The following is a 57,345-nucleotide window of genomic DNA, read 5'->3' as shown; positions in this document are numbered from 1 at the left end:
GGTCGCCAGCCACACCTGGTCGAACGTGAACCCGCGGTCGGTCCACAGCTTCTTGGTCAGCGCGGGTCGGGTGACCGGCGCGGTCGGTTCCCGGCCGATCACCAGGATGCTGCCCGCCGGGTCGACCTCCCGGATACCGCGCGCGGCGGAGTCCCCCGCCATGCCGGCCCCGACGATCACGTAGTCGTAGCTGTCCTGCACGGGTCCTCCCGAGGTCGCGTCGTCGCTCCCGAGCCTGCCCCCGCCCGCGTGCGGCGCGCTACCCCCGGGGTCCCGGCAGCCGGCGGTCACGGCAGCGGCGTGACGGTCCACGTCCCCCGGGTGCCGAGCACGACGACCCCCGGCATCCGGACCTCGACCCGTTCGCTGAACGCGACGTCGTCGCCCAGCGCGAGCATGTCGGGGTTGCCCTGCTCCGTCAGGTCCACGGCCGAGAGCACCCGCGCGAGCATCGAGTCGTCCGCGTCGGCGGGCGCGTAGTCGAGCTGCACCGCGCTCGCGTCGTCGCCGAGCAGCAGCACCGTGGCGCCGGTGCCCTGCTGGACGCCCGTGGCCACGGGCAGGTCGTTCCAGCTCTGCAGCTCGAGCGTCCACGCGCCCTCGGCGCGCACGACGACCTCCTGCTGCGGAGCCGAGTCCTTGAAGACGTCCACGAGGTACGACCCGGTGAGCGGCGCCGGGCCCTCGCCCCACGCGGACCCGCGCCCCTCGGCGGAGATCACGACGTGGCCCGTGCAGGCCGAGCAGTTCAGGTGCGCGACCACGCCGAACTCGCCGTCCCGCACCACCGAGACGACCGCGGCACCCGTGCCCGACACCGCGGCCGGGGCGCCGGCAGACACCGTGCCCGCGTCGAGGCGCTGCTCCGGGAGCGGCTCCTCGGTGGGCGTGGGCGTGGGCGTGGGCGTCGCGGACGGGGTGCGTGCCGCCGCCGCGGGGCGCGCCGGCTTGGGCCCCGGGTCCGGGGTGCAGCCGGCCAGGACGACCAGCAGCACGGGCACGGCGAGCACGGCGCGCGGGCGCCTCAGCAGGGAGTTCACCCCGGCAGCGTGCCCTGGACGACCACCCCGCGCGACACGACGGCCACGATGTTCTCCACCCTCAGCGCGCCGGTGTCCTCCCACGGCCGCCCGCGCAGCACCACGAAGTCGCTGCCGAGCCCGGCCCGGAGCCGCCCCGTGACGGAGCCCATCCGGATCGCGTCCGCGGCGTCGGACGTGGCGGCCACGAGCGCGCGCTCGGCGGACCAGCCGAACATCGCCGCCATCGCGCGGACCTCCTCCATCTGGTCCCCGAAGCCGACGAACTGGCCCGACGCGTCGGTGCCGAGCACGAAGCGCACCCCGGCCTCGGCGGCCCGAGCGAAGCCGGCGTCCCGCAGGGCCACGACGTCCCGGGCCTTCGCCTGCGCCTCGGCGGACACGGGACGGCGGCCCTCGGCGATGATGTCGTTGATCAGCAGCGTCGGTGCCACGGGCAGATCCCGCTCGACGAGCGTCGCCAGGTGCCGCTCGAGGATCGCGGTGCCGTGCTCGATCGAGTCGACGCCCTCCTCCAGCGCGATGTCCAGGCCGTCGGCGGTGTGCGTGTGCGCGGCGACCAGCATCCCGAGCGCGTGCGCCTCGTCGACGGTGGTCCGGATCTCCTCGCGGGTCTGGTTCCGCCAGCCGACCTTGTCGCCCATGGAGAGCACGCCGCCGGAGGTGTAGATCTTCACGCCCGCCGCGCCGGACCGCGCCCACACCCGCACGAGCTTGCGGCACTCGTCGGGGCTGTCGGCGGTGGGCGGCCGGTGCGGGTAGTGCGGCGGGACGAACAGGTCGCCGTGGCCGGCGGTCATCCCCACCTGCCCGTGCGACAGCAGCCGCGGGCCGGTCAGCACGCCGGCGTCGAAGGCGCGGCCGACGGCCAGCTGCACCGAGTCGGCGGCCAGGTCGCGCAGCGTGGTCACGCCGGCCCGGGCGCAGCGCAGGGCGTTCGCGGCCAGGTGCAGCGACCGCTCCTCCGGCGGGGTGAGGATCGGCCACGCGGACGGGTCGGCGGCGCGCGCGCCGGCCGGGTACCCGAGGTGCACGTGCGTGTCGACCAGCCCGGGCACCACGCTCAGGCCGGCGTGCCGGGCGGGCGCCTCCTCGACGGCCAGGATGCGGTCGCCGGACCAGGTCAGCCGGGCGGGCCCGACCTCCCGCTCGCCGTCCCAGAGCGGGATGCCGTCGAGGAGCTGCTCGGGGGCTGCGGTGCTGGTCATGCGCGGTCCTTCGGTCGTGGAGCGGGCGGAGCGGGTGGAGCGGGTGGGACGGCTACAGCTGCGGCGTGATCTCGCCGACCACGCGGTCGTCGGCGTCCACGAGCGGCAGGTGCCGCCAGCGGTCGAACGCGCCGCAGGGGTGGCTGATGCCGAACCGCAGCACGGTGCCCGGCGCGACCGACGCCGCGACGCCGGCCGGGACCCGGACGAACGCGTGGTGGTCGTTGACGCCGGTGACCTCCCACGCGGACACGTCGAGGTCGGACGCGACGGCGCCGAGCACGACCGGCAGCCGGTCGTCCGTGGGCACCTCGCGGCGCCCGAACCCGACCACGACCCGGCCGTCCTCGGGGGCGGACAGCACCGAGGCGCGGAGCTCGAACGCGGGGCGCAGCGAGGCGTCGCCCCGGTCGGCACCGAGCGGCGAGGTGCGGCGGTACACCCCGTGGTCGTGCGTGACGTAGCAGCCCGAGCGCAGCACCGTCGTGACCGGCCGGTCCCACAGGGCGGGCCCGAGCTCGCGGACGACGAGGTCGAAGTACGACGAGCCGCCCGCGGTGACCACCGGGACGCCGGCCACCAGGTCCTCGTCCGTCACCGCGGTGACCAGGGCGCGGACGCGGGCCAGGAGGTCGACCGCGCCCCGCGGCACGCCGACGTCGGCCGAGGCGGGCATCAGCCCCTCGAAGGTCGCGACGCCCGCGAGCCGCACGTACGGGCTCGACGCGACCCGCCGGGCCAGCGCCAGCGCCGCGACGTCGTCCCGGACGCCGGTGCGGCCGCCGGGGAACCCGAGCTCGAGCAGCAGCGGCAGCGGCCGCGCCGTCGCGTGCCGGGCCAGCTCGTCGAGCAGCAGGTCCAGGCCCGCCTCGCTGTCGACGTAGCAGAGGTACTCGGTCGCCGCGCCGGCCCGCAGCAGCGTCGTCGCCACCCAGGCGATCGCGGCTCGGTCCACCAGCACGTTGGCGTGCAGCACCCGCGGCACCCCCCAGCCGGCCAGGGTGCGCACCTGCGCGGTGGTGGCGGCGGTGAAGCCCCACGCGCCGGCCGCGGCCTGCCGCCGGACCAGGTCCCGGGACATGTGCGTCTTGGCGTGCGGGGCGAGCTGGACGCCGGCGTTCCGGCACCACTCGGCCATCACCCGCACGTTGTGGTCCACCACCTCGTCGTGCAGCAGCATGACGGGCAGCTCGAGGTCCGCGGTGTCGAGCACCTCCGGGGCGCCGGCGCCGGCGCCTCCGGCGTGCCGCCCGGTCACGCCGCGGCTCCCGGACGCACGGGCTCCGGCCGGCCGGAACGCAGCACGCGCCCGGCGCGCACCCCGGTGAACTCGCCGTCCTCGACGACCACCGTCCCGGCGAGGACGGTGCACCGGATGCCGGTCGGCCGCTCCCACGGGCGCTGCGGCGTGCCCGGGTGCCCGACGGCGGCGGGGTCGAGCACGACGAGGTCCGCGACGGCGCCCGGCACGAGCCTGCCCCGCCCGGGCAGGCCGAGCACGTCGGCGGGCAGCGAGGTCATCTTGCGGACCGCCTCCGGGAGGTCGAGGACGCCGCGCTCGCGGACGTACCGGCCGAGCACGGTCGGGAAGCAGCCCCAGCCGCGCTGGTGCGCGTTGCCGACCGGGACGGAGTTGTCCGAGCCGATCGCGATCAGCGGGTCCGCCAGGACCGCCCGGACGTCGGCCTCGGCCATCAGCTCGTAGACCATCATCGCGCCGGGGTCCGCGAGCACCAGGTCGCACAGCGCGTCCCAGGCGTCGAGCCCGCGCTCGGCGGCGACCTCCGCGACGCTGCGGCCGAGCAGCGCGGTGTCGGTGTGCATGCTCAGCAGCACGCCGTCCGGAGTCGTCTGGGTCCAGGCACCGGCACCCGGGCCGCCGGCGAGCGCGCGCGCCGCCAGGGCCGCCCGCGTGCCGGGGTCGGCCAGCCGGCGCGCCAGCTCGGCGCGCCCGCCGGCCTGCGCCTCGGCCGGCAGCAGCGCCGTGAGGAACGACTCCCCCGTCGTGTACGGGTAGGCGTCGCCGTGCACGTCCAGGCCCTCGGCGCGCGCGGCGTGCAGGGCGGCCAGCAGCTCGCCGGCGCGGCCGTGGTTCCGGCGGCCCGCGGCCTTGCAGTGCGACACCTGCAGCCGGACGCCGGTGCGGCGCGCGACGTCGAACGTCTCCGCGAGCGAGGTGGCCAGGCCGTCGCCCTCGTCGCGCATGTGCGTCGCGTACGGCCGGCCCCAGCGCGCGGCGACGGCGGCGAGCGCCGCGACCTCGTCCGCGTCCGCGTACACGCCCGGCGCGTAGATCAGGCCGGTCGACAGGCCGAACGCACCCTCGGCGAACGCGGCGTCGGCCAGCGCCACCATCTGCTCCAGCGCACCCGGGGCCAGGTCCTGCGCCATGCCGTTGGCGCTGATCCGCAGCGTGCTGTGCCCGACCAGCGAGGCGACGTGCGTGGTCGGCCCGTGCTCCTCGACGGCGTCCAGGTACTCCCCGAACGTCCGGGGCCAGGACGACACCCCGGCGGCCACGGTGCTGGAGATCGGCCGGTGCAGGTCGACCGCGCGGTCGTCGAGGAGCGGCGCCGCGGAGTTGCCGCAGTTGCCGACCACCTCGGTGGTCACCCCCTGCAGCACCTTGAACGGCTGCGCGTCGGCCATGAACGGCACCACGTCGGAGTGGGTGTGCGCGTCGATGAACCCCGGTGCCACGACCAGCCCGGTCGCGTCGACCACCCGCGCGCCCGCCGGCACGGGCAGTCCCGGGCCGACGGCCAGGACGCGGTCGCCGGCGACCGCGACGTCCGCCCGCACCCCGGGCGCCCCGGTGCCGTCGAGCACCGTCCCGCCGCGGACGACCAGCGTCACCTCGGGCGCGCTCACGACAGCTGCCCGACGCGCTCCTGCACCAGGGTGTCCAGCACGCTGACGACGGCGTAGACGGCCATGGTCATGGCGGCGACCGTGATGGCCGACGCCCACATCGCGTCGTAGCCGAACGACCCGGCCGCGCGCGAGATCGCACCACCCAGGCCCTGCCCCGTGGACAGCCACTCGGCGATCATCGCGCCGGTGACGGCCGACGGGACGGCGATCCGGGCCGAGGCGAGCGTGGACGGCACCGCCGCGGGCAGGGCCACCTTGCGCAGCACGGTCCACGACGAGCCGCCGTACGCCAGCACCAGGTCGCGGTGCTCCCCGGAGACGCTGCGCAGGCCGTACAGGATGTTCGCCAGCGCCGGCAGGAACACCACGATGATGACGATGGCCGTCACGCCGGTCTGCCCGATGCCGAAGATCAGCGTGATCAGCGGCGTCAGCACGACCAGCGGGATGGACCGCAGCACCATCGCGGTCGGCATCACGATCCGCTCCAGCACGGGCGACACCGCGAACACCACGGCCAGCAGGAACGCCGCGGCCAGGCCGACCAGGTAGCCGATGCCGGCGTCCCGCACGGTGACCAGCAGGTCCGCGCCGATGGTGGCCCGGTGCTCGGCCGCCCCGTCGGCGAGGAACACGTAGTCGACGACGTCCCACGGGCGCTTGCCGATCAGCGGGCTGACGTCGAACACCTCGAGCACGGCGACCCAGAGGGCGAGCGCCGCGAGCACGGCCAGCGCGAGGGTGCCGACCCGGCGGGCGACGAACGCCCCGGTCGAGCCGGTCACTCGGGGCCCCCGCGGAGTCGGGAGCGCAGCGAGCGGCTTCGTGGGGTGGTGGTCATGCGCGTCGCTCCTTCGCCCAGGGGGTGAGGACCCGGCCGACGAGCCCGACCAGGCCGTAGCCGGCCAGGGACAGCAGACCGGCCAGGATGCTCATGCCCCACACGCGGTCGGGCTGGATCTGCCGCTGCGCGGCATTGAGCGCCACGCCGATCCCGGAGTCGATCCCGCCGAGGTACTCCCCGACGACGGCGCCGAGCAGCGCTGCCGGGACCGCCACCTGCAGGGCGGTGACGATCGCCGGCAGCGCCGACATCAGCTGGACCTTGCGGATCCGGGTCCACCGGTTGCCGCCGTACGCGGCCACCAGGTCCAGCGAGCTGCGGCCGGCCGAGCGCATCCCGAGGATCGCGCCGACGAGCGTGGTGAAGAACACGAGCAGGGCGCCGAGGAAGATCGCCGCGGCCCGCCCGCCGAAGATCACCATGACGATGGGTCCGATCGCGACGACGGGCAGGCAGGAGCTGATCACGCCGAGCTGGGTGATCACGTCCTCCAGCCGCGGGACCACCAGCACGACCGCCGCGAGCGCCAGCCCGGCCAGGTTGCCCCACAGGTAGCCCTGCGCGGCACGGGTCAGCGTCGGGGTGACGTTGGCGCCGTAGTACGACCAGCCGTCCTGGACCGCCGACCGCGCGACGTCCAGCGGCGACGGGAACGAGGTGCTGTTCTCCAGGTTCGCGGTCATCGCCCACCACAGGGCGATCAGCAGCACGATGCCGACGGTGCCGCCGACCCAGGGACGGGTCAGCGCGCCGCGGAACCGCGCGAGCACCTCGCTCACTCCGCGGCCTTCCCCGTGCCCTCGCGCGAGAACAGGAGCCCGGAGAGGTGGTCGACGACCTCGTGGAACTCCGGCGTCCGCATCATCTCGGGCGTGCGGGGACGCTCGAACGGGATCTCGACGATCTCGACGATCCGGCCCGGCCGCGCCGACATCACGGCGACGTAGTCGGAGAGCAGGGCCGCCTCGGCGATGCCGTGCGTGACCATCAGCGTCGTGGCGGACCGCTCGGTCCAGATCCGCTGCAGCTCGAAGTTCAGCCGCTGCCGGGTCATGTCGTCCAGCGCGCCGAACGGCTCGTCCAGCAGCAGGAAGTCCGGCCGCACGGCGAGCGCGCGGGCGATGGACGCGCGCTGGCGCATGCCGCCGGACAGGTGGGCCGGCCGGCTCTTCTCGAACCCGGTCAGGCCGACCAGGTCGATCAGCTCGGCGACGATGCCGTCGTCCTTGCGCTTCTGGATCTCCAGCGGCAGCCGGATGTTCTTCTGCACCGAGCGCCACGGCAGCAGCGCGGGGTCCTGGAACGCGATGCCCATGCCGTCGGCGCGCCGGCCGGGCGCGACCGGGGTGCCGTTGACCGCGACCGTGCCGGCGGACGGGGTCTCCAGGCCGGCGAGGATGCGCAGGATGGTCGACTTGCCGCAGCCGGACGGGCCGAGCAGCGACAGGAACGAGCCCTTCGGCGTGGACAGGCTCACGTCCTCGAGCGCGGTCACGGTGCGGCGGCCGGAGCGGAACTCCTTGTGCAGCCCGGTGATCTGGATGCCCGGGCCGGCCGCGGCGGGTGCCGACGGTGCCGACGTGGGCACGCCCGCCCCCGCGGCCGAGGGGGCCGGCAGCGCGGGGACGGGCGTGGACTGGGGGGAGGACGTCACGAGAGCAGGTCCGGGTTCTCGGAGTAGACCTCGTCGAGCAGCGTCAGGTCGAACAGGTCCTCGGCGGCGATGTCGATGCCCGCGAAGCCGAGCGAGGCGACGGTGCCCTCCTGGAGCTCCTCGCTGACGGTCAGCAGGCCGTTGGTGGCCGTCTCGTCCGTCTCGACGAGCGTCGCCTGGCGGTCGAACGACAGCGCGATCGCGTCGGCGTCGTACTGCTGGTCCTTGCCGTACTCGTTGACGGTGAGGTCGACGGCGCGCTCCGGGTCGTCGAGCGCGGCGCGCCAGCCCTCGGCGGTCGCCAGCAGGAACGCCTTGACCTGCTCCGGCTGCTCGTCGATCGCCTGCTGCGACGTCACGACGACCTCGCCGACCATCGGCAGGCCCTCGTCGGCCAGCAGGAACTCGGCCGCCTCGAAGCCGGCGGCGGACAGCGCGGCCGCACCCGTCGTGGTGTAGCCGATGAAGCCGTCCACCTGGCCGGTGGTCAGCATCGAGGTGTCGGACAGCGGCACCGTGGTCACGTCGGCCGGGTCGATCTCGTTCGCGGCGAGGAACGCGTTCCACACCAGCGTGTTGGAGTCGGAGACCGCGATCGTCTTCCCGGTCAGGTCGTCGGCGCCCTCGATCGGCGCGGACGCGGCCGACACCAGCGCGAACGGGTTGAGCTGGTACGTCGCGCCGACGATCTTCAGCTCCGCGCCCCCCTGGATCGCGGGCGCCGTGATCAGCGGCGAGGACAGGCCGGCGAACGCCTGGCCGGTGGCCACGGCCGCCTCCGCGCTCGTGGCCGACGAGCCGCCCGCCGTGAGCGTCACGCCCGGGAAGCCGGCGTCGGTGTACAGCCCGTCCTCGACCGCGAGGTACTCACCGGCGAACTGCTGGTTCTTCAGCCAGGAGAGCTGGACGCTGATCTCGTCGAACGACTCCGCGCCCGCGCTCGCGCCGTCGCCGGAGCCGGCGGTGTCGTCCGAGCCCGAGCAGGCGGACAGCAGCAGGCCGGCGGCGGCCACGGCGGCGGTCAGGCCGACCAGGCGGCGCGGGGAGCGCGCGGTCGTGATGGTGCGGGTCACGTCAACCTCGATCACGTCGTGCGGCCACCCGGGCATCGGGTGGCCGCGGTGCCAGGGGAGGGAGCCGCCGAGGCGTTCCGGCGACGTGCTCCATCAGACAGCCCGGGCCGACGTCGTCGCCATGTGGGATCCTCCGAACTCGACCGCCCCCAGCGGTGCGGACCCTTGTGCGACCGCACCGCCGGGACACACGCCGGACACACGGCGGCGCCCCCGTGGGCCCGCTCCGGTCGATCGCCCAGCGCCGCGAACGGCTCCGGACCTGCGTCGTTGGTGGATCGCACGAGGCCGCGGGCCCGTGCGCTGTGGTTGGCTCGGCGACGAGCGTGGGCGAGGCCTGCGACGACCGCGACAGGACCAGGAGCGAGACCGTGTGGCCGACGGCTGAACTGCACGTGCACATCGAGGGCACGCTCGACGCCGGGCTCATCCGCACGCTCGCCGCCCGCAACGGCCTCGCCGTGCCCGCCGGAGCGGGGAGGGGCGCGCCCTACCGCGACCTCCAGGAGTTCCTCGACGTCTACTACGCGAACCTCGACGTGCTGCGCACCCGCCAGGACTTCCAGGACCTCGGCGCCCGCTACCTGGCCCGCGCCGCCGCGGCCGGCGTCCGGCACGTCGAGGTGTTCGTCGACCCGCAGTCGCACACGGAGCGCGGCGTCCCGGTCGAGGACGTGCTGCTCGGGCTGTCGGCGGCGCTGGCCGACGCCCGCGCCGACCACGGGATGTCCGGCGGGCTGATCGTCTGCTTCCTGCGGCACCTCGGCCCCGAGGCCGCGATGGCCACGCTCGAGGCGGTGCTCCCCCACCGGCCGCTGCTGCTGGGCGTCGGCCTGGACTCCAGCGAGGTCGGCTTCCCGCCCGCGCTGTTCCGCGACGTGTACGAGCGCGCCGCCGCCGAGGGCCTGCGCCGCGTGGCGCACGCCGGCGAGGAGGGCGGCCCGGACTACGTGTGGGAGGCGCTCGACATCCTGGGCGCCGAGCGGATCGACCACGGCAACCGCGCCCTGGAGGACGTCGAGCTGGTCGCGCACCTGCGCGAGACCCGCACGCCGCTGACGGTGTGCCCGCTGTCCAACGTCGCCCTGGGCACCGCCGGCCCGGACCTGGCCGACCACCCCATCGCCGTCATGCTCGACGAGGGCCTGCGCGCGTCCGTGCACTCGGACGACCCGGCCTACTTCGGCGGCTACCTGGACGACAACCTGGCCGCCCTGGTCGAGGCGGGGACCGTGACGCAGGACCAGCTCGGCGTCCTGGCGGCCAACGCCGTCGTGTCCTCGTTCCTGCCCGACGGCGCCAAGGCGGCGCTGCTCGCGGAGGTCCGCGCGCACGCCGAGTCCATCGGCGCCGCGGTGCCGGCGCTCGCCCTCGACCCCGCGGCGGTCTGAGGCGTGCAGAGCACCGAGGTCACCACCGGCCGCCGCGTCGCGATCGTCCTGGAGCCGGGCGACGACGTGCTGGGCTGCCTGGCGCGCGCCTGCGCCGACCACGGCATCCGGCAGGGCTTCGTGCCCGTGTTCTCCGGCGCGTTCCGCACGGCCCGGTTCATCGCCGCCGACGTCCCGGTCACCGACCAGGAGCCGCCCCTGCCCCAGGAGGTCACCGTGACCTACACCGAGGGCATCGGCAGCGGCACGATCCTGTGGGACGAGGCCGCGCAGGCGGCGGTCCCGCACGTGCACCTGGCCGTCGGCGTGAAGAACGCCGCGGCCGCCGGGTTCGCCGGGCACCTGCTCGGCGCCGAGGCGCACTACACGGTCGAGGTGCTCGTGGAGGAGGTCCTCGCGCCGGCCCTGCTCCGCGTCCCCGACCCCCGCGCCTACGGCATCCCCACCATGCGCTTCGCCTGACCCGCGCCGGCGCCGCGCGCGGAAGCCCCATCGGCCACGTCGTCGAGGGAGGACCGTCGCGTCGACGTAGGACGTTCCGCGGTCCTCCCTCGACGCGGATGTCCTACCTCGACGCACGCCGGGCGTCCCACGGCGTGCGGGTCAGTCGGTCTCGTCCAGGCAGGTCATCGCGAGGAACAGGTCGACCCGGTCCGCCATGGTGCTCATGTCGCGGTTGGTGAGCTCCTCGATGCGCGCGATCCGGTAACGCAGCGTGTTGGTGTGCAGGTGCAGCTGGCGGGCCGTCTCCTGCCACGCGCCGCCGCCGTCCAGGAACGCCCGCAGCGTGCCCACCAGGTCGGCGTTGTGCCGCTCGTCGTAGGACAGCAGCGGCGCCAGCACCTCGTGCGCGTAGCCCGACCGGGTGCTCTCCCCCAGCATGCGCAGCAGCGCGCGGTGCGTCTGCACGTGCAGGGCCGTCGACACCACGACCGGCTCGGGCCCGGACGCGTTCGCCGCGCGCTCGACCGCCGTGGCGATCGCCGAGTTCAGCCGGCTGACCCCGCTGACCGGGTCGCTCATCCCGACGCGCAGCTGCCGCCCGGCCAGGAGCAGGTGGTAGTCCGCGGTCAGGTGCTCCGCGAGCGGGCGCTCGTCGTCCCCCGGCCCGTTGACCAGCAGGATCACCAGGTCGTCCGACCGGCAGCCCATGACGCGGTGCCCGCGGGCGGACAGCGTGCGCTGCAGCATCTCGAGCACCGCCGCCTGCGGGAACCGGGTGTCGTCCACGTGCGCGGCCACGATCGTCGTCTCGTCCTGCGGGCGGAGGCCCTCCAGCCGCATCCGGGCGGAGATCGCCCCCGGCGAGGCCTCCTGGTCGCGGATCGACGTGATGAGCGCGGCCACCTGGGCGTCGCGGGTCTCGCGCCAGCGTCCGGCGAGCTCCATCTCCACCCGCAGGGCGCCGACGAGGGCGTCCATGGCCAGCGTCACCTCGTCGGAGAACGACCGGTGGTCGCCCCAGCAGCCGAAGAACCCGGACCGGTCGCGTGCGCCGGTGCGCACGATCGTCGCGGGGCCGTGCTCCCCCGGCACGATCACGCGGCGGTCGTGCTCGCGGGTGATGACGGCGTTCCACTGCTCGGCCACCTGGGCCCGGTCCGGCGCCGCACCGACTGCCGCCAGCAGCATGCCGGACTCGTCGATCACCCAGCAGCCGACCGCGAACTCCGCGCCGAACTGGGTCAGCAGCTCCGCCACGCCGCCGCCGCGCGACACCGTGTCGGCGATCCGGCGGCTGAACCGCATGGTGCGGGTCGCGAGCCCGGCCGCCGAGCCCGGCTGCCCGGCGGCGATCTCGTCGGCGATCCGCCGGAAGGACACGCCCGGCGACACGGTCAGCAGCGTCAGCCCGCGGGCCCGGCAGAGCGCGATCACCTCGTCGGGGATCACGCCGATCTCGATCAGCCCGATGATCAGCGCCGCCACGTTCTGCTGCGCCAGCGCCCCGAGGAACGTCGCCGCACCCTCCGGCCGGTCCAGCCACAGCCCGGAGGTGAGCACCACGTCGCCGGTCGACAGGAACCGCGAGGGGTCCGGCAGGTCGGTGATGTAGGCGGCCGTCACCGGACGGTCGAGGGCGTCGGGCTCGGCGGCGACGACGCTGAGGCCGAGGTCCGCGGAGCCCAGGAGGTCACGGACGTCCACGGGTCACCACCCGGCTCCTGCTCGGCACCGGGACAGTCTACGGAGACGTGCGCGGGAGGCTCGCGGGGCGTCCATGGGGTGCGCGGGCGCCGGGCACGGCAGGATGGGCCCGTGACGTCCGACCTGCTCTCCGACCGCATCGACTCCGGCCGCCGCCTGCGCGCGGCCATGTTCGTCGACTTCGACAACGTCTACATCGGGCTGCGACGGCTCGACCCCGACGCCGCGGAGGCCTTCGCGACCGACCCGGGCCACTGGCTCGCCGAGCTCGAGTCGGGCACCGACGCCGACGGCGAGTTCAGCCGCCGGTTCCTGGTGCGCGCCTGCTACCTCAACCCCTCGGTGTTCTCCCGGTACCGGCCCAACTTCACGCGCGCCGGCTTCCAGGTGGTGGACTGCCCGTCGCTCACCCAGCAGGGCAAGAGCAGCGCGGACATCAACCTCGTGCTGGACGCCGTGGACGCGCTCGCCGCGGAGACCCGGTACGACGAGTTCGTCATCGTGTCCGCCGACGCCGACTTCACGCCGCTGGTGCAGCGCTGCCGCGCCGCGGACCGCCGGGTGACGATCATCACCGCCAGCCCCGCCGCCAGCGCGTACCGGGCCGTCGCGGACTCCGTCATCACCGCGAACGACCTGGCCGAGCTCGTGACCGTCGGCGAGTCCGGGGGCGCCGGCTCCGACGGCGCGGACGGTCCCGACGCCGCCGACGTGCCCGACGCCGCCGGGGTCGTCGTTCCCGAGGCCGCCGCTCCGGCCGCGGCCGAGCAGGCCGGTACGGGCGCCGAGCACACGCCCCGCGGCGGCCGCCGGGCCGAGGCCACCGCGCTGTCCTCCGCCGGCTCGCTCGCCGCCCGGCGCGCCGTCCTGCAGCGGGTCCGGTCCGCCGACCGACCCGTGCCGACCGGCGCCGTCGCGACGGCCGCGCAGAAGGCCGACCCGACCCTGCCGTCGACCCGCTGGGCCGGCACCGGCGGCTTCACGTCCTGGCTGACGCAGGCCGTCCCGGAGCTCGGCGTCGCCGCCCGGCCGTCGCCCGGGTACGTGTGGGACCCGAAGCGGTTCGGCGAGGCCGACCTGCCCGGCGCCGTCGCCGTCGGCACCGACCCGACCGCCCTGCAGCGCCAGGTCATCTCCGTCACCGACACCCCGGGGCTCAGCAAGGACAACTACCGCGTCCTGCTGACCGCGATCGCCGACGACGTCCGCGCGCACCCCTTCGACCGCTCCGCCACCGCGCGACGCGTGCGCGACAGGTGCCAGGAGGCCGGCGCCGCGGTCGGCAAGTCGACCGTCAACTTCGTGCTCTCCGGCGTCCTCTACGTCGGGCTGGAGCTCGACTCGGAGGTCACGGCGGAGGACGTCGCCGAGGCGTGGGCGGACAACGTCGTCGGGCTGTGCCGCGGCGCACGCATGGAGCTCACCGAGGCCGACGAGGCAGCGATCGACGACTGGGTCGGCGGCGGGCTGCTGGACGAGCTGGAGGACTGACTCCTCACGTCACGCGGCGCACCGGCCGATGAGCAGGTGTGACCCGACGACGTCCCCGCGTGCCCGCGGTGCTGGCCGGGCTCGCGGTGCTCGTCGCCCTGGCCGTGCTCGGGCTCGACCGGATCGGCAGCGCGACCGGCGTGGTGCTGCCGTGGTCGCCGGGTGACCTCCTGCCCGCCTCCGTGCGGGACCACCCGCGGCGCGGGTTCGAGGAGGCCGACGAGCGCCTGGCGCCGCCGGTGACCGTCGCCGAGCCCGGCACGTCGTACGCGTTCCAGCACACGGTGCTGGAGGACGGCCGGACCGTCCCCGTCGCCTGGTCCCCGTGCCGGCCGGTGCACGTCGTGGTCGACCCCACGGGTGCGCCGCCGGACTTCCCCGCGCAGGTGCGCACGGCCCTCGACGAGCTCGCGGCGGCGACCGGGCTGGTGCTCGTCGACGACGGGCTGGTCACCGAGCCGCCCAGGCTCGACCGGGCCCCGTACCAGCCGGAACGGTACGGCGACCGCTGGGCACCGGTGCTCATCGGGTTCGCCGACGCGACCACGGCCCCGACCTGGCGGGCAGCGTCGCCGGGATCGCGAGCGTCCAGGCGGTCGAGGCTCCGGTGTCGCGGGACGCTCACCTCGTGACCGGCACCGTGTACCTCGACACCGAGCTGCTGCAGCCCGCGCCCGGCCGGACCGGGTCCGAGCACCTCGCCGTGCTGCGGCACGAGCTGGGGCACGTCGTCGGCCTCGACCACGTCGACGACCCGACCCAGCTCATGCACCCGACGTCGGGCGGCGTGCCGACGTTCCAGGCGGGCGACCTGACGGGCCTCGCGGAGCTCGGCCGGGGACGCTGCGCGCCGGGCGTCTGAGGAGCGAGCCACACGTCGAGAGGGCACTCCACGCCTGTGTCGGCCGACGGCGTCGCAGGCGGACGCTGTCATCTCGACGGAGCCGGGTGCCCCACCGCGTCCACCGCCCCCGCCAGCGCCGGGTTCGCGATCCCCGTGACCAGCGCCCCGGCGTGCTCCGCGGCCCCCGGCTGCCCCAGCGCGGCCCGGTGCAGCGCGGCCCGGGCCACGAGCTCCCGCATCCCGCGCCGGGCGGCGAACGCCTCGAGCTCGTCGACCCAGCCGGGCGCGCTCGGCAGCCCGCGCGGCACGGCGAACCCGCACAGCGCCTCCAGGCAGTACGCCTCGACCCAGCTGTGCGCGTCGCGCTGCCGGCGGCACGCCCCGGGCGCCTCGGTCAGCAGGTCGAGCGCCGCCGCGTCGTCGCCCCGCGCCGCGGCGAGCAGTCCCCGCCCGCGGAGCGCGTAGCTCTCCCAGCACGGGTCGCCGACCTGGCACGCCAGCGCGTAGGCGCCCTCCAGGCCCGCATCGGCCCCGGCCAGGTCGCCGTCCCGGAGCAGGACCTCGGCGCGCTGGGACCGCGGGAACGGCAGGAACGACGTCCAGCCCAGGTCCTGCGCGACGGCGCACGCCCGGTCGAGAGCCGCGAGCGCCGCCTCGCGCTCGTCCCGCAGCACGCGCAGCCGGCCGAGCGCGGTGAGCGCGTACGCCTCCGCGCGCGCGTCGCCGGCCGCACGCGCGTCGGCGACCGCCTCGTCGAGCACCGCGACCGCCTCCGGGTAGTCGGCCTGGTCCGTCCGGGCGATGCCGGCGAACACGCCGACCCAGGCGCGCAGCCGCGCGTCGTCGCCTGCCAGGCGGCCGGACCGGCCGAACCACATCGCCGCCCGCGGGTACCGCCCGCGCAGCACCTCGACGTGCCCCAGCTCCAGGGCGGCGCGCGCCGCGACGTGCGCCGACCCGGACCGCCGGGCGGCCAGCAGCGCCTCGTGCAGCACGGTGACGGCCTCCTCGTCGCTGCCCCGCACGCCGTGCACGAGCACCCGGCCGAGCGAGCCGAGCGCCGACGCGAGCCGGACGTCGTCCCCGAGCCCGCGCGCGCCGTCGACGCCGGTGCGCAGCAGGTCGATCGACCGCTCGTACGCTCCGGCCAGCGCCGCACCGTCCCCGGTCTCGACGGCCGCGTCCACCGCGGCGGGCGAGCGCACGGTCGCGCTGACCACCCGCGGGCGCAGCGCCGCGGCGAGGCTCGGGGAGGGCTCGACGCCGAGCTCGCGGCGGAACAGGGCCCGGCACTCCAGCACGCGACGCTCGGCGGCCGGCCGGTCCCCCGCGGCGACCAGCGCGCGGACCCAGAGCTCGTGCCCGCGCTCGGCCAGCGGCTCGGCGGCCACCAGCCGCCCCGCCAGGTCGACCGCGGACGCGACCTCGCCCCGCGCGAGGCGGCTGTGCGCGGCCTCGTGCAGGATCGCCGCGGTCAACCCCGCGACCCGCTCGCGCTCGGCGGCCAGCCAGAGCTCGAGGGCGGCGCTGCCGCGTGGGACGACGCTCTCGAGCAGCTCGCCGCCGAACCCGGGCAGCGCCAGAGCCTCGGCCCACGCCCCGGACGCGACCACGCGCACGTCGACGACGGTGCCCGGGCGGACGTCGAGCGTCAGCGGGTCCCCGTGCAGGTCGGCGACGCCGTCGAGCGCCCGGCGCAGCTGGGACAGGTTCCAGCGCAGCGCGGCGCCGGGGTCGTCCGCGTCGTCGACCAGCAGGCCGGCGAGCCGGCTGCGCGGCACGGGCCGGTCGGCCAGCACCAGGTACGCCAGCAGCAGCCACGGCTTGCTCCCGCGGGGTGCGGGCGCTCGCGCGCCGGCCCGGCGGACCGCCGGCGGGCCGAGGAGCGTGATGCCGGCGGCCACCGGCCGTCACCGCGCCGACGCCAGGTCGCGCGACTAGGTCGCGCTGCCGGCGATGTTGACCAGCCAGAGCGTGCCGAACTTGTCGGCCACCATGCCGAAGGCGTCGCCCCACGGCGCCACGGCAAGCGGCTCGACCACCGAGCCGCCCTCGGCCAGCTTCGCCCAGTACCCGCGCAGCTCGGCGTCCGAGTCCTGCGCGCCGCTGAGCGAGACGGAGAAGTTGTCCCCCGGGTTGAACGGCATGGCGTTCGGCGTGTCCGCCGCCATCAGCACCAGCCCGCCGGGCGTCTCGAGCTGCGCGTGCATCACCTTGTCCTTCTCGGCCGGGTCCTCGCTGGCCTGGAAGTCGCCGAAGGTGCTCACGGTCAGCTCGCCGCCGAACACGGACCGGTAGAACTCCATCGCCTCCCGGGCGGTGTCACGGAAGCCGAGGTAGGGGTTGAGACGGACGGGCATGACGGGCTCCTCACGCGGACGACCGGACGCACTGTGGCCCACATCACAGTGCCGCCCGGCCCTCCCTGCGTCAAGGGCCGCCGTCAGCGCACCCGTGCCGTCACGAGCAGGTACTCCCAGCCCAGCACCGCCGGCCCGCCGGCCTCGCCCTCGTCGGCGTCGCGGGCGAGCGCGACCAGGTCCGCGTCCAGCGCGGCGACCCGCTCGGGGTCGGCGCCGACGGCCCGGTACACCGCGATGGTCGGGCCGTAGTGCGACGCGAAGTAGTCCCGGAACGCCTCCGGCGTCCCGAACGCGTCGACCGTCAGCCGGCGCCTCTCCACCCGGACGTCGGTCACGGCGTCGCCCAGCAGCTCGCGCACGTGCCGCTCGTCGCCCCAGAGCGGCGGCGGCTGCGCCCCGGGCGGAGGCGGCGGGGCGTAGGGCTTCATCGTGGCGAACATCCGCCCGATGAACCCCGCCGGGGTCCACGACAGCAGGCCGATCCGCCCGCCGGGCCGCACCACCCGCAGCAGCTCCGCCGCAGCCACCGCGTGGTGCGGGGCGAACATGATCCCCACGCAGGACAGGGCCACGTCGAAGGTGGCGTCGCCGTACGGCAGCGCCTCGGCGTCCGCCTCCTGCCAGTCGACCGCGACGCCCCGGGCCTCCGCCGAGCGCCGGCCGGCGTCCAGCAGCGCGGGCGTCAGGTCCGAGGCGACGACCGTCGCGCCGGCGAGCGCCGCGGGCACCGCCGCGTTCCCGGACCCGGCGGCGACGTCGAGCACCCGGTCGCCCGGTCCGACGCCGACGGCGTCCACCAGGGCCGGGCCCAGGTCCGCGATCACCTCGGCCGCGAGCGCCGGGTAGTCGCCCAGCGCCCACATGGCGCGGTGCTTGTCCTTCAGAGCGCGATCCGCGTCGACCCCGCCGATCACCGTCATCATCTCGTCCACCTCGTCGTGCCCGGCCCCGGCTGGTCCGGGGCGATGGCACGACGGAACACCCCCGGCGTGTGCGCGGGCGTGTGATGCTCGACCGGTGCCGACGCCCCCGCCCGCCCCGGTCGACGACCGTGCCGCCGACGCCGTCCTCCGCCGCTGGCGACCCAAGGACGGTCCCGACCTGCTGACCGCCGTGCGGGAGTCGCCGGACCTCGACCGGCAGCTGCCGGCGGCGGTGAGCGACGGGCCGCAGGGCTGCGCCGAGGTCGCCGGCCGGCTCGCCGCCTGGGGCCCGCGCGACCACCACCTGGCCGTGGTGGTCGACGGGCGGGTGGTGGGCAGCGTCGGCATCGGCGCCGCCGAGCAGCGCCACGGGACGGCGTGGCTGTCGTACTGGCTGACCACGGGCGCGCGGGGGCGGGGCCTGGCCACGCGCGCGCTGGCGACGGCGGCCGTCGTCGCGTTCGACCGGCTCGACCTGTTCCGGCTGGAGCTCGGGCACCGGACGGAGAACGCGCCCTCGTGCGGGGTGGCCTCGCGCGCCGGGTTCGCGGCCGAGGGCGTCGAGCGGCAGAAGCTCCGGTACGGGGACCGCCGGTACGACGTCGAGACGCACGCCCGGCTGCGCACCGACCCCGTCCCGGACGTCCCGCTGCTGCGCGTCGAGCTCTGAGCCGCGCGGACCGCTCGGCGCGCGCGGTGCGTGCCGTGCTCAGCCGCCGAGCAGCCGCCGCGCCACCGCCCACGCGGCGCGCCGCCCCGACACGGCGGCGCCCTGCTGCGACGGCGTGTCCCGGTGGTCGCCGCACACGTAGAGCCCGTCGCCCAGGTCCACCGGCTGCCGGACGGCCAGGGGCGGCGGGGTCGCCGGCAGCGCACCGGGGACCTCGTGCCGGGCCAGCTCGCGCCACCCGCGCGGGTCCGCGCCGAGCATCTCCCCCGCCTGCCGGCGCACCGTGAACGCGTCGGGCGTCGCGGCCGGGTCCCGCGGCCCGGGCGCGAGGACGTACGTCGCCTGCACCAGCTGCGCGCCGGCCGGGGCGTAGGACGGCGCCGCGGACGAGACGACCGCCGCGTTCGCCAGCGGGCCCCGCCGCCGGCCGTCCACCACCACGGCGGTCTGCCGCGCGAGCCCCCCGGCCGCCCACCACGTGGTCACGAGCCCGCGCATCGGCGGCGCCGCCAGGTGGGTCAGCGACGCGGCCGTGACCGGGTCCGTCGCGACGACGACCGCGCGCGCCCGGAGCTGCGACCCGTCGACCTGGACGGCCCGCCCGCCCGCGACGGCCTCCACCGCGGTCACGCGCGCACCGGTCGTCACGTGCGGCAGCGGTGCCGCCAGCTGCTGCGGCAGGGCGCCCATGCCGCCGACGGGGAGGCCGGGCGTCCCGCGGAGCATCGACCGCACGACCAGCCGCACGTACGCCGCGGACGTCGTGCCGGACTCGTCTCCCAGCACCCCGGCGAGGAAAGGCTCCAGCACCTCGTACCGGATCCGGCCCGTCACCCCCGCGGCCGCGAACGACTCGGCGAGCGTCGTGTCCGGTCCGGACTCCAGCGCCCGCACCGGGCCCAGCGCGGGCGCCGCCCACCGGGCCAGCGCCGCCAGCTCGGCCGGGCGGACGTAGCCGCTGGCGAGCGTCTCCCGCAGCCGCGACGGTGCCCGCCGGGGATCGGCGAGCAGCGCCAGGCCGTCGTCGCGCCGGACGGCGACGCCGGGCAGGAACCGCTGCAGCCGCAGGGCGTCGAGGTCGGCGACCTCGCGCAGCGCCGGGTAGGCGGGGTTCAGCACCTGGAAACCGCGGTCCAGCGTGAAGCCGTCCACCTGCTCGCTGCGCACCCGGCCGCCGACCACCGGGCCGGCCTCGAGCACCCGGACGTCCAGCCCCCGCGCGTGCAGGGTCCGGGCGCACGTCAGCCCGGCGACACCCGCGCCGACGACCACCACGTCGCAGTCCATGCGGCCGAGCCTAGGGTCGCCACCCGCGTCCCGCCTGGTCAGACCAGGTCGAGCCCCGACGCGACGGCCAGCAGCTCGTCGATCACGGCGACCACCGCGGGGCCCGGCTCGCGGCGCGTGGCACGGTGCCGGGCGACCAGCCGGCGCGAACCGAGGCCGGGCACGGTGGCGACGGTGACCCCGTCCGGCAGCTCGCCCTGGAGCGCCAGCGCCGGCAGCATCCCGACGCCCTGCCCGGCGGCCACCAGCGCCAGCGCCACGTCGAAGTCGTAGTAGACGTGCCGGGTCGAGATGGGACCGAGCGCCGCCGCGACCCGGTGCATCGCGCGCGCGGCGGCGGTCCCCCGCTCCGCGTCCAGCCACGTGACCCCCGTCAGGTCCGAGAGCTGGGTCGGCGTCGCGACCGCGCCGGGCAGCACCAGCCGCCACGGCTCCTCCAGCAGCACCACGTCCCGCTGCCCGCGCGGCACGTGGGTGTCGGCGTCCTCGTCCCGCTCCAGCAGCACGATGTCGGCATCGCCCTCCCGGAGCCGGCGCATCGACTCCCCCGGCTCCCGCTCCTCGACGACCAGCTCGACGTTCGGGTGGTGCTCGGCCAGCGAGGCGAACGCCGGGGCGACGACGGCGCGGATGGCCGTCTGGAACCCGGCGACGGTGACCCGCCCGGACAGCTCCCCGCCGAGCTCCGCGAGGGACTTGCGGGCCTCGACCAGCTCGGACTCGATCCGCTCGGCCGCCTCGGCGAGGATGCGCCCGGCCGCCGTCAGCGTGGCCCCGCGCGGCCCGCGGTCGAGCACCGCGACGCCCTCCTCGGCCTCCAGCCGGGTGATCTGCTGGGACACCGCCGAGGGCGTGACGTGCAGCAGGTCGGCGGCGGCGAGAACGCCGCCCGCACGGTGCACGGCGAGCAGGACGGCGAGGCGGCGGGGATCGGTCGGCACCGTTTCATCCTAATTCAGTTCGACTACACCCCGGTCGCAACATCATTCGATTGTGCTGAACCCGGATCCGCCGCAGAATCTTCCTGTCGGCACACCCCGCACGCGGGCCGCCGGCCTCCCCTCACCCACCCCTTTTCCTGCCTGGAGTCTGTCGTGTCCGCATTCGTCACCGCGCTCGGCTGGGTCGGCGCGGTCACGTGCCTCGTCGCCTACGTCCTCGTCACCCGCGGGAAGTGGGCACCGACGTCGGGCCGCTACCAGCTCGCGAACGTGGTGTCGGGCCTGTTCATGGGCATGGTGGCCGCGAGCAGCGGGGTGTGGCCGTCCGTGGTCACCAACGCCGTGTGGGCCGTCGTCGGCGCGCACGCCGTGGCCGTGGTGCTGCGGGCGCGCCGCAAGCGGGCGCTGGAGGCCGCCGCCGCTGCACCGGTGGCGCCGGCGGTGGGTGCCGGCGTGGCGGCGGACGCCCCGGTCGACGTGGTCGGTCTCGCGGCCTGACGGCCGCCACGGGCGTCAGACGTCCAGCACGCGCAGGCGCACCGCCACCGGGCCCCCGACCGTCAGCCCCTCGGCCGCCCGGACCGCCTTCTTCACCGGCAGCGAGTACGCCTTGCGCGACCCGTCCGGGAAGATCGACGTCCGCCACGTCGTGCCGCCGACGGTGACCTCCACCCGCAGCGACCCGAAGCCGCGGGCGAACGCACCGGCCCGCTCGAGGATCTCGTCGGACACGTCGTCGGGCAGGCTGACGAACGTCCACCGCTCGTGCTTGCGCGCGTCCCACACCCAGAGCTCGGCCTCGAAGTCGAAGGTCATGCCCTGATGCTGCCGCAGAGCGGTGACACCGCGGCCGCACGCCCCACGGTCACGGCACCGTGTGCCCCGCCGCGCGGAACAGCTCGTACCACTCCGCCCGGGTCAGCGGCAGGTCCGACCCCGCCGCCGCCTCGGTGACCCGCGACGGCGTGGTCGTCCCGAGCACCACCTGCATCTGCGCGGGGTGCCGGGTGATCCAGGCGGTCGCGATGCCGATGGGCGTCACGCCGTACTTCGCGGCCAGCCGGTCGATGACGTCGTTCAGCTCGGCGAACTTCTCCCGGTCGCCCAGGAACACCCCGTCGAAGAACCCCTTCTGGAACGGCGACCACGCCTGGAGCGTGATGTCGTGCAGCCGGCAGTAGTCGAGCAGGCCCCCGTCGCGGTCGATGGACTGGTCCAGCGCCGCCATGTTCGCGGAGACGCCGGCGGCGACCAGCGGGGCGTGCGTGATGCTCAGCTGCACCTGGTTGACCACCAGCGGCTGGGTGACCGACTTCTTCAGCAGGTCGATCTGCCGCGGCGTGTGGTTGGAGACGCCGAACGCCCGGACCTTGCCGGCGGCCGCGAGCTCGTCGAACGCGCGCGCGACCTCGTCCGGCTCGACCAGGGCGTCCGGGCGGTGCAGCAGCAGGATGTCGACGTGGTCGGTGCGCAGCGCGCGCAGCGAGCCCTCGACGGACCCGACGATCTCGTCGTACGAGAAGTCGAAGTACGGGCCGTCCTTGATGATCCCGGCCTTGGTCTGGATGACGAACTCGTCCCGCTGCGACGGCGTCAGGTCGAGGGCCTCGGCGAACCGGGTCTCGCAGCCGTGCTTCTCGTCGCCGTAGACCGCGGCGTGGTCGACGAAGGTGGTGCCCGCGTCGCGCGCGGTGCGGACCAGCTCGCGCACCTCGTCGTCGGTCTTGTCCTGGATCCGCATCAGCCCGAGGATCACGTTGGGCGCGACGATGTCGGTGCCGGGCAGGGTGAACGTCTTCATGGCGGGCAGCGTCCTTCGGGTCGACGGTGACGACGAGCCGCGGCCGGAGCCGCGGCGCTCGGGTCGAGCCTAGGAGCCGCCGGCGACGCGCGCTCGCGCGGGACGGCGCCGGGTCGGGCGACCGGGTCAGCGACCGGCGGGACCGCGACGACGGCGCACGAGCAGCCCGACCACCGCGGCGACCAGCAGCACGACGCCGCTCACCAGCAGCGCGACCGCGCCCCGGTCCGGGCGCGAGGGGTCGTACGTCGACCCGCTCAGCGGCGCGTACGCGACCCAGCCCGGACCCGGCCGGGTCAGCAGCCAGGCGCCCGCGCCGGCGAGCGCCGCGCCCAGGACCCCCGCGAGCAGCAGCCAGGTCGTCGTACCGCGGCGGGGTGCGGGCATGCGACCCACCCTGCACCACGTCAGACGTCGAGCGTCAGCACCAGCGCGACCGTGTCGCCCAGCCGCACGTCCTCCGCCCGCCGGACCCGGTCCTTGAGCGGGACCAGGTAGCCGCCCTCCTTCGGGAACAGCGACGTCGTCCAGCGCGTCCCCCCGAGCGTCACCGCCACCGGGATGACGCCCCACCCGTAGGACACCAGCGCCGACGCGGACCGCAGCGTCGCGGCCTCGGCGTCGGGGACCGCCACGAAGTGGAACGGCGACGGCCCTCGCCAGTGGATCACCTCGCCGCTGAACCGCAGCTCCATGCGCGTCATCGTACGGATGCCCGGGACCGGCCGGACCCGCGAAACCCCTTGCCCCCGCACCACGAGCGGGAGAACGCTGGGCGTCTCAGCCGCGCCGTCGCGAAGGAGCACCGGATGACCACCGTGGAGAGCACCGCCGTGGACGAGCTGCGAGCCCGCCTGCGGGGCCGCGTCGTCGAACCGTCCGACCCCGACTACGACGCGCTGCGGGTGATCACGCTGGGCGGGGTCGACCCCAGGCCGGCGCTCGTCGTCCGCCCCGCCGAGGACGTCGACGTGGCCGCTGCCGTGTCCTTCGCCCGCGACCGGGGCCTGCCGCTCGCGGTGCGCAGCGGCGGGCACAGCGGCGCGGGCCACGGGACGGTCGACGGCGGCCTCGTGGTCGACCTGCGCGACCTGCGCGCGGTCGACGTCGACGTCGAGGCCCGCACCGCCTGGGTCGGTGCGGGCGCCACCGCGGGCGAGGTCACCGCCGCGACCGCCGCCCACGGGCTGGCCGTCGGGTTCGGGGACACCGGCTCGGTGGGCGTCGGCGGCATCACGCTGGGCGGCGGCGTCGGGTACCTGTCGCGGTCGCAGGGCCTCACCGTCGACAACCTGCTCGCCGCCGACGTCGTGCTCGCGGACGGGCGGGTCGTGCGCGCGGACGCCGACCAGCACCCGGACCTGTTCTGGGCGCTGCGCGGGGGCGGGGGCAACTTCGGCGTCGTCACGCGGTTCCGGTTCCGGCTGCACCCGCTGGACGGGGTGACGGGCGGGATCCTGGTGCTGCCCGCCTCGGCCGCGGTGCTCGCCGGGTTCGTCGCCGCGCTGCAGGCCGCGCCCGACGAGCTCAGCGCGATCGTCAACGTGATGCCCTGCCCGCCGATGCCGTTCGTCGCGGCCGAGCACCACGGCGAGCTGGTCGCCATGGCGCTGGTGTGCTGGTCGGGCGCGGCCGACGCCGCCGACGGGGTGCTCGCGCCGTTCCGGGCGCTGGCGACGCCGCTGGCCGACCTGGTCCGGCCCGTCGCGTACCCCGAGCTGTTCCCGCCCGCCGACCCGGAGTACCACCCGACGGCCGTCGCCCGGACGCTGCTGCTGGACCACGTCGACCTGCCGCTGGCGGAGCGCGTGCTCGAGCGGCTCCGCGACCTCGACGGGATGCGGGTCGTGCAGCTGCGCGCCCTCGGCGGGGCGATCGCCCGCGTGCCGGCGGACGCGACCGCGTACGCGCACCGGTCCAGCCGGCTGATGGGCAACGTCGCCGCGTTCGTGACCGAGGACGACCCCGGGCACCGCGCGCACCGCGCGGCCTGGGTCGAGGGCACCGTCGCGCTGCTCGACCAGGGCGACGCCGGCGTGTACGTGAACTTCCTGGGCGACGAGGGTCCGGAGCGGGTCCGGGCGGCCTACCCCGGGGCGACCTGGGACCGGCTCGCGGCGGTCAAGGCGACCTACGACCCCGGCAACGTGTTCCGGCGGAACCAGAACGTGCCTCCGGCCGCGTGACCGCACCGCTGACGCTGCGCCGGCTGAACCGCACGCTGCTGCGCCGGCAGCTGCTGGACCACCGGGCCGACCTGACGCCGGCCGCGGCGGTGCACCGGCTGCTGGCGGTGCAGGCCCAGGAGCCGAACTGGGTGTTCGCCGGGCTGTGGTCGCGCCTGGCCGGGTTCGAGCGCGCGCACCTGGAGGCCGCCGTCGAGCAGCGCGCGCTCGTCCGCGGACCGCTGCTGCGCGGCACCCAGCACCTGGTGACCGCCGACGACTACCTGTGGCTCCGCCCGACGATCGACCCGGTGCTCACCCGGCTGTCCCGGGCCGCGTACTACGCGGAGCAGACCGACGGCATCGACCCCGCGGAGCTCGTCGGGCTGGCCCGGGAGGTGCTCGGCGACGGGCTCGTCCGCCGGCGGGACCTCGCGGCGGTCCTGGTCGGCCGCTGGCCGGGCCGGCGGGGCGCGGTCCTGGCGGCGGCGGTCGAGGCGCTGTCGCCGGTGGTGCACGACCCGGGCACGTCGGCGTGGGGGTCGTGGTGGAGCCGGCGGGCGATCTCCGTCGCGGACGCGCAGGCCTGGCTCGGGCGTCCGGTGGCCGAGCCGGACCTGCCCGCGCTGGTCCGCCGGTACCTCGCGGCGTTCGGGCCGGCGGGCGTGATGGACCTGCAGGCGTGCACCGGGCTGACCCGGCTCGGCCCGGTCGTCGCGGGGATGGGAGCGGAGCTGCGTGTGCTGCGCGGGCCGGACGGCGCCGAGCTGCTGGACCTGCCCGACGCCGGGCTCGCCGACGAGGACGCGCCCGCGCCGGTGCGGTTCGTCGCGGCGTTCGACAACGCCGTCCTCGGGCACCGGGACCGCACCCGGATCCTCCCCGAGGCGCACCGGAGGACGACGATGCCCGGGTACTCGATGGTGCACGCCACGGTGCTGGTGGACGGGTTCGTCGCGGCGACGTGGGTCGTCGAGGACGGCGCGCTGGTGGTCCGCCCGCTGGAGCCGCTGCGACCGCCGGACGAGGACGAGGTGCTGGCGGAGGGCACGCGGATGGCGGCGTTCCTCGACCTGGAGGCGGACCGGACGACGATCGCACGCTGAGCGCCGCCTCACCCCTGCCGGGCGAGGCACGACCTGCCGGCACCCGGTGGGATCGGTCCATGGAGCCCGAGCACGCGTGCTGCACGCCCGGCGGCCGCGAGCACGCACCGACGGCGGCGGTGAGCGGCACGACCCCCACGCACGCGCTCCCCGGCGCCGTGCTGCTGCCCGGCGGCGAGTTCGTGATGGGCCACGACGGCCCGGACGGCTACCCCGAGGACGGGGAGGGGCCCGCCCACCGCGTGCGCCTGGCGCCGTTCCGGATGGACACCACCGCCGTGACCAACGCGCGGTTCGCGGAGTTCACGGCGGCGACGGGCCACGTCACCCAGGCGGAGCGCGACGGCTGGTCGTTCGTGTTCGCCGGGCTGCTGCCGGACGACACGCCGCCGACCCGCGGCGTCGTCGGTGCGCCGTGGTGGCGGCAGGTCGAGGGCGCCGGCTGGCGGCACCCGTGCGGACCGGGCTCGGACCTCGCCGGTCTGGCCGACCACCCCGTCGTGCACGTGACCTGGCAGGACGCGGACCACTTCGCCGCCTGGTCCGGCGGCCGGCTGCCGACGGAGGCGGAGTGGGAGTACGCCGCGCGCGGCGGCCTGGCGGGCGTGCACTACCCGTGGGGCGCGGACCGCGAGCCCGGCGGGGAGCACCGGATGAACGTCTGGCAGGGCGAGTTCCCGTCGTCGAACACCGCCGCGGACGGCTACGTCGGCACGGCTCCCGTCACCGCCTACGCGGCCAACGGGTTCGGGCTGCACGGGGTGACGGGCAACGTCTGGGAGTGGTGCGCGGACTGGTTCTCGGTGCACACCTACCGCCGGGGCTCGCCACCGTCGACCGGCAGCCGGCGGGTGCTGCGCGGCGGGTCGTACCTGTGCCACGCCTCGTACTGCTTCCGCTACCGCGTGGACTCCCGCAGCTCGAGCTCCCCGGACTCCGCCGCCGGCAACGTCGGCTTCCGCTGCGCCGCGGACGCCTGACCCCCGCTGCGGGTGAGGCGCGGAGCCGTCGAGGGTCCCTAGCGTGCGGGGCACGTGCCCCGACCCGCGGAGGTCCCCGATGCGCCCCGACCTGCACGCCCGGACGATCCTGCCGATCCCCGACCGGCCGCCCACCGGGCTGACCACGTACGACGCGAAGGACCCCGACACCACGTTCCCGCCGATCGAGCCGCTGCTGCCGCCCGAGGGCGCCCCGAACGTGCTGGTGGTGCTGCTGGACGACGTCGGGTTCGGGGCGTCGAGCACGTTCGGCGGCCCGTGCCGGACGCCGACGGCCGACCGGCTCGCCGCGGGCGGCCTGCGGTTCAACCGGTTCCACACCACCGCGCTCTGCGCGCCGACGCGGCAGGCGCTGCTGACCGGCCGCAACCACCACTCGGTCGGGATGGGCAGCATCACCGAGACGGCCACCTCGGCGCCGGGCAACTCCTCGGTCCGCCCGAACACGAAGGCCCCGCTCGCGACCACGTTGCGGCTGAACGGGTACGCGACCGCGCAGTTCGGCAAGTGCCACGAGGTGCCCGTGTGGCAGACCTCCCCGATCGGTCCGTTCGACGCGTGGCCCACCGGCGGCGGCGGGTTCGAGACCTTCTACGGGTTCATCGGCGGCGAGAACAACCAGTGGGACCCCGCGCTGTACGACGGGACCACCCCCGTCGAGCCGCCCGCGACCCCGGAGCAGGGCTACCACCTGACCGAGGACCTGGCCGACCACGCCACCGCCTGGCTCCGCACCCAGCGCGCCCTGACGCCGGACCGGCCGTTCTTCGTGTACTTCGCGCCCGGTGCGACGCACGCCCCGCACCACGTGGCGCCCGAGTGGATCGCCCGGTACGCGGGCGCATTCGACGACGGCTGGGACGTCCAGCGCGAGCGCACGTTCGCACGGCAGCGGGAGCTCGGCGTGGTCCCGCCGGACGCGGAGCTGACGCCGCGGCACGACGAGATCCCCGCGTGGGACGCCATGCCCGACGAGCTCAAGCCGGTGCTCGCCCGGCAGATGGAGACGTACGCCGGCTTCCTCGAGCACACGGACGCGCAGGTCGGCCGGCTGCTCGACACGCTCGAGGACCTCGGCGTGCTGGACAGCACGATCGTCTACTACATCATCGGTGACAACGGGGCCTCGGCCGAGGGCACGGTCAACGGCGCGTTCAACGAGATGGCGAACTTCAACGGGATGGCCGCCCTGGAGACCCCGGAGTTCCTGCGCAGCAAGATGGACGAGCTCGGCTCCCCCACGTCGTACAACCACTACGCCGTGGGCTGGGCCTGGGCCATGGACACCCCGTACCAGTGGACCAAGCAGGTCGCGTCGCACTGGGGCGGCACCCGCAACGGGACGATCGTGCACTGGCCCGCCGGCATCGCCGAGCCGGGCGGGCTGCGGTCGCAGTTCACGCACGTCATCGACATCGCCCCGACGGTCCTCGAGGCCGCCGGCCTGCCCGAGCCGATCTCCGTCAACGGCGTGCAGCAGGCGCCGATCGAGGGCACCTCGATGCTCTACGCCTTCGGCGACGAGGCCGCCCCGGAGCGGCACGACCTGCAGTACTTCGAGATGTTCGGCAACCGCGGGATCTACCACCGCGGGTGGAGCGCCGTCACCAAGCACCGGACGCCGTGGGTGATGGTGGGCGGCACGCTGCCGCCGTTCGACGAGGACCTCTGGGAGCTCTACGACGGGAGCACCGACTTCAGCCAGGCCCGGGACCTCGCCGACAAGCACCCGGACGTCCTGGCGCGGCTGCAGCGGCTCTGGCTGATCGAGGCGACGAAGTACCAGGTGCTGCCGATGGACGACCGGGTGTCCGAGCGGTTGGACCCGGCGCTCGCCGGCCGGCCGACGCTCGTGCGCGGTGACACCCAGGTGTTCTACGCCGGGATGGGTCGGCTGTCGGAGAACAGCGTCGTGTCCGTCAAGAACCGGTCGTTCGCCGTCACCGCCGACGTCGACGTCCCGGCGGCCGGTGCGCAGGGCGTGCTGATCGCGCAGGGCGGCCGGTTCGGCGGCTGGGCGGCGTACGTCCACGACGGCCGGCTCGCGTTCGTCTACAACGTGCTCGGCATCCAGGAGTTCCTGGTCGTCGCGGACTCCCCCGCACCGGAGGGCCGGCACCAGCTCCGGGCCGAGCTCGCCTACGACGGCGGCGGCCTCGGGCGCGGCGGCGACGTGACGCTCTACGTCGACGGGACCGTCGTCGGCGTCGGCCGGGTCGGTGCGACGCAGCCGCTGGTGTTCTCCGCCGACGAGACGACGGACGTGGGACGCGACACCGGAACCCCGGTCGGGTCCGGCTACACCACGGCCACCAGCCGGTTCACCGGGCGGATCCACTGGGTGCAGCTCGACGTCGGACCGGTGGACGCCGACCACGTCGTCAGCCCGGAGGAGCGGATGCGGGTGGCGATGGCGCGGCAGTGACCGCCCGGCCGGGCGCCGGCTGGCACACTCGCGTCCCGTGACCGACTCGATCATCCCCGCCGCGCTCGCCGACCTGCTGGCCGACCGCCCCTGGTTGCTCGTCGTCGTCGTCGGCGCCGTGGTGCTGGTGCTCCGGCTGCTCGGGCGCGCCGGGCGCCCGTCGGCGCGGCCGGGCGAGGTGTGGTTCGCCGAGGTGCCGTTCCGCGACGGGACGGGGTCCAAGGACCGGCCGGTCGTGGTGCTGCGCCAGCGCGGCCGGACCTGCACCGTCGCACGCCTCACCTCGCAGGACCACGACGACCGGCCCGAGTACACCCGGGCGCCGGGGATGCTCCCGGGCCTGCGCAAGCAGAGCTGGGTCGACCTGCGGCCGATGCGGATCCGCCGGACGGCGCTGCGCCGGCGCACCGGCGACGCCGGGCGGGCGTGGCTGGTCTGGTACGAGGAGGCGCGACGCGCCGACGGTTGACGTGACAGGCGTCAGTAAGGATAGGTTGCCCTTACTTCCGTCGCACGTCCGAGTCGCCGACTCCCGCAAGGAGCCACACCCATGCCCGCACGCACCGCCACCCGCCGGACGGCCGCCGTCCTGACGGCAGCCCCGCTCGCCCTGGTCCTCGCCGCCTGCGGCGGCACGGCCGACGCCGGGTCCGCCGACGCGGCCGCGACGACCGCCGCCCCGTCGACGGTCACCATCGAGGACAACCACGGCACCGTGGAGGTGCCGGTGAACCCGGAGCGGGTCGTCGCCCTCGACAACCACGTGTTCGAGACGCTGTCGTCGTGGGACGTCCCGCTGGTCGCCGCCCCCAAGGGCATCATGGGCGACGGCCTGTGGCCCGCGTACACCGAGGACGACGCCGTGCTGGACGTCGGCACCCACCGGGAGCCGGACCTGGAGTCGATCGTCGCCGCCGAGCCGGACCTGATCATCGGCGGCTACCGGTTCTCCGACTCCTACGACGACATCGTGGCCCAGAACCCCGACGCCGTGGTGATCGAGATCGCGCCCCGCGACGGCGAGGAGCAGTCCGCCGAGCTGGCGCGCCAGGTCGAGATCCTGGGCGAGATCTTCGACCGCGAGCAGGAGGCGGCCGCGATCGTCGCCGACTACGAGCAGGCGGTCGCCGACGCCACCGCCGCGTACGACGGCGAGAGCACCGTGGTCGGCCTGATCACCTCGGGCGGCGAGATCTCCTACAGCGCGCCGGTGACCGGCCGCAGCATCGGCACCCTGTTCCCGACGCTCGGGCTGCAGCCGGCCATCGAGCAGGCCGCGGAGGACACCTCGCACGGCGACGACATCAGCGTCGAGGCCATCGCCGCCGCGAACCCGGACTGGATCGTCGTGCTCGACCGGGACGGCGCGGGCGTCGGCGAGGGCGAGTACCGCCCGGCGTCCGAGCTGATCGGCGGCTCCGAGGCGCTCGCCGGGGTGACCGCCGTCGCCGAGGACCAGGTCATCTACCTGGACCCGGACTTCTACCTGACCGAGGACATCCAGGCCTACACCGCGCTGTACGAGCAGGTGGCGCAGGCGTTCTCCGCGGCCGCGTGACGCTCGCCCCCGCACCGACGACCGCCGCACCGGGCACGCGCCCGGTGCGGCGGTCCGTCGTGCCGCTGGTCGTCGCCGCCGTCGTCACGCTGGCGCTCGTGCTGCTGTCGCTGTTCGTCGGCGTCTACGACCTGCGCGCCGACGGCGGCACCGAGATGTTCTTCATCACCCGGGTCCCGCGCACGCTCGCGCTGGTGCTGGCCGGCAGCGCGATGGCCGTCAGCGGCCTGGTCCTGCAGCAGCTCACGCAGAACCGGTTCGTCGAGCCGACCACCAGCGGCACCACCGAGTGGGCCGCGCTCGGTCTGCTGCTGTCCGTGATCCTGCTGCCGACCGCGGGCATCGCGACGCGCATGGTCCTGGCCAGCCTCGCGGCGTTCGTCGGCACGATGGTCTTCATGGCGGTGCTGCGCCGGGTGCAGGTGCGCTCGACGCTGGTCGTCCCGGTGGTCGGGATCATGCTCGGCGCCGTCGTCAGCTCCCTGACCACCCTCATCGCGATCTCCACGAACTACCTGCAGCTGCTCGGCACCTGGTTCATGGGCAGCTTCACCAGCGTCGTCCGCGGGCAGTACGAGGTGCTGTGGGTGGTCGCGGCCGTGTGCGTCGCGATCTTCGTGCTCGCCGACCGGCTGACCGTCGCCGGGCTCGGGCGGGACGTCGCGACCAACCTCGGCCTGTCCTACGACCGGCTGATCCTGCTCGGCACCGCGCTGGTCGCGGTCGCCTCGGGGGTGACGACCGTGGTCGTCGGGTTCCTGCCGTTCCTCGGGCTGGTGGTGCCCAACGTGGTGTCCCTGCTGCGCGGCGACGACCTGCGGTCGAACCTGCCCTGGGTCTGCCTGGGCGGCATCGCCGTGGTCACCGCGTGCGACATCGTCAGCCGGACCGTGCGGATGCCGTTCGAGGTGCCCGTCGCGATGGTGCTCGGCATCGTCGGCGCCGCCGCGTTCATCGCCCTGGTCCTGCGGGTGCAGCGCCGTGGCTGAGGTCGCGACGGCCGCCCCGGTGGTCCTGGCCCCAGCGTCGCGGTGGCGGGCCGTCGCCGGGTCCTACGGGGTGCGACTGGCCCTGGTCGCCCTGGTGGCGGTGGCCGCCGCGGTCGGCATCCTCACCTACGGCAACCCCGCCGCCCCGGGCTCGTCCGGGTTCTGGGTCATCGTGCGCAGCCGGTTCGCGTCCGTCGGCACGATCCTCGTGGTCGCGTTCTGCCAGGGCGTCGCGACCGTCATCTTCCACACGGTGACCGACAACCGGATCCTCACGCCGTCGATCCTCGGGTTCGACGCCCTGTACCGGGTCGTCCAGACCGGCCTGGTGTTCGTGCTCGGCGCCGGCGCGCTCGCCGCGACCGACGGCCTGGGCAAGGTCGCGCTGCAGAGCCTGCTGATGGTCGCGTTCGCCACCGTGCTGTACGGCTGGCTGTTCACCGGCACGAAGGCGAACCTGCACCTCCTGCTGCTGGTCGGCGTGGTGCTCGGCATGGGGTTCGGCTCGCTGTCGACGTTCATGCAGCGGCTGCTCACCCCCAGCGAGTTCGACATCCTGTCGGCCCGGCTGTTCGGCAACATCAGCGCCTCCGACGTGTCCTACCTGCCGTGGGGCGCGCTGGTGTGCGTCGTCGTCGGGGCGGTGGTGTGGCGGCGCCGGCACGTCCTGGACGTCGTCGCGCTCGGCCGGGAGACCGCCACCAGCCTCGGGGTCCGGCACCAGCGCGAGGTCATGCTGACCCTGGTGCTGGTCGCCGTGCTCATCTCGGTGTCGACGTCGATGGTCGGGCCGATGACGTTCTTCGGGTTCGTCGTCGCGATGCTCACCTACCAGGTCGTCGGCGACAGCCGGCACACCCGGACGCTGCCGATGGTCGTGGCCGTCGCGTGCGCGACCCTGCTGCTCGCCTACTTCGTGCTGCGGCACGTGTTCTACGCCGCCGGCCTGGTCTCGGTGATCATCGAGCTGGGCGGCGGCGTCGTGTTCCTCGTCCACCTGCTGCGGAAGGGCCTGCGGTGATCACGCTCCAGGACGTCGCCAAGACCTACGGGGACGTGCACGCCCTCGGCCCGGTCGACCTCGAGATCCCGACCGGCGGCGTGACCGCCCTGGTCGGGCCCAACGGCGCCGGCAAGTCCACGATGCTCACGATCGTCGGCCGGCTGCTCGGTGCCGACACCGGGCGCGTCACCGTCGGCGGCCTCGACGTGGTCACGGCGCACCCGCGCGCGCTGGCGCAGCGGCTGGCGATCCTGCGGCAGGAGAACCACTTCGTCGCGCGGCTGACCGTCCGGCAGCTGGTGCAGCTGGGGCGGTTCCCGCACTCGCAGGGCCGCCTCACCCGCGACGACGAGGCCGCCGTCGACACCGCGCTCGGGTTCCTGGACCTGACCGACCTGCAGCACCGGTTCCTGGACGAGCTCTCCGGCGGGCAGCGGCAGCGCGCCTACGTCGCGATGGTGCTCGCCCAGGACACCGAGTACGTCCTGCTCGACGAGCCGCTCAACAACCTCGACATGCAGCACGCCGTGTCGATGATGGCGCGGCTGCGCCGGGCCGCGGACGAGCTCGGCAAGACCGTGGTGCTGGTGGTGCACGACATCAACTTCGCCTCGGCGTACGCGGACCGGATCATCGCGATGACGCAGGGGCGGATCCGGTACGTCGGACCGCCGTCGGAGGTGATGACGAGCGCCGTGCTGTCGGACGTGTTCGCGACGCCGGTGACGGTGCTCGACGGGCCGGGGTACCCGCTGGCGGTGTACTACCGGGGCTGACGGTCTCCGGCTGCCGACCACCTACGCAGCCTCCGCGTCACCTACGGTGCATGCTCGCCGACCTCATAGCGTCGAGGACCAGTCCGCGCAGCACCGCACCGGGAGGATCCACCGTGCCGACCCTCGACCTGCCCAGCTCCACCACCCGCGGGCGCCCGGCGCCGGCAGCACCGCCCCGCTCTCGGGACGACCCGAGTACGGCTCGCCGGTGTCTCACCGGTGAAACCGTCGGGTGCATGACACCCTCGCCGCCGACCGTCACCGTGCGGGACCTCCGTCACCACGGCGGCAAGGTCCTCGACGAGGTCCTGCGCGGCCACGCCGTGCTGGTGACCCGGGACGGCGAGCCCGTCGCCGAGCTCCGGCCGGCACCGCGCCGGGGGCCGAGCGCGCGCGAGCTCGTCGCGCGGCGCCGGCACCTGCCGCACGTCGACCCGACGACGCTGCGCGACGACCTCGACGCCGTCGTGGACATGTCGTGGTGAGCCAGGAGCCGCGCGGTCTGGTCGACACCGACGTCGTGATCCTGATGGGCCACCTCGATCCCGACCTGCTGCCCGATGAGCCCCTGATCAGCGCGGTGACGCTGGCGGAGCTCTCGGTCGGCCCGCTGGTGACGGAGGACCCGCACGAGCGCGCCGCCCGGCAGGCGCACCTGCAGCAGGCGGAGGCCGACTTCCAGCCGGTCCCGTTCGACGCCGAGGCCGCGCGCGCCTTCGGACGCGTCGCGGCAGATCTCCGCCGGTCCGGGCGCAAGCCGCGCGCACGAGCGTTCGACGCGCTGATCGCCGCCACCGCGGTGGCTCGCGACCTCCCGCTCTTCACGACCAACCCCGACGACTTCTCCGGGATCGGTGATCTCGATGTGCGGGCGCTCCCGCGACCCGAGGGGACCCGTCCAGGCTCGGCTGCGAGGTCGACTGCTCCGTAGACGACCTCCCCGGAGACGTGTCAGCGGCCCGGCCCCCTACCGCCGGGCCCGGGCCCGCAACCCCGCTCCCGCCACGACGGAGGCCGCGGCCAGGAGCGCGAGCAGCGCCACCGTCGTCCCCGTGGTGGCGAGCGGCGCCGGGGAGCCGGCGCCCGCGAGCACGTCCTGCTCGGGCTCGGGGTCGATGTCCACGCCAGGCTCCGCCTCCGGCTCGGGCGCGGGCGGGCCTGACTCCGCCTGGCCGGGCTCGTCGCCGATCACCAGCTCCGTCGGATCGGGGTTCGGCCCGAGCCGGGCACCGGTGTCGGCGGGCGCGTGCGCGGTGAGCTCCAGCAGCCCGTGCATGTCGATGCTGCCGTCGTCGGCGATCCTCGGCGGGACCGTGGTGTCGACGCTGACGAACCAGTCGTCCTGCACCTGCACACCGAGCGCGTTCACCCCGTCCCGGTAGTTCGACGGGTCCGTCGAGATGGTGTCCTCCTGCTCGCGCAGCTGCACGACGTCGCGACCGCGGGGACTCGCCGAGAGGAACCCCTGCACCCTGTAGTCCGTGACCGGGTGCGTCACGGTCGAGAGCGTCAGGTTGTTCCGGTGGTTGTCGTACGCCGTGACCTGCCCGATGGTCCCGTCGGGGCTGGAGTTGCTGGAGACACCCTGGGTGACGTTCCCGTAGGTGACCGCGTTGTGCAGGACGTTGCCGAGCGGGATCGACTCGCCGCCGAGCTTGAAGCCGGTCCCGCTCTGCGGCGAGACCTCGTCCGGGTCGTCGGTGAGGTACCCGTTCCGGTACGCGACGGAGTGCTCGATCAGGACGCCGCCGTGCGGGCCGAGCGTCGACTTGGCGTACAGGTCGAAGCCGTCGTCGACGTTGTGGTGCGCGATGCAGTAGCGGAACACGTTCCCGTCGCCGACGGTGAGCTTGGCGGCGAAGCCGTCCGCGTCGTTCCGCTCGGGGTCGACGTTGTGGTGCGACACGCTCGACAGCACCAGGTTCCGGGCGGGCCAGAGCGCGAACGGCTCCGAGTCGTCCCCCGAGATCTGCAGCCCGGTGTTGCCGTTGTGGTGCGTGCGCAGGCGCTCGATCACGTTGTCGTTCCCCATGACCGAGAACGCCTTCTGCCGGCCCCGTGCGCCCGTGACCTCCAGGTCGTGCACGTGCCAGAAGTCGCCGCGCAGCACGAACCCGCCGTCCCGCGACCCGGACAGGTCCACCACCACGTGCTCGCCCGGGGCGGAGGTCAGGACGATGCGGGCGCCCGGCGCCCCGTCGCGGCCGCGCGGGATGCTGATCGCCCGCTCGGGCCGGTACGTGCCGCCGCGCATCACCACCTGCTGGCCGGGCTGGGCGAAGGCGAGCGCGGTCTCGAGGTCCACCGGCGCCGCGCGGGTGCCGGCACCGTCCGCCGTGCCGTCGGGAGCGACGTGCAGCGCGTTCCCGGGCACGCCGTAGCGCCGCACCTCGATGCCCAGCGGGATCGTCACGGGGTCGGTCGAGGTCAGCCGGGTGTGCTCGTCGAGGTCCTGCTCCTCCTCCGGTGCCGGTACGAGCACCGCGGCGAGGTCGTTGCGGCCTTCCTGCAGCTTCAGCGGTACCTGCGCCGGCAGTCCGGGCTCCGCCGGCACCGGGCCGCCCAGCACCGCACCGCGGTCGTCGAGGACGTGCACCTCGCCCCGCACGTTCGGCGTCAGCGCGGGCGCGTACTCCGTCGACGGCGTGGTGGTGGCCGACGTGGCCGCCAGCGCCGGCTGCAGGAACGTCAGCGGCCGGTCGACCGCGGGGTCGTCGTCGTCGGGGTGGATCGTCGTCAGCGTCAGGTCCGTCACGGTGACGGCCAGCTTGCGCCCGGCGAACACCCCGACGGTGAAGGAGTCGTCGGTCTGCCGCAGGAGCATGTCGGGGTCGTACGCGATGACCTGGCGGTCGACGTCGTCGCCGAGCCACGCGTGCAAGCCGGTGCTCGACCGCCGCAGGGTCAGGGTGAACGTGTCCCCCGTGAGGATCTTGGGCGGGTTCGCGTTCAGCTCCGTCGTGTGGTCCGAGCGGAACTCCCGGTCGAAGGCGGCGGAGTCCCGCGTGGAGCGCGCGGTCGAGGCGACGTCGGGGGCGTCGGTGTAGCCGGAGACGAACCGGCCACCGGGGACGCCGTAGAGGAAGGAGCCGGTCTCCGGGTCGGTCTGGCGGGCGAACGCCGCGGCGGCGGAGTTGAAGTACCGCGCGCCCTTGTCGCCGGGCACGAAGGAGTCGACGGCGATGATCCCGTAGCCGCCCTGGTTGTCGACCGTCGACGCGTCGTCCACGTGGAAGGTGGCGGTGAGCGTGAAGTTCTCGGTGGCCGGGTCGATCCGCGTGTAGTGGTAGACGAAGCCGTCCTCCGACTCGGCGATCTTGCCGTCCACGGAGACCATCCGGATGCTGCCGTCCTCCCCCACGTCGACCGACCCGGCGTTCGCGCCGGTGCCGGAGACGTTCCCCACGAACGCGCTCTCCCAGGCGCGCTCGTCCTGCGCGCTGGCGTCCTCCGGGTGCGCCGGTTCCGTGGTCGCGGCCGGCCCCGGCTCGGGGTCGGACGGCTCTGCCGGCGCGGCGGCCGCCGGCACGGCAGCGCCCGCCAGGGCCAGCGCGAGCAGGCCGGACACCGCCGCACGCAGGCCGGGCGGTGCCGGACGCAGGCCGGGCGGCGCCGGACGCGGGGCAGGACGGGGACGAGGGCGCACGGGGGTTCTCCTTCGACGACGCCGTCGGGGCACCGGCCGTGCGCGGCTGGTTCCGCGTCGGGACGCGGAGAAACCGGTTGCTCGCAGGCTAGCGGCGCACGTCGCGGCGGGTCAACGCCGTCGAGGGCGGGGCCGCCCGGGCGGCCCCGTGTGAGCCGCGCGACCCGGGCTTCGTCGGACCGGGCTGTCCTGGTAGTCTTGTCAGTCGCGTGTCCGCCCGGGTCGGCGGGCACTAGTCCGGTTCCTCTCCGCGGGTGTCCCCACGCCCCAGTCCCGGCGCCGGACGCGCCCTCTACGACCTTGTTCCTCTCGCTCCGGCGAACACACGAAGAGAGTCCACACCGTGGCCAACATCAAGTCCCAGATCAAGCGCATCACGACGAACGAGAAGGCGCGCCTGCGCAACAAGGCCGTCAAGTCGGAGCTCAAGACGTTCGTGCGCCGCGTGCGCGAGGCCGTCGCCGGCGGTGACAAGGAGGCGGCCACCACCGCTCTCGTCGCCGCGTCGAAGAAGCTCGACAAGGCCGCCTCGAAGGGCGTCATCCACGCCAACCAGGCCGCCAACAAGAAGTCGGCGCTGGCGAAGTCGGTCAACGCGCTCTGACGCGGACCTGATCGCGCACGAAGGGCGCCACCCCCGCGGGGTGGCGCCCTTCGTCGTACCCGGGGTGCGCGACGCCGGAGCCCGACCGCGACCGACAGGTGGCAGCACGCGGCCGCCGGCGGCATGCCGGAGCGGCAGCGGCACGCGCGGGCGAGCAGACGCCCCCCGGCACTGCTGCTGCCGCCGGACGCGCCGAGGGCGTCACCCCCCCTGCGGGGTGACGCCCTCTGTGCGGGCCGGCCCGGAGGCCGTCCCGTGGGAACGCGGTGGTCAGTCCTGCGCCACCGCGCTCCACGCCTCCCACAGCACCGCGGGGACGGCGGGCCGGAAGCCCGCCTCCCGCAGCGCCCGGTCGAACGCCTGGGCGGCCCCGGTGATGTCCCCGTGGCCGAGGAACCGGTCGCCGAGCTCGCGCCACACCGCGGCGGACTGCCGCGAAGCGGACATCATGCCGAGCATGTCCGCGGCCCAGCGGTACGCCCGCGAGGCCGACTCGACCTCGCCGCGCGCGTGCAGCGCGTCGCCGATCGCCAGCTGCGCCGCCGCGCCGTCGAGCCGCGGCTGGTCGCCGAGCCGGCCCAGCGCCGCGCGGCCGTAGCCCTCGGCGGCGACCGGGTCGCCCTGCATGAGGTGCGCGCGCGAGCGCTCCACGTCGAGGCGCGCCATCTCCACCTCGGAGCCGGACACCGCGAGCTCGGGAGCGGCGCGGTCCAGCTGCTCGAGGGCCATGGCGGGCTCGGCCGGGTCGCTGCGCAGCAGCAGCCACGCGTAGTTGAGGCGCAGGCGCGGGATGTCGCGGCTGATCTCGCCCTCGCCGAGCAGCGCCAGCGCGCGCTCGGTGTAGCGCTTGGCCAGCGCGTAGTCGTGGCGCTGCTCCGCGACGAGCGCCGCGTTCCAGTACACGGACCCGCGGCCGCGCGGGGTGCCGAGCGACTCCGCCTGGCGGATCAGCTCGGCGGCGCGGTGCGTCGCGTACAGCAGGTCGCCGCGCTCGACGTAGGCCCAGAGGGTCGTGGACCCGAGGCGCAGGTGCTCGTCGGTGCCGGTCAGGCCGGACTCCTCGAGCTCCGCGAGCTGCCGGTCCCCCACCTCGATCGCGCGACCGAGGTCGCCGGACTCGACGTACGAGGCGACCAGGGCGGTCGCGGCGGCGGCGGCGTCGAGGTGGTGCTGCTCGGCGCGGGCGTGCGTCAGCAGCGGCTCGAGGACGCCGACGGCCGACTCGAGGTCGCCGAGCATCTCGTGCGCCTGCGCCAGCGCGAGCTGGGAGTCGACGCGCACCTGGCGGGTGACCGACTCCAGGTCGAGCGCGAGGATGCGGTCCCGCGCCGACGTCGCCTCGCCGGACACGAGGTCCAGCCGGGCGTAGTCGAGGGCGAGCCGGGCGCGGGCCTCGGCGGGGCCCTCGTCGCCGTGCTTGAGGTACTCGACCGTCGACCCGAGCCGCTCCGCGAGCACGCTGAGCGCTGCGTCGGTCGGCTCGCGCCGTCCCGACTCGATCAGCGAGATGTAGCTCGGGGAGAGCGCGTCTCCGGCGAGGGCCGTCTGGGAGAGCCCAGCGGCCAACCGCGCCTGGCGGACGCGGTCAGCAATGGTCGTCATGGGTGTCACTGTACCTATGACGTCGCCGGACGGCGAGCACGTCACCCGTCCGCCACGACGGGGCCGGTCGGCGCCCGGCCCGCCCCGTGCACCGAGAGTCAGCAGGGCGAGCCCGGATGCGCCGAAGGCGTTCAGACGACGATCCGGCAGCAGCCGGTGGCGCCGCTCTGGATCGAGAAGCCGGCGGCGTTGGCGGCGCCCGAGGCGCCGATCGTCAGGGTCAGGGCGAGGGCGGCGGTCGCAAGGGCCTTGAGCGAGGTGCGCATGGGGGGTTCTCCTGTCACAGAACATTGACTCTCTGTCACGAGAAGCATGACTCACGCGGAGCGCTTCGCACCAGCGGTTGAGCGTTTCCCCTGGATAACCGCCCAATCGGGTGAACCACCGCCTGTTTGCGCGCGAGAAATCCGGACATAAGCCCCGGTGAGGGCGCTGGGGCCGTGTCATGTTGTCGTGACTGTGGTGTCATAGACGACATGACCAGGGGACAGGGCGACGTGGAGCGGCGGCTCGCCGCCGAGATCGACTCGGCGATCCCGGACGCGCTCCGGCGCGAGTGGGACCGCCACGTCGGACGTGAGCAGGTGGTGGTCGGGAGGCAGGGGATCTTCTCCCCCCGCCTGCACCCCTTCGGCTACGAGCTCGCGTTCCGCACCCCGGGCGCGACGTGCACGGACGCCGCCGCCTGGACCGATCTGCAGCACGAGCGCGCCACCAGCGCCGTCTTGCGCGCCTCCTTCGGCCGCGCGGACGTCGACGAGGTCGGGCACGGCCGGTGGTTGTTCGTCCGGTGCCCCCGCGCCTACCTGGTCGGCGACCTGCACCTGCCCGCCCGCCCCGACCGCCTGGTCGTCGAGATCGCCGGCGGCACCCGCATCGACGGCGACGTGCTCCGCGGCGTGCGCCGGCTGCGCGAGCAGGGCTTCCGCATCGCGATGGCCGGGTTCGTGTCCCGGCAGGACCAGCGCTCGCTGCTCCCGCAGGCCGACTTCGTCAAGATCGACGCCCGCGACCTCGACCTCGAGGGCGAGCCGGTCGTCGACCTCGCCCGGTCGCACGGCGCGCTGCTGGTCGCCGAGTTCGTCGAGTCCAGCACCGAGCTGAAGGCGGGACGGCGCCTCGGGTTCGACCTCTACCAGGGCAACCTGCTCGAGCGCAGCCTGCTGCTGGACCGGTCGTCCGCGCCGCTGCTGCGGCCGAGCGCCGACTCCACCGGGCATTTCCTCTAGGTCGCCCGGGCCGCGAGGGGCCTAGCGGCGCACGGCTCCGGCGATCCGGAGGACGGCTCGCTCCACCGCGAACTTCGGGTCCCGGCTCGCGCCCTTGACCTCGGCGTCCGCCTGCGCCACGGCGGTGATCGCCGCCGCGAGCCCCTCCGGCGTCCAGCGTGCGAGCTCCTTGCGCGAGCGGTCGAGCTGCCACGGTGCCAGTCCGAGGTCGCGCTCGGCCCCCGGCCCGCGACCCCGCACCGCGGACACCTTGGCGAGGATCCGCAGGCGCGCGGCGAGCGCCGCCACCAGCGGCACCGGGTCGACCCCCGTGGCGAACGCGTGCCGCAGCAGCGCGACCGCCTCCCCCGCGTGGCCGTCGACGGCCGCGTCGGCGACGCGGAAGCCCGTCGCCTCGATCCGTCCCCCGTAGTAGCGCTCGACGACCTCGACACCGACCACGCCGGTCGTGTCGGCGGCGAGCTGGCTGCACGCGGCCGCGAGCTCGCGCAGGTCGCTGCCGACGGCGTCCACGAGCGACCGGACGGCCCGGGCCTCCATGCGCCGGCCCGCGCGGCGCATCTCCTGCGTGACGAACGACGCCTTGTCGGCGTCCCGCTTGATGGTCTCGCAGGACGCGACGGGGTGTCCCGCCGCACGGACCGCGTCCAGCAGCCGCTTGCCGCGCTGCCCGCCGCCGTGCCGCAGGACGAGCACGACGTCGGACTCGGGGTGCGCGACGTACGCGGTCGCCTCGAGGACCAGCTCGTCGGTCGCCTTCTCGACGTTCTCGACGACGACCACCCGGTCCTCGGCGAACAGCGACGGGCTGGTCGCCAGCTGCAGCTGGCCCGGCCCGTACGCGGAGCCGTCGATCCGGGTGACCTCCACCTGCGGGTCGCGCTCCCGCGCCTGCGCGACGAGCCGGTCCACTGCGCGTTCGGCCAGCAGCTCCTCCGGACCGGTGACGAGCACCACCGGGGCGAGCGCGACCTCGTCCCAGGCGACCCCGGCGGGCGCGGCCGCCGCGCGACCGCCGCCCCGGGCGGGGCGGCGCGAGGTGGAGGCGGAGGGCGGCACGCCCCTAGGGTGCCATGCCCCGCCGACACCGCAGGACCAGCGCCAGGGCCGCCGCGCAGGCGCAGCCCAGCAGCACCTGGCCGACGACGCCGCCGGCCCAGGCCACCTGCGCGCCGGGGAGCCCGGTGGCCGTGCGCGCCACCGACGCGATCCACCAGCACGCCGCGCCCGCGACGTGCGCGCACCACGACGCGCCCGTCGGCCAGACCAGCCCGAGCAGCGCCGCGAGCAGCCCGCCGATGGTCGCCGGGCCCACGGCCGGTGCGGCCACCACGTTCGCGAGCACCGCGTACGTGGGCACCGCGGGCGACAGCACCAGGATGACCGGGGCGCACACCGCCTGGGCCGCGACGGGCACCGCCAGCGCCGTCGCGAGCGGTCCCGCCGGCGGGCCCTGCTGCGCGCCGGCGGACCCGTCGGCGCGGCCGCCAGGACGGCCGCCCGGGCCAGTCGCGGGTGACCCGCGCGGCCCGCCGGCGGCCGACCACCGCCGTGCCAGGGGGCCCGCGAGCAGCGCGATGCCCGCCGTGGCGACCACCGACAGCACGAACCCGACGTCCCGCGCCAGCCACGGGTCGACGACGACGAGGACCAGCACCGCGCACGCCAGCGCCGGCACCGACCGCGCGGGCCGGCCGGCGACGATCCCCAGCACGCCGACCGCGCCCATCACCGCGGCCCGGACGACGCTCGACCCCGGCTGCACCACGAGGACGAACCCCAGCATCACCGCCGAGACGGGGAGCCAGCGCCACCGGCGCGGCACCCGGAGGCGCGCCGCGGTCGCCAGGACCACCGCGCCGAGCAGCGAGAAGTGCGCGCCGGACACCGCGGTGATGTGCGCCAGCCCGGAGACCCGCATCGCGTCGTCGAGGTCGCCCACGCCGCGGGTGTCGCCGACCGCGACGGCGGGCAGCAGCCGGCCGGCGTCGCCGGGCACCCCGGCGGACGTCCGCACCAGGCCGGTGCGCAGCCCGTCGGCGGCGCGCAGCACGAGCGGCGGCGGTGCCCGGACCTGCGGGGCGTCGGTCGCGCGGGCGCGGGCCACCGCGCGGCGCCCGGCGTCGGGAACCGGGCCGAGCCGCACCTCGACCTCGACCGTGGTGCCGTACACGAGCTCGGCCGCCCCCGCCCGGGCGATGACGTCCACCGCCGCGCCGGTCGGGACCCGCCCGCTGCCGGCACGCTCCACCGACCGGGCGGCCAGCAGGAACCGCACCATCGACGCCGGTCCCCACCCCGTCACCGGCTGCGGCGTCGACCGCACGACGCCCGTGAGCCGGACGCTCTGCCCCCTTTCCGCGGCCGCGCGGAGGTCACCGGCGTCCCGCGCCCGCACCTGACCCGCGGTCGTGACCAGCAGGACGGCGACCGCGCCGAGCGCGAGCAGCACGGGACCCGCCGGGCCACCGCCCCGGTGCCGCGGAGCGTCGTCCCCGTCGCGTGGGACACGGCGGCGCCAGGATGCGGCGCGCACCAGCACGCACGCCAGGAGCGCCGCGACCCCGAGCACGCTCCCCGCCGCGACCAGCGCCCTCGCCGACCACGGCACCACCACCGCCGCCGCGGCCCACACGGCGGCGGCGGCCGGAACCAGCCGCAGGTCCACGGCCTCGTCCCGCGCGGTCACACCCGCACCAGGTCCCGGATCTGCGCCAGCACCGCCGGCCCGATGCCGGGCACCTCGCGCAGCGCGTCCACGTCGGCGAACGCCCCGTGCTCGGTACGCCAGGCGACGATCCGGTCGGCCAGGACCGGCCCGATGCCGGGCAGCGCCTGCAGCTCCCCCGCGCCCGCGGTGTTCACGTCCACCGTGCCGCCGCGCGCCGCGGGGCCGCCGCCCGCGCCGCCGCCGTCGTCCGGCGGGGGCTGCGGCACCTCGCCGGGCGCCGGCACCCGCACCTGGGCACCGTCCTGCACGACGGCGGCGAGGTTGAGACCCGCGAGGTCGGCGTCCGGCAGCGCCCCGCCCGCCGCGGTCACGGCCTCCCCCACCCGCGAGCCGGCGGGCAGCCCCACGACGCCCGGCGCGGCGACCTGGCCGACCACGTGCACCCAGACCGTCGCGTCGACCTCGGCCGTCGGCTCCGCCTGCGGGGACGCGCTCGGGGCGACGACCGGCTCCTCGACGGTCACCGGCTCGCCGGTGGGCCCCGCGGCGGCGCGCAGGGCGACGGCGCCGCCCACCAGCGCGAGCGCTGCCACGGCGACCAGGGCGCTGCGGGCGGGCAGCCGCCAGCGGACCGCGTCGAGCAGCCGGGGCCGGTCGTCGCCGTCCGCGGGCCGGGAGCCCGGCGGCCCGTCCTGGCCGGGGCCGGGGCCGGGGCCGGGATCGAGTGCCCACGCCGCGGCCGAGGCGGTCTGCGCCACCGCGCGCAACCGGGCCGGGCCGGACGGCTCGTGCCCCGGTGCCGGCTCCGAGGCGACGTCGGCCGCTCCGGCCACCGGTGCCCCGACGACGGGGACGGCCGCGGGTTCCGGTCCCGCGACGACGGGGACGGCCGCCGGACCCGGCACCGCCTCGGGCGGCGTGACGACACGCGCCGGGTCGGCCGGGGGCGGCACGCCCTCCCCGGGGGCGGCGGGCACGGTCCAGGGCGCGGGGTGCCCGGGCTCGAGCCACGGGTCGCCTCGCGCGTCGTCGGGCGGGGGCACCGCCCGCAGCCGTCGGCGCTCCGCCCGCTCGCGTCGTGCGGGATCGGGTGCCGGGCCACCGTCGTACCAGGTCATGCGCCGACGCTAGGAACGCCACCCGCACCTCGTGGGTCAGCGGATCCGCCGGCTGGGGACGCGGCCCGCGCCCGGAGGCTGTGCAGGACTCGGTGCCCGCTCCGTCAGCGGTCGGTCACGACCATCGCGAGCGCACCGACCCCGAGGTGCCCGCCGAGCACCGCACCGACCTCGCGCACCAGCACCTCGTCCAGGCCGAGCGTCGCCCGGACGTGCTCGGCGAGCTCCTCGGCGACCTCAGCCCGCCCGAGGTGCTGCACCGCCACCCGCACGCCGGGGCCCCGGCGGCGCACCTCGTCCACCGCGAGCTGGTGCAGCCGGTCGCGGGCCGCGCGCCGGGTGCGCACGCGCTCGGCGACCTCGATCCGCCCGTCCCGCAGGGTCAGCACGGGCCGGAGCCCGAGCACGGTGCCGAACGCGGCCGCCGCACCGGAGAGCCGGCCGCCCCGCCGCAGGTGGTCCAGGGAGTCGACCACGAACCAGGCGGCCGTCGACCGTCCGACCTGCTCCGCCGCGTCGGCGACCTCGGTCCCGTCGGCGGGGCCGCGCCACACGTCCCCGCGCGCCAGGTCGGCGGCGGCGAGCACGGCGAACCCGAGGCCCATCCCGGCGCTGCGGGAGTCGACCACGTGCACGGGCAGCGGCGCGAGCTGGGCCGCGAGCCCCGCGGCGCGCACGGTGCCGGACAGCTCGCCGGACAGGTGCACGGACACCACCTCGGCGGCTCCGCGCACAGCGGCGGCCTCGTAGGCGGCGGCGAACGCGGCCGGCGGCGGCTGGGACGTGGTCACGCGCCGCCCGGACCCGAGCAGCGCCGCCAGGTCGTCGGGCCCGAGGTCGACGCCGTCGCGGTAGCGCTCCCCGTCGGCGGCGACGTCGAGCGGCACCACGTCGACGCCCCACGCCGCCGCGTCGGCCGGCGTCAGGCAGGACGTCGAGTCCGTGACCACCGCGACGCGCGCCGCCGGCACCTCCACCACGACGGGCGCCGGCTCCGGCGTGCCGCGACGTCGGACCCGGGCCGCCCACGCGGTCAGCCCGGGCACGCGGGTGCGCAGCCGGACGGAGAGCCCGCGCGGGCTCCCGTCCGACGGCGCGTCGGCCGGCACCGTCAGGCCGGCACCACGTTGACGAGCTTCGGCGCCCGCACGATCACCGTGCGGACGTCGCGCCCGGCCATCGCCCGCTGCACGCCGGCGTCGGCCAGCGCCAGCTCGCGCAGCGTGGCCTCGTCGGCGTCGGCGGGGACCTCGGCGCGGCCGCGGACCTTGCCCTGCACCTGGAACACGCAGGTCACCGTGTCCTCGACCAGGTACTGCGGGTCGACCGCCGGGAACGGCTCGTGCCCCAGGGACCGCTCGTGGCCCAGGCGCGCCCACAGCTCCTCGGCCAGGTGCGGGGCGACGGGCGCGGTCATGAGCACCAGCTGCTCGGCGACCGTGCGCGGCACCGCGGGCAGCGACGTCAGGTGGTTGTTCAGCACGATGAGCTTGGCGATGGCGGTGTTGACCCGCATGCCCTGCATGTCCTCGCCGACCTCGGCGATCGTCCGGTGCAGCAGGCGCAGCGTCTCGACCGACGGCTCGGCGTCGACCACCGTGACCTCGCCGGTCTCCTCGGAGACGACGTTCCGCCACACGCGCTGCAGGAACCGCTGGGCGCCGACGACGGCCCGGGTCTCCCACGGGCGGGACAGGTCCAACGGGCCCATCGACATCTCGTAGACGCGCAGGGTGTCGGCGCCGTACTCGGCGTACATCTCGTCCGGGGAGACGGCGTTCTTCAGCGACTTGCCGATCTTGCCGTACTCGCGGAAGGCCGGCTCGCCGTTCCAGCTGAACCCGGACTCCACCGTGTCGTCCTCGACGACCTCGGCCGCCGGGACGTAGACGCCGCGCGCGTCGGTGTAGGCGTACGCCTGGATGTAGCCCTGGTTGAACAGCTTGTAGAACGGCTCGCGGCTGGACACGTGGCCCAGGTCGTACAGCGCCTTGTGCCAGAACCGGGCGTACAGCAGGTGCAGCACCGCGTGCTCGACGCCGCCGACGTACAGGTCGACGCCACCCGCGCCGTGCGTGTCGCCGGGGTTGTGGCCCGGCCCCATCCAGTACTGCTCGAGGGCGGGGTCGACGACCTTGCCGGACGCGTGCGTCGGGTCCAGGTAGTGCAGGTAGTACCAGCAGGAGCCGGCCCAGTTGGGCATGGTGTTGGTGTCGCGGCGGTAGGTCTTCGGCCCGTCGCCCAGGTCCAGGGTGACGTTGACCCAGTCGTCGTTGCGGCTCAGCGGCGCCTCGGGCGAGGACTCCGCGTCCTCGGGGTCGAACGTGCGCGGCGCGTAGTCCGGGACGTCCGGCAGGTCGACGGGCAGCGACTGCTCGGGGATGGCGATCGGCAGGTCGTTCTCGTCGTAGACGATCGGGAACGGCTCGCCCCAGTACCGCTGCCGGCTGAACAGCCAGTCGCGCAGCCGGTAGGTCGTGGTCCGCGACCCCGCGCCGCGCTCCGCGAGCCAGTCGATGATCCGGGTCTTGGCCTCGGCGACGGACAGCCCGTCCAGGCTGATCTCGTCGTTCGAGGAGTTGATGATGGCGCCCTCGCCGGTCCACGCCCCCTCGTGGCCCTCCGGGGCCTGGACGGTGTGCACGATCGGCAGGCCGAACGCCTCGGCGAACGCGAAGTCGCGGGTGTCGCCGCCGGGGACGGCCATGATCGCGCCGGTGCCGTAGCCCATCAGCACGTAGTCGGCGATGAACACCGGCAGCGACTCGCCGTTGACCGGGTTCAGCGCGTAGCCGCCGGTGAACACGCCGGTCTTGCGGCCGGCGTCGGCCTGCCGCTCGACGGCCGTCTTGGCCGCGGCCTCGCGCCGGTAGGCCGCCACGGCCTCGGCCGGGCTCGCGGCACCGCCGCGCCAGTCCTGCGGCACCTCGTCGTCCCACGACCCGTCGGAGCCCGCGACGATCGCGTCGACCAGCGGGTGCTCCGGCGCCAGCACGACGTACGTCGCGCCGAACAGCGTGTCCGGGCGGGTGGTGAAGACGGTCAGCGGCTCGTCGACGTCGGTGACCTCGAAGTGCACGTGCGCGCCCTCGGACCGGCCGATCCAGTTCCGCTGCATCGCGGTGACCTTCTCCGGCCAGTCGATCAGCGACAGGTCGTCGGCCAGGCGGTCGGCGTAGGCGGTGATCCGCATGTTCCACTGCCGCAGCGTGCGCTGGAACACCGGGAAGTTGCCGCGCTCGGAGCGGCCGTCGGAGGTGACCTCCTCGTTGGCCAGCACCGTGCCCAGGCCCGGGCACCAGTTGACCGGCGTCTCGGACACGTAGGCCAGGCGCTGGGCGTCGACCACGCGGCGGCGCTGCACCTCGTCCAGGTCGGCCCACGCGGCGCCCTCCTCGACGCCCTCGATCCCGGCCGGCACCGGCCGCGCTCCGGACGCGTACGCCTCGACCAGCGTGGCCACCGGGCGGGCGGCACCCCGGCCGCCGTCGGGCCGGACGGCGTCCTCGTCGTACCAGGACCCGAAGATCTGCAGGAAGATCCACTGCGTCCAGCGCACGTAGTCCGGGTCGATGGTCGCGAACGACCGGCGCGGGTCGTGCGCGACGCCCAGGCGGCGCAGCTGCCGCGCCATGATCTCGATGTTCGCCTCGGTCGTCGTGCGCGGGTGCTGGCCCGTCTGCACGGCGTACTGCTCGGCGGGCAGGCCGAACGCGTCGTAGCCCAGCGCGTGCAGGACGTTGTCGCCCTGCATCCGGCGGTACCGCGCGACCACGTCCGTGGCGATGTAGCCCAGCGGGTGGCCGACGTGCAGCCCCGCGCCCGAGGGGTACGGGAACATGTCCATCACGAAGAACGGGCGGGCACCCTCGCGGGCGGCGGCGCCGTCGCCGTCGGTCAGCGCGCCGGACGGGTTCGCCGCGAAGAACGTGCCGCGCTCGACCCACTCGTCCTGCCACTTGAGCTCGATCTCGCGGGCGAGCTCGGCGGTGTAGCGGAACGGCACGTCCTGGCCGCCGGACGCGGCGACGGGGGCGGGCTCGGGCTGGGTGGAGGCGGGCGACGTCACCCCGGGAGTCTACCGAGCACGGAGCCCCTGCCCGGACGCGCGATCGGGCGCGGGATCGCCAGCCGATTCCCCCGTCCCCAGCCGATCCCTCGGCCGTCGGCGCGAGAAACCGCTGGCGATCCGGAGCGGAGCCCCGGGACCGGGTCAGGCGGTGCGCCGCCGGGCCGCGCCGCCGAGCATCGCGCCGGAGATCACCAGGCCGACCACGGTGAGGCCGGCACCGACCCACGCGGGAGCGACGTAGCCGAGCCCGCCGGCGATGACCAGCCCGCCGACCCACGCCCCCGCGGCGTTGCCCGCGTTCAGCGCGGAATGGCACAGCGCCGCGCCGAGGGACGGCGCGGACGGGGACAGGTCCATCAGCCAGGACTGCAGCGCGAGCCCGAGCACCTGCGTCGTCACGCCCAGCAGGACGATCGCCAGCACGCCCGGGACGACCCACTGCGCGAGCACCGCGATCAGGACCAGGGCGACGATCGTGCTGGCGAAGCCCAGCAGCACGGTGCGGGCCACCGACCGGTCGGCCAGCCGGCCGCCCAGCAGCGTGCCCGCGGTCATGCCGACGCCGAACAGGGCGAGCACGACCGGCACGGTGACCTCGGCGATCCCCGTCACCTCGGTGAGCAGCGGCGACACGTAGGAGTAGACGGCGAACATGCCGCCGAAGCCGATCGAGCCGGCGGCGCACGCCGCCCACAGCCGGCCGTTGCGCAGCGCGCCGAGCTCCGCCCGCACGGTCGCACCGTCCCGCACCGGGAGGCCGGGCAGGAACCGGAACAGCGCCAGCAGCGTCAGCGCGCCGAGCACGCCGACGGCGACGAACGCCACCCGCCAGCCGAAGACCTGGCCGAGCACCGTGGACAGCGGGACGCCGACCACGTTCGCGATGGTGAGGCCCGCCATCATCGTGGCGACGGCCTGCCCACGCCGGCCCGGGCCGGCGACGTGCGCGCCCATCACCGCGCCGACCCCGAAGAACGCCCCGTGCGGCAGCCCGGCGGCGAACCGCGCCGCGACCAGCCAGCCGAGGGAGGGCGCGAGCGCCGACAGCACGTTGCCGACCGTGAACGCGGTCATGAGCAGCAGCAGCAGCCGGCGCCGGTCCATCCGCGCGGCGATGGTCGTCAGCAGCGGCGCCCCCACGACCACGCCCAGCGCGTAGGCCGTGATGGCGTGCCCGGCCTCCGGAATGGTGGCGTGGAGGTCCTCCGCGATCAGCGGCAGCAGGCCCATCGTCGCGAACTCGGTGGTGCCGATGCTGAAGCCGCCCAGCGCCAGCGCCAGCAGCGGCAGCCGCGCGCGGCGGCGGACCAGGTGCGGGTCGAGCACGACGTCCGAGTCGACCTCGGGCGTGCGGCCCTGCGTGCTGGTGTCCAAGTGCGCTCCCGCGTCGTCGTCCCTGCGGCGGCACGCACGAGCGGCGCGACGCACGCGACCGACGGGTGCGGCAGCCCGTCCCGGTGGCAGCGACGGCGCAACTCCGGTGCGGGCAACCCTACCGGGCGGTCACCGGGGGTCGAGCAGCACCCAGATCGCGCGGGCGGCGAGCTCGCCCAGCTCGACGAGGCGAGCCTCACCCGGGTCGGCGGCGTCCGGCGGGGACACCTTGACCGCGGTCATCCCGGCGAAGTCCCGGCGCTCGACCACCTCCACCCGGGCGTCCAGCACCACCCCGACGGACGCGAGGTAGCGCAGCAGCCCCGGGTCGGCGTCGGAGATCCGCGCGATCCGGCCCGAGCCGGCGGCGAGCTCCCACAGCATGTCGGCGGCGGGCGTCGGCACCGTGCCGTCGGGGGCGGGGATCGGGTCGCCGTGCGGGTCCCGGGTCGGGTGCCCGAGGCGCGCGTCGATCCGCTCCACCATCAGGTCGGACACCGCGTGCTCGAGCACCTCGGCCTCGTCGTGCACCTCGTCCCAGGCGTAGCCGAGCTCGTTGACCAGGAACGTCTCCATCAGCCGGTGCCGGCGCACGACCTGCACCGCGTGCCGCGACCCCTCGGCGGTGAGCGTGATCGCGGCGTACGGGGCGTGCTCGACCAGGCCCTGGTCCGCCAGCCGGCGCACCGTCTCGGACACCGTGGAGGGCCCCACGCCCAGCCGCTCGGCGAGCATCTTGGTGGTGACCGGCGCGGTCGACCACTCGCGCGCCGTCCAGATCACCTTGAGGTAGTCCTGGGCGACGGACGTCAGGTCGCTCGTCTCGCTCACGCGACCAGGGTAGGGCCCGGGCCCACGCACCCCGGTCCCCCGGCCCACGCACCCGGGGCCCGCGCACCGGCGCACCCCGGCCCGCGCACCCCGTCGAGTGTCCAGAAACCGGCTCACATCCGGGACGAACCACCCGGGGTTTCTGGACACTCGACGCCCGGGCCCCTGGGCGGGCCCGGTCCGGAGGGCCGGTCAGGCCTGGGCGTCGCGCCAGGCGGTCCACTTCTCGACCAGGCCGAGGTCGTAGTCCGGGCCGCTCACACCGACCGTGAACAGGGTCACGCCCGCGTCGACCAGCGGCGCGGCGACGTCCTCCGGCGCGGCGGAGACCGCGACGCTGCGCTCGACCAGGCTCGCGGTGTCCCGGCCGACGGCCGCACCGTGCTCGTCGAGGATCGCGCTCTTGCGGGTCAGCGTGTCCAGGTCACCGAACGAGTGCCAGGCGTCCGCGTGCTCGGCGACGACGCGCAGCGTCTTCTTCTCGCCGCCGCCGCCGATCAGGACCGGGATCTCGCGCGTCGGCGCGGGGTTGCCCGCAGCGAGACGCCGCTTGATCCGGGGCAGGGCGTCGGCGAGGTCGGCGATCCGCTGCCCGGCGGTGCCGAACTCGTAGCCGAACTGGTCGTAGTCCTTCTCGAACCAGCCCGCGCCGATGCCGAGGATCAGGCGGCCGCCGCTGATGTGGTCGACCGTGCGGGCCATGTCGGCCAGCAGCTCGGGGTTGCGGTACGAGTTGCAGGTGACCAGGGCGCCGATCTCGACGCGGCTGGTCTGCTCCGCCCAGGCGCCGAGCATGGTCCAGCACTCGAAGTGCTTGCCGTCCGGGTCGCCCGACAGCGGGAAGAAGTGGTCCCAGTTGAAGATCACGTCGACCCCGAGGTCCTCCGCGCGGCGGACCGCGTCCCGGATCTGGGCGTACTCGGCGTGCTGGGGCTGGAGCTGGACTCCGATGCGGAGGGGTCGCGTCATGCCAGCACGGTACGTCCGCCACGACCCGCGCGCTCCCGGCGTCTACGCTGACCGACGCCCGCACCCGCTGCACCCGGAGGTCCCGATGCCCGCCGCCGACACGTCCGCGCCCGTCCCCCTGCGCTGGGTTGGCCCGGTCCGGGTCAGCGGCAACGTCATGGCCGGGGAGACCGAGGTCCCGCTGGCGACCTACGAGTCCCCGCTGTGGCCGTCGGTCCGCCGCGGGGCCCGGCTGTCGACGATGGTCGAGTGCGGCATCCGGGCGACGCTGGTCGACGAGCGGATGTCCCGGTCCGTGCTGCTGGAGGCCGACGACGCGGGCGTGGCGCTGGCCGCCGTGCAGTACCTGACCACGCACCGCGCCGAGCTCGACGCCGTCGTGGCGACCAGCAGCCGGTTCGCCCGGCTGCTGGACCTGCACTTCCAGATCGCGGGCAACCTCCTGTTCGTCCGGTTCGAGCTGTCCACCGGCGACGCGTCGGGCCACAACATGGTGACCAACGCGTCCGAGAAGCTGATGGACCACGTGCTGGCGACCGTCCCGGGCCTGCGCTACGGCTCGATCTCCGGCAACTACTGCTCCGACAAGAAGGCCACCGCGGTCAACGGCATCCTCGGCCGCGGCAAGAACGTCGTCACCGAGATCGTCATCCCCCGCCGGCTGGTCGAGCGCTTCCTGCACACGACGCCCGAGGCGGTCGTGCAGCTGAACATCCGGAAGAACCTGATCGGCACGATGCTCGCCGGCGGCCTGCGGTCCGCCAACGCGCACTACGCGAACATGCTGCTCGCCTTCTACCTGGCGACCGGCCAGGACGCGGCGAACATCGTCGAGGGCTCGCAGGGCCTGACGCACGCCGAGGTGCGCGACGGCGACCTGTACTTCTCCTGCACGCTGCCGAACCTGATCGTCGGCACGGTGGGCAACGGCAAGGGGCTGGCCTTCGTCGAGGAGAACCTCGAGCGGCTCGGCTGCCGCGAGGAGCGCGAGCCCGGCGCGAACGCCCGGCGGCTCGCGGTGCTGTGCGCGGCGACCGTGCTGTGCGGCGAGCTGTCGCTGATGGCGGCGCAGACGAACCCGGGCGAGCTGATGGCCGCGCACCTCACACTGGAGCGCGGGGCGCCCGGGAAGGGCTGAGCCGACCCGCGCCCGCGACGACGGGGGCGCGGCATGGCAGCACCGACCGGATGGGCCTGGCTCGCGTACACCGTGGACCAGGCCGAGGACGGCCCGCTGCGCTGCGTCGAGGCCACCCGGGTCAGCGCTGACGGCGAACCGACGGGCGTCCTGTCCCGCTGGGTGGTCGGGCGCACCGACGGCACCCCGGTCGACGACGACGCGCTCCCGGACCTGGTCGTGGAATCCGCCGTCACCGACCCGCGGGTCGGTGACGAGCGGCGCGCCGCCGACGTGCTCCGGTCCTGGCTGGCCGTCGCCCGGGTGGCGCTCGGCGACGGGTCAAAGGAGGGCTTCCGGAAGGACCTGCGGGTGCGGCCCGACACGGTCGAGCGGGTGCCGGACGTGCTGGTCGTCGACGGCGTCGCGCTGCCCGGCACCCTCGCCCGCCGTGGTGAGCTGACCTCCCGGGTGGCTGCCCGCGGCGACCACGTGCTCGCGGTGGTGCACCGCCGTTCCGTGCCCGCCCCCGTCCGGCTCGTCACCGGCCCGCCGCGCCTCCTGGGAGCCGGCATGTGACCATGTTCACGAACGGGATGATCTCGGGCACCGGGCACGTTCCGTGAGGAGCAGGTGAAGAGTGCCGGCCGCTGGTGGTCGGGGCTCGCAGCGCGGGGCTACAGTCGTCCGGGCCTCGCGTGACCGCCGACGACGGCGGGCCGCACCCGGGGCCCGTCGGACGCAGGTCACCGCCGCGGACGACGTCCAGCCGGAGAGGATCCCACCCCGACATGCAGCTCGGCATCGACGACCTGGCGTTCGCCACCGCGGACCGGTACCTCGACCTGGCGGACCTCGCCCCGGTGCACGGCGTGGACGTCGCCAAGTACACGGTCGGCCTCGGCCAGGACCGCATGAGCGTGGCCGCGCCCGACGAGGACGTCGTGACGCTCGCCGCGGCTGGCGCGCTGCCGCTGGTCGAGGGCCTCGCCGACGACGAGCGCGCCGCGATCCGCACGGTGCTGCTGGCCACCGAGTCGGGCATCGACCAGTCCAAGTCGGCCGGCGTCTACGTGCACCGGCTGCTGGGGCTGTCGTCCGCCGCGCGCGTGGTCGAGCTCAAGCAGGCCTGCTACGCCGGCACGTCCGCGCTGCAGATGGCCCTCGCGCTGGTCGCCCGGAACCCGGAGCAGAAGGTGCTCGTCATCTGCGCCGACGTCGCCCGGTACGACGTCGGGTCCTCGGGCGAGCCGACCCAGGGCTGCGGGGCCGTCGCGATGCTGATCACCGCGAACCCGCGCCTGGTGGCGATCGAGCCCGTGTCCGGCCTGCACACCTCGGACGTCATGGACTTCTGGCGCCCGAACTACCGCACGACCGCCGTGGTCGACGGCCGGCTGTCGCTGCGGGCGTACACCGACTCGCTCACCGGCGCGTGGCAGGACTTCCGGGCGCAGGGCGGTGCCGACTTCGGCGACATCGACGCGTTCGTCTACCACCAGCCGTTCACCAAGATGGCGGTCAAGGCGCACGCGCACCTGACCAAGATCACCGGCGCCCCGCGCGACACCACCGTCATGGACGCGCAGATCGCCGACACCCTCCGGTACAACCGCGAGATCGGGAACTCCTACACGGCGTCGATGTACATCGGGCTGGTCTCGCTGCTCGACCACGCCGCGGACGACCTGGCCGGCACCCGCGTGGGCTTCTTCAGCTACGGCTCCGGCGCCGTCGGCGAGTTCTTCACCGGGGTGGTGCAGCCCGGCTACCGCGCGCACCTGCGCACCGCCGCGCACCGCCGGCTGCTCGACGAGCGGCTGCGGATCTCGCACGAGGAGTACTCCGCGATCGTCGCCCCGGTGAACCCGGTCGACGGCGGCGCGCACGACGTCGACCACGTCACCCGCGGCCCGTTCCGGCTGTCGGCGATCACCGGCCACCAGCGGGTGTACGAGCGCGCCGAGGCCGCCGCGACCGCCGTCGCCTGACGCGGAGCACCCCGAGGCGACACGGGGTGCCGCCACCCGGGAGCCGCTACTGGTAGGTGACCAGGTCCGGCACCGGCTGGACCGCGTACGTCTGCGCGGGGTCCAGCATCGGGGTGTCCTCGTCGTAGAAGTTCTTCCAGCCCCAGTGCACGTCCGGCGCACCCTGGTGCAGCGTCTGCCAGGTGCCGGCCTTCGCGGGCTGCGAGCCCTGCCCGTCGGCGTGGATGATCATCGCGAGCTCGTCGTGGCTCGTGTCGAGCCGCTCGCGGTCGGTGATCATCCGCAGCGAGAACTGGTGCAGCAGGAACATCTTCTGGGGCAGCTGCCGGTCCCGCGTGAACTGCGCGAGCCACGCCGCGGTGGCGTTGACCTCGTCGATGCCGACGGAACCGATCTGGCGCAGGTGCACCTGGTCGGGCGCGAGCCGCCACTCCGGGTCCAGCGCGAGCCCGACGTGCGGGTACTCCAGCAGCTCGGCGAACTGCTGGGCCTGCGTCACGAAGTCGGTGCGGCCGGGCTGCAGGTCGATGACGACGGCCTGCCCCGCCTCCCCCGCGGCTTCGACGAGCGGGCGCAGGTCCTCGATGCTGCGGGGCCGCGAGTACGAGTTGTCGGGCTCGGGACCGGCGGACGCGATGGTCGCGATGATCTCCAGCGTCGGGATCACGGTGTCGCCCGTCAGCGCGTCGTACGGCGCGGCGGTCTGCTGCGCGCGGGCGATCGTCGCCGGGGTGTCCTGCTCCCCCAGCACGCCGAGCGCCGGCGTGCCGGGCGTGCCGTACAGCGCGACGTAGCGCTTGCCCGGCTCGGTGGCCGGGAACACCAGCTGACCACCGCCGGGCAGCTGGACGCCGGTCGCGGCCGACGCGACGCGCGGACCCAGCCGGCGCGCGTCGCCGAACGACGACCCGACGGCGACGACCGTCGCGACGTCGGTGAGGCCCTCGACCGTCTCCGTGGTCGACCGCGGGTCCCCACCCGGCACGTCGACCACGGGCACGCCCGCGGCGCGGGCCGTGGCCGCGGCGATCGCGGTGCCGGCGACGTCGGTGGCGGTGTCGACCAGCAGGGCGGCGGCCCGCGGGGCCTGCGGCGCCTCGACCGTGGTGGTCGCGGCCCCGAGGAGGGCCGGGCGGTCCTCGGCGTCGCCGGCGGGCTCGTCGGTCGCCTCGCCCGTCGCCTCGCCGGTCGGCGTCGCGGTCGCCCGCGGCTCGCCCTCCGGTGCGGCCAGCAGCACCGGCTCCGGCCGCTCCAGCGCGGCCACGGCGTCGACCAGGCCGGCCGGCTGCACGTCCTGCTGCTCGCCCAGCTGGACGCCCAGGTCCGCGAGCGCCTCGGCGTCCGTCCCGTCGACCGGGTGGGTCCGGACCTCGCCGGGGACGTCGGCGTCGGGCACGTCGCCCAGCAGCACCACCTCGGTGGTGCCGAGCCGCGCGAGCTCGTCGGCGACCGCGTCGTCGCCGGCCACCAGGACCGGTGAGCCCAGCGCGACCGCGACCGACGCCGCCGGCGCCACGAGCTCCGGCGCGTCCTGCGCGACCAGCACCGCCACGGGGGCCTCGGCGAACAGCGCCTCGCTCACGGCGACGGCCGTGCCGGCCGCGTCGCCGTCGGGCACGACGGTCGTCGCCGCGTCCGGCAGCGCGACCGTGGACCGCAGCACCACCGGCGTGGCCGAGGGCTCGGGGCTCGGGCTGTCCGTCGAGCCGCCGGTGCACGCCGCCAGCAGCCCGGCGACGGCGAGCAGCGCGGTGCCGGCACGCAGGCCGGAGCGGCGGCTCGGGGGCCCGTCGGGGCGGGGCGCGCGGGGTCGGGACGGGTACGTCGAGGTGAGCACGGGTCTCCGGGGGTCGAGGACGGGGACCCGGCCACTGTAGGCAGCACCGCCCACGGGCCGCGACGTCGGTCGCCCGCCCCGACGAGCGCCGCACCCGCACGAGGCGGGATGATCGTGGGCATGACCACGGGCCCCACCCAGCAGGAGTTCAGCACCGCCGGCGCGTACGTGACGACCGGCGAGGAGTTCGTCCGCGACCAGAGCTACATCACCACGCGGATCACCGCGGACGGCCGGGACGGCTACCCCGTGGAGCCCGGCCGGTACCGGCTGGTGGTCTCCAGGGCGTGCCCGTGGGCCAACCGCGCGATCATCGTGCGCCGCCTGCTCGGCCTGGAGGACGTGCTGTCGATGGGCGTCTGCGGGCCGACGCACGACGCGCGGTCCTGGACCTTCGACCTGGACCCGGGCGGGGTCGACCCGGTGCTCGGCATCCCCCGGATCCAGGACGCGTACTTCCGCCGGTTCCCGGGCTACGAGAAGGGCATCACGGTCCCGGCCGTCGTCGACGTGCCGACCGGCGCCGTCGTGACGAACGACTACGCGCAGCTGACCCTCGACCTGTCGACCGAGTGGACCGCCTTCCACCGCGAGGGCGCCCCCGACCTGTATCCCGAGCACCTGCGCGACGAGATCGACCAGGTGACCCGGGCGGTGTTCACCGACGTGAACAACGGCGTCTACCGCTGCGGGTTCGCGGGCTCGCAGG

General features: G+C 75.4%; 55 protein-coding genes (2 of these 55 only partly in view). 24 read left to right on the top strand and 31 right to left on the bottom strand.

The features are described from left to right. The 9 genes from AC1050_RS14670 to AC1050_RS14630 all read right to left on the bottom strand — a co-directional run. Positions 1-201 carry the 5' end (the start) of an NAD(P)/FAD-dependent oxidoreductase gene (locus tag AC1050_RS14670; RefSeq protein WP_482388143.1) on the bottom strand. 993 nt of this gene lie to the left of the window's left edge, so the window shows 201 of its 1,194 coding nt (coding positions 1-201); the start codon lies at positions 199-201; the stop codon falls past the left edge of the window. A gap of 86 nt (positions 202-287) precedes the next feature. Then, positions 288-1,040, bottom strand: coding sequence for a hypothetical protein (locus AC1050_RS14665; protein ID WP_482388142.1), 753 nt, complete (start codon positions 1,038-1,040; stop codon positions 288-290). Next, positions 1,037-2,248 carry an amidohydrolase family protein gene (locus AC1050_RS14660; RefSeq protein WP_482388141.1) on the bottom strand — a complete coding sequence of 404 codons (1,212 nt, stop codon included), beginning with the start codon at positions 2,246-2,248 and terminating at the stop codon, positions 1,037-1,039. The genes AC1050_RS14665 and AC1050_RS14660 overlap by 4 nt, the downstream gene beginning before the upstream one ends. Before the next feature lie 52 nt (positions 2,249-2,300). Then, positions 2,301-3,506 (bottom strand): type III PLP-dependent enzyme domain-containing protein, encoded by a 1,206-nt coding sequence (locus AC1050_RS14655; protein WP_482388140.1) that lies wholly within the window; start codon positions 3,504-3,506, stop codon positions 2,301-2,303. Continuing rightward, the gene (locus AC1050_RS14650; protein ID WP_482388139.1) at positions 3,503-5,119 is read right to left on the bottom strand and encodes an N-acyl-D-amino-acid deacylase family protein; all 1,617 of its coding nucleotides are present in this window, start codon (positions 5,117-5,119) and stop codon (positions 3,503-3,505) included. Before AC1050_RS14650 ends, AC1050_RS14655 begins: the two co-directional genes overlap by 4 nt. Then, positions 5,116-5,907, bottom strand: coding sequence for an ABC transporter permease (locus tag AC1050_RS14645; protein ID WP_482388138.1), 792 nt, complete (start codon positions 5,905-5,907; stop codon positions 5,116-5,118). Before AC1050_RS14645 ends, AC1050_RS14650 begins: the two co-directional genes overlap by 4 nt. A gap of 52 nt (positions 5,908-5,959) precedes the next feature. Further along, the gene (locus tag AC1050_RS14640) at positions 5,960-6,745 is read right to left on the bottom strand and encodes an ABC transporter permease (protein ID WP_482388137.1); all 786 of its coding nucleotides are present in this window, start codon (positions 6,743-6,745) and stop codon (positions 5,960-5,962) included. Then, positions 6,742-7,620 carry an ABC transporter ATP-binding protein gene (locus AC1050_RS14635; RefSeq protein ID WP_482388136.1) on the bottom strand — a complete coding sequence of 293 codons (879 nt, stop codon included), beginning with the start codon at positions 7,618-7,620 and terminating at the stop codon, positions 6,742-6,744. Before AC1050_RS14635 ends, AC1050_RS14640 begins: the two co-directional genes overlap by 4 nt. Beyond that, positions 7,617-8,693, bottom strand: coding sequence for an ABC transporter substrate-binding protein (locus AC1050_RS14630; protein WP_482388135.1), 1,077 nt, complete (start codon positions 8,691-8,693; stop codon positions 7,617-7,619). Before AC1050_RS14630 ends, AC1050_RS14635 begins: the two co-directional genes overlap by 4 nt. Before the next feature lie 371 nt (positions 8,694-9,064). Here AC1050_RS14630 and add point away from each other — a divergent pair, with 371 nt between their 5' ends. Together add and AC1050_RS14620 are read left to right on the top strand one after the other, a co-directional pair. After that, entirely contained in the window at positions 9,065-10,084 is a 1,020-nt protein-coding gene (add, locus tag AC1050_RS14625) for an adenosine deaminase (RefSeq protein ID WP_482388134.1), read from the top strand. A gap of 3 nt (positions 10,085-10,087) precedes the next feature. Beyond that, positions 10,088-10,546, top strand: coding sequence for a PPC domain-containing DNA-binding protein (locus tag AC1050_RS14620; protein WP_482388133.1), 459 nt, complete (start codon positions 10,088-10,090; stop codon positions 10,544-10,546). 141 nt (positions 10,547-10,687) lie between these two features. On the opposite strand, the gene AC1050_RS14615 is transcribed toward AC1050_RS14620, so the two are convergent. Then, on the bottom strand, positions 10,688-12,232 hold the full coding sequence (locus AC1050_RS14615; protein ID WP_482388132.1) for a PucR family transcriptional regulator: 1,545 nt from the start codon (positions 12,230-12,232) through the stop codon (positions 10,688-10,690). 111 nt (positions 12,233-12,343) lie between these two features. Between AC1050_RS14615 and AC1050_RS14610 the strand changes: the two genes are divergently transcribed. Genes AC1050_RS14610 through AC1050_RS14600 form a run of 3 tightly spaced genes read left to right on the top strand, consistent with a single transcriptional unit; the run spans position 12,344 to position 14,585 of the window. Beyond that, positions 12,344-13,723, top strand: coding sequence for an NYN domain-containing protein (locus tag AC1050_RS14610; RefSeq protein WP_482388131.1), 1,380 nt, complete (start codon positions 12,344-12,346; stop codon positions 13,721-13,723). A 38-nt stretch (positions 13,724-13,761) separates the two neighbouring features. Beyond that, complete coding sequence (locus AC1050_RS14605; RefSeq protein ID WP_482388130.1) at positions 13,762-14,355, top strand: hypothetical protein; 594 nt, start codon at positions 13,762-13,764, stop codon at positions 14,353-14,355. Then, a complete protein-coding gene (locus tag AC1050_RS14600) occupies positions 14,352-14,585 on the top strand; it encodes a matrixin family metalloprotease (RefSeq protein WP_482388129.1) in 234 nt (77 codons plus the stop codon). The genes AC1050_RS14605 and AC1050_RS14600 overlap by 4 nt, the downstream gene beginning before the upstream one ends. Before the next feature lie 68 nt (positions 14,586-14,653). On the opposite strand, the gene AC1050_RS14595 is transcribed toward AC1050_RS14600, so the two are convergent. The 3 genes from AC1050_RS14595 to AC1050_RS14585 form a co-directional block, all read right to left on the bottom strand. Further along, entirely contained in the window at positions 14,654-16,471 is a 1,818-nt protein-coding gene (locus tag AC1050_RS14595; RefSeq protein ID WP_482388128.1) for an AfsR/SARP family transcriptional regulator, read from the bottom strand. Between the two features lie 33 nt (positions 16,472-16,504). Beyond that, positions 16,505-16,927 carry a VOC family protein gene (locus AC1050_RS14590; RefSeq protein WP_482388127.1) on the bottom strand — a complete coding sequence of 141 codons (423 nt, stop codon included), beginning with the start codon at positions 16,925-16,927 and terminating at the stop codon, positions 16,505-16,507. Positions 16,928-17,010: 83 nt separating this feature from the next. Further along, the gene (locus AC1050_RS14585; protein ID WP_482388399.1) at positions 17,011-17,850 is read right to left on the bottom strand and encodes a class I SAM-dependent methyltransferase; all 840 of its coding nucleotides are present in this window, start codon (positions 17,848-17,850) and stop codon (positions 17,011-17,013) included. A gap of 97 nt (positions 17,851-17,947) precedes the next feature. On the opposite strand from AC1050_RS14585, the gene AC1050_RS14580 reads away from it, so the two are divergent. Then, positions 17,948-18,523, top strand: a complete 576-nt coding sequence (locus AC1050_RS14580; protein ID WP_482388126.1) for a GNAT family N-acetyltransferase — start codon at positions 17,948-17,950, stop codon at positions 18,521-18,523. 39 nt (positions 18,524-18,562) lie between these two features. Here AC1050_RS14580 and AC1050_RS14575 read toward each other — a convergent pair whose 3' ends face one another. Together AC1050_RS14575 and AC1050_RS14570 are read right to left on the bottom strand one after the other, a co-directional pair. Next, a complete protein-coding gene (locus tag AC1050_RS14575) occupies positions 18,563-19,810 on the bottom strand; it encodes an NAD(P)/FAD-dependent oxidoreductase (RefSeq protein WP_482388125.1) in 1,248 nt (415 codons plus the stop codon). A gap of 38 nt (positions 19,811-19,848) precedes the next feature. After that, positions 19,849-20,751 carry a LysR family transcriptional regulator gene (locus AC1050_RS14570; protein WP_482388124.1) on the bottom strand — a complete coding sequence of 301 codons (903 nt, stop codon included), beginning with the start codon at positions 20,749-20,751 and terminating at the stop codon, positions 19,849-19,851. Positions 20,752-20,904: 153 nt separating this feature from the next. Between AC1050_RS14570 and AC1050_RS14565 the strand changes: the two genes are divergently transcribed. Further along, positions 20,905-21,249, top strand: a complete 345-nt coding sequence (locus AC1050_RS14565) for a CBU_0592 family membrane protein (RefSeq protein ID WP_482388123.1) — start codon at positions 20,905-20,907, stop codon at positions 21,247-21,249. 15 nt (positions 21,250-21,264) lie between these two features. On the opposite strand, the gene AC1050_RS14560 is transcribed toward AC1050_RS14565, so the two are convergent. The 4 genes from AC1050_RS14560 to AC1050_RS14545 all read right to left on the bottom strand — a co-directional run bounded on the left by AC1050_RS14560 (position 21,265) and on the right by AC1050_RS14545 (position 23,247). After that, on the bottom strand, positions 21,265-21,567 hold the full coding sequence (locus AC1050_RS14560) for a DUF1905 domain-containing protein (RefSeq protein WP_482388122.1): 303 nt from the start codon (positions 21,565-21,567) through the stop codon (positions 21,265-21,267). A gap of 49 nt (positions 21,568-21,616) precedes the next feature. Continuing rightward, positions 21,617-22,552 carry an aldo/keto reductase gene (locus AC1050_RS14555; RefSeq protein WP_482388121.1) on the bottom strand — a complete coding sequence of 312 codons (936 nt, stop codon included), beginning with the start codon at positions 22,550-22,552 and terminating at the stop codon, positions 21,617-21,619. A 126-nt stretch (positions 22,553-22,678) separates the two neighbouring features. Further along, on the bottom strand, positions 22,679-22,939 hold the full coding sequence (locus AC1050_RS14550) for a hypothetical protein (RefSeq protein ID WP_482388120.1): 261 nt from the start codon (positions 22,937-22,939) through the stop codon (positions 22,679-22,681). 20 nt (positions 22,940-22,959) lie between these two features. Further along, positions 22,960-23,247 (bottom strand): DUF1905 domain-containing protein, encoded by a 288-nt coding sequence (locus tag AC1050_RS14545; protein WP_482388119.1) that lies wholly within the window; start codon positions 23,245-23,247, stop codon positions 22,960-22,962. A 114-nt stretch (positions 23,248-23,361) separates the two neighbouring features. On the opposite strand from AC1050_RS14545, the gene AC1050_RS14540 reads away from it, so the two are divergent. From AC1050_RS14540 to AC1050_RS14490, 11 genes are all read left to right on the top strand, one after another. Further along, positions 23,362-24,738, top strand: coding sequence for an FAD-binding oxidoreductase (locus AC1050_RS14540; protein WP_482388118.1), 1,377 nt, complete (start codon positions 23,362-23,364; stop codon positions 24,736-24,738). Then, positions 24,735-25,823 carry a winged helix DNA-binding domain-containing protein gene (locus tag AC1050_RS14535; protein WP_482388117.1) on the top strand — a complete coding sequence of 363 codons (1,089 nt, stop codon included), beginning with the start codon at positions 24,735-24,737 and terminating at the stop codon, positions 25,821-25,823. The genes AC1050_RS14540 and AC1050_RS14535 overlap by 4 nt, the downstream gene beginning before the upstream one ends. Positions 25,824-25,882: 59 nt before the next feature. Continuing rightward, entirely contained in the window at positions 25,883-26,803 is a 921-nt protein-coding gene (locus tag AC1050_RS14530; RefSeq protein ID WP_482388116.1) for a formylglycine-generating enzyme family protein, read from the top strand. Between the two features lie 79 nt (positions 26,804-26,882). Further along, a complete protein-coding gene (locus tag AC1050_RS14525; protein WP_482388115.1) occupies positions 26,883-29,249 on the top strand; it encodes an arylsulfatase in 2,367 nt (788 codons plus the stop codon). 37 nt (positions 29,250-29,286) lie between these two features. Further along, the gene (locus tag AC1050_RS14520) at positions 29,287-29,718 is read left to right on the top strand and encodes a type II toxin-antitoxin system PemK/MazF family toxin (RefSeq protein WP_482388114.1); all 432 of its coding nucleotides are present in this window, start codon (positions 29,287-29,289) and stop codon (positions 29,716-29,718) included. Between the two features lie 81 nt (positions 29,719-29,799). Further along, complete coding sequence (locus AC1050_RS14515; RefSeq protein WP_482388113.1) at positions 29,800-30,807, top strand: siderophore ABC transporter substrate-binding protein; 1,008 nt, start codon at positions 29,800-29,802, stop codon at positions 30,805-30,807. Continuing rightward, positions 30,804-31,796, top strand: a complete 993-nt coding sequence (locus tag AC1050_RS14510) for an ABC transporter permease (protein WP_482388112.1) — start codon at positions 30,804-30,806, stop codon at positions 31,794-31,796. The genes AC1050_RS14515 and AC1050_RS14510 overlap by 4 nt, the downstream gene beginning before the upstream one ends. Beyond that, positions 31,789-32,817, top strand: coding sequence for an iron chelate uptake ABC transporter family permease subunit (locus AC1050_RS14505; RefSeq protein WP_482388111.1), 1,029 nt, complete (start codon positions 31,789-31,791; stop codon positions 32,815-32,817). Before AC1050_RS14510 ends, AC1050_RS14505 begins: the two co-directional genes overlap by 8 nt. After that, positions 32,814-33,575, top strand: coding sequence for an iron ABC transporter ATP-binding protein (locus AC1050_RS14500; RefSeq protein WP_482388110.1), 762 nt, complete (start codon positions 32,814-32,816; stop codon positions 33,573-33,575). Before AC1050_RS14505 ends, AC1050_RS14500 begins: the two co-directional genes overlap by 4 nt. 236 nt (positions 33,576-33,811) lie before the next feature. After that, entirely contained in the window at positions 33,812-34,060 is a 249-nt protein-coding gene (locus tag AC1050_RS14495; protein ID WP_482388109.1) for a type II toxin-antitoxin system Phd/YefM family antitoxin, read from the top strand. After that, on the top strand, positions 34,057-34,506 hold the full coding sequence (locus tag AC1050_RS14490) for a PIN domain-containing protein (protein WP_482388108.1): 450 nt from the start codon (positions 34,057-34,059) through the stop codon (positions 34,504-34,506). Before AC1050_RS14495 ends, AC1050_RS14490 begins: the two co-directional genes overlap by 4 nt. A gap of 36 nt (positions 34,507-34,542) precedes the next feature. Here AC1050_RS14490 and AC1050_RS14485 read toward each other — a convergent pair whose 3' ends face one another. After that, complete coding sequence (locus tag AC1050_RS14485) at positions 34,543-37,221, bottom strand: right-handed parallel beta-helix repeat-containing protein (RefSeq protein WP_482388107.1); 2,679 nt, start codon at positions 37,219-37,221, stop codon at positions 34,543-34,545. Positions 37,222-37,564: 343 nt separating this feature from the next. On the opposite strand from AC1050_RS14485, the gene rpsT reads away from it, so the two are divergent. Further along, complete coding sequence (gene rpsT, locus AC1050_RS14480; RefSeq protein ID WP_482388106.1) at positions 37,565-37,825, top strand: 30S ribosomal protein S20; 261 nt, start codon at positions 37,565-37,567, stop codon at positions 37,823-37,825. A 270-nt stretch (positions 37,826-38,095) separates the two neighbouring features. Here the strand turns inward: rpsT and AC1050_RS14475 are convergent, their stop codons facing one another. Both AC1050_RS14475 and AC1050_RS14470 read right to left on the bottom strand, forming a co-directional pair. Beyond that, on the bottom strand, positions 38,096-39,427 hold the full coding sequence (locus AC1050_RS14475) for a helix-turn-helix domain-containing protein (RefSeq protein WP_482388105.1): 1,332 nt from the start codon (positions 39,425-39,427) through the stop codon (positions 38,096-38,098). Between the two features lie 131 nt (positions 39,428-39,558). Continuing rightward, positions 39,559-39,693 (bottom strand): hypothetical protein, encoded by a 135-nt coding sequence (locus AC1050_RS14470; RefSeq protein WP_482388104.1) that lies wholly within the window; start codon positions 39,691-39,693, stop codon positions 39,559-39,561. A gap of 210 nt (positions 39,694-39,903) precedes the next feature. On the opposite strand from AC1050_RS14470, the gene AC1050_RS14465 reads away from it, so the two are divergent. Then, a complete protein-coding gene (locus AC1050_RS14465) occupies positions 39,904-40,656 on the top strand; it encodes an EAL domain-containing protein (RefSeq protein ID WP_482388103.1) in 753 nt (250 codons plus the stop codon). A gap of 21 nt (positions 40,657-40,677) precedes the next feature. On the opposite strand, the gene holA is transcribed toward AC1050_RS14465, so the two are convergent. The 8 genes from holA to AC1050_RS14425 form a co-directional block, all read right to left on the bottom strand. Further along, on the bottom strand, positions 40,678-41,715 hold the full coding sequence (holA, locus tag AC1050_RS14460; protein ID WP_482388102.1) for a DNA polymerase III subunit delta: 1,038 nt from the start codon (positions 41,713-41,715) through the stop codon (positions 40,678-40,680). A 4-nt stretch (positions 41,716-41,719) separates the two neighbouring features. After that, on the bottom strand, positions 41,720-43,345 hold the full coding sequence (locus AC1050_RS14455; protein WP_482388101.1) for a ComEC/Rec2 family competence protein: 1,626 nt from the start codon (positions 43,343-43,345) through the stop codon (positions 41,720-41,722). After that, positions 43,342-44,445, bottom strand: coding sequence for a ComEA family DNA-binding protein (locus tag AC1050_RS14450; RefSeq protein ID WP_482388100.1), 1,104 nt, complete (start codon positions 44,443-44,445; stop codon positions 43,342-43,344). The genes AC1050_RS14455 and AC1050_RS14450 overlap by 4 nt, the downstream gene beginning before the upstream one ends. 104 nt (positions 44,446-44,549) lie before the next feature. Then, positions 44,550-45,554, bottom strand: coding sequence for a DegV family protein (locus AC1050_RS14445; protein ID WP_482388099.1), 1,005 nt, complete (start codon positions 45,552-45,554; stop codon positions 44,550-44,552). 2 nt (positions 45,555-45,556) lie between these two features. After that, complete coding sequence (gene leuS / locus AC1050_RS14440) at positions 45,557-48,514, bottom strand: leucine--tRNA ligase (protein ID WP_482388098.1); 2,958 nt, start codon at positions 48,512-48,514, stop codon at positions 45,557-45,559. Positions 48,515-48,658: 144 nt separating this feature from the next. Further along, positions 48,659-49,891 carry an MFS transporter gene (locus AC1050_RS14435; protein WP_482388097.1) on the bottom strand — a complete coding sequence of 411 codons (1,233 nt, stop codon included), beginning with the start codon at positions 49,889-49,891 and terminating at the stop codon, positions 48,659-48,661. Positions 49,892-50,020: 129 nt separating this feature from the next. Beyond that, a complete protein-coding gene (locus AC1050_RS14430) occupies positions 50,021-50,722 on the bottom strand; it encodes a metal-dependent transcriptional regulator (protein ID WP_482388096.1) in 702 nt (233 codons plus the stop codon). Between the two features lie 192 nt (positions 50,723-50,914). Then, positions 50,915-51,691, bottom strand: coding sequence for an LLM class F420-dependent oxidoreductase (locus AC1050_RS14425; protein WP_482388095.1), 777 nt, complete (start codon positions 51,689-51,691; stop codon positions 50,915-50,917). Positions 51,692-51,776: 85 nt separating this feature from the next. On the opposite strand from AC1050_RS14425, the gene AC1050_RS14420 reads away from it, so the two are divergent. The 3 genes from AC1050_RS14420 to AC1050_RS14410 all read left to right on the top strand — a co-directional run bounded on the left by AC1050_RS14420 (position 51,777) and on the right by AC1050_RS14410 (position 54,799). After that, entirely contained in the window at positions 51,777-52,829 is a 1,053-nt protein-coding gene (locus tag AC1050_RS14420; RefSeq protein ID WP_482388094.1) for a hydroxymethylglutaryl-CoA reductase, read from the top strand. Positions 52,830-52,862: 33 nt separating this feature from the next. Continuing rightward, a complete protein-coding gene (locus AC1050_RS14415) occupies positions 52,863-53,387 on the top strand; it encodes a hypothetical protein (protein WP_482388093.1) in 525 nt (174 codons plus the stop codon). A 212-nt stretch (positions 53,388-53,599) separates the two neighbouring features. Beyond that, positions 53,600-54,799 carry a hydroxymethylglutaryl-CoA synthase gene (locus tag AC1050_RS14410; RefSeq protein ID WP_482388092.1) on the top strand — a complete coding sequence of 400 codons (1,200 nt, stop codon included), beginning with the start codon at positions 53,600-53,602 and terminating at the stop codon, positions 54,797-54,799. A 46-nt stretch (positions 54,800-54,845) separates the two neighbouring features. Here AC1050_RS14410 and AC1050_RS14405 read toward each other — a convergent pair whose 3' ends face one another. Further along, the gene (locus AC1050_RS14405) at positions 54,846-56,636 is read right to left on the bottom strand and encodes a hypothetical protein (RefSeq protein ID WP_482388091.1); all 1,791 of its coding nucleotides are present in this window, start codon (positions 56,634-56,636) and stop codon (positions 54,846-54,848) included. A 120-nt stretch (positions 56,637-56,756) separates the two neighbouring features. Here AC1050_RS14405 and AC1050_RS14400 point away from each other — a divergent pair, with 120 nt between their 5' ends. After that, positions 56,757-57,345: the 5' portion of a glutathione S-transferase family protein gene (locus AC1050_RS14400; protein WP_482388090.1), read on the top strand. It continues 464 nt past the right edge of the window; the window shows 589 of its 1,053 coding nt (coding positions 1-589); its start codon is at positions 56,757-56,759; its stop codon lies off the right edge, out of view.

The organism is Cellulomonas sp. NEAU-ZC6, from assembly GCF_056844425.1.
The sequence above is the reverse complement of the archived record's forward strand: the minus strand, read 5'-3'. Positions and strand labels throughout refer to the sequence as shown.

Excerpts from the sequence above, each read along its gene's own strand:
- AC1050_RS14660 (WP_482388141.1), bottom strand. The coding sequence starts at position 2,248 with ATGACCAGCACCGCAGCCCCCGAGCAGCTCCTCGACGGCATCCCGCTC.
- AC1050_RS14590 (WP_482388127.1), bottom strand. The coding sequence starts at position 16,927 with ATGCCCGTCCGTCTCAACCCCTACCTCGGCTTCCGTGACACCGCCCGG.
- AC1050_RS14585 (WP_482388399.1), bottom strand. The coding sequence starts at position 17,850 with ATGACGGTGATCGGCGGGGTCGACGCGGATCGCGCTCTGAAGGACAAG.
- AC1050_RS14575 (WP_482388125.1), bottom strand. The coding sequence starts at position 19,810 with ATGGACTGCGACGTGGTGGTCGTCGGCGCGGGTGTCGCCGGGCTGACG.
- AC1050_RS14560 (WP_482388122.1), bottom strand. The coding sequence starts at position 21,567 with ATGACCTTCGACTTCGAGGCCGAGCTCTGGGTGTGGGACGCGCGCAAG.
- AC1050_RS14555 (WP_482388121.1), bottom strand. The coding sequence starts at position 22,552 with ATGAAGACGTTCACCCTGCCCGGCACCGACATCGTCGCGCCCAACGTG.
- AC1050_RS14550 (WP_482388120.1), bottom strand. The coding sequence starts at position 22,939 with ATGCCCGCACCCCGCCGCGGTACGACGACCTGGCTGCTGCTCGCGGGG.
- AC1050_RS14545 (WP_482388119.1), bottom strand. The coding sequence starts at position 23,247 with ATGGAGCTGCGGTTCAGCGGCGAGGTGATCCACTGGCGAGGGCCGTCG.
- AC1050_RS14540 (WP_482388118.1), top strand. The coding sequence starts at position 23,362 with ATGACCACCGTGGAGAGCACCGCCGTGGACGAGCTGCGAGCCCGCCTG.
- AC1050_RS14530 (WP_482388116.1), top strand. The coding sequence starts at position 25,883 with ATGGAGCCCGAGCACGCGTGCTGCACGCCCGGCGGCCGCGAGCACGCA.
- AC1050_RS14525 (WP_482388115.1), top strand. The coding sequence starts at position 26,883 with ATGCGCCCCGACCTGCACGCCCGGACGATCCTGCCGATCCCCGACCGG.
- AC1050_RS14515 (WP_482388113.1), top strand. The coding sequence starts at position 29,800 with ATGCCCGCACGCACCGCCACCCGCCGGACGGCCGCCGTCCTGACGGCA.
- AC1050_RS14495 (WP_482388109.1), top strand. The coding sequence starts at position 33,812 with ATGACACCCTCGCCGCCGACCGTCACCGTGCGGGACCTCCGTCACCAC.
- AC1050_RS14475 (WP_482388105.1), bottom strand. The coding sequence starts at position 39,427 with ATGACGACCATTGCTGACCGCGTCCGCCAGGCGCGGTTGGCCGCTGGG.
- AC1050_RS14470 (WP_482388104.1), bottom strand. The coding sequence starts at position 39,693 with ATGCGCACCTCGCTCAAGGCCCTTGCGACCGCCGCCCTCGCCCTGACC.
- AC1050_RS14465 (WP_482388103.1), top strand. The coding sequence starts at position 39,904 with ATGACCAGGGGACAGGGCGACGTGGAGCGGCGGCTCGCCGCCGAGATC.
- AC1050_RS14450 (WP_482388100.1), bottom strand. The coding sequence starts at position 44,445 with ATGACCTGGTACGACGGTGGCCCGGCACCCGATCCCGCACGACGCGAG.
- AC1050_RS14425 (WP_482388095.1), bottom strand. The coding sequence starts at position 51,691 with ATGACGCGACCCCTCCGCATCGGAGTCCAGCTCCAGCCCCAGCACGCC.
- AC1050_RS14420 (WP_482388094.1), top strand. The coding sequence starts at position 51,777 with ATGCCCGCCGCCGACACGTCCGCGCCCGTCCCCCTGCGCTGGGTTGGC.
- AC1050_RS14415 (WP_482388093.1), top strand. The coding sequence starts at position 52,863 with ATGGCAGCACCGACCGGATGGGCCTGGCTCGCGTACACCGTGGACCAG.
- AC1050_RS14410 (WP_482388092.1), top strand. The coding sequence starts at position 53,600 with ATGCAGCTCGGCATCGACGACCTGGCGTTCGCCACCGCGGACCGGTAC.